The following is a 41,443-nucleotide window of genomic DNA, read 5'->3' as shown; positions in this document are numbered from 1 at the left end:
CCAGTGGCTGCACACCTACAATCACCACCGCGGACACACCGCACTCAAGGGCCAACCACCCGCCAGCCGTGTCCCCAACCTCACGGGGCAGTACAGCTAGTCCACGTCGATGCCGTACTCCTGGATCAGCTCCTCCAGGCCGCCCCGGTATCCCTTGCCTCCGGTGACGAACTCCCAGTCGCCGTTCGCACGGCGACGGAAGGACCCCAGCACGAGGGCGGTCTCGCCGGTGCGGCCGTCGGAGACCTCCAACTGGTCCAGCGGTGTTCGCTCGGAGTCCAGCAGCCGAATTCCGGCGTCGGCGAACCCGGACAGGTCGGCCGCGGGGTTGGCGACGGGATCGACCGCGGCGATGACGACGAGGCGGTCGGCGCGCGCCGGCAGGGCATCGAAGGAGACCTGGATGGCGGCTCTGTCCGGCGCGACAGGGATGAGTGTGCGGACCGTGCCGTCGGGTGTCCGGGGGTTGTTGAAGAAGACGAAGTGGTCGTCGTCCAGCACCCGGTTGCCGTGGCAGACGAGCGCGCACACGTCCAGGGTGACGCTGCCCGACCAGTACATGCCCAACACGTTGGGGGCGTCCGTGCCGGTCTCGTTGTCCGGCGCCGGCCGCGGTGCAGGCACAGAGCGTTCGCCGTCGCCCAGTCGCCCGCGCAGCCCGTGGCGGTGCAGCAGGTCGACCAGCTCGGAGCCCGCCACCAGTTCCAAGGGTTTGCCGTTGGCGAAGGTGTGCGAGCCGGGTCCGAATCCGGACGTCGTGACCAGCACACCCTTGTTGGCGCCGGCGTCCTGGACGGTGCCGTACAAGTCGCGGACGGCTGTCGGGGGCACGGTGTTGCGGTAGCGCTTGACCTGCACGACGATCTTGCCGCCGCGAATCGGGGTCGGGTCCAGCGCGTCGACGTCCACGCCGCCGTCGTTCGAGCGCTGTGTGGTCACGGCCTGCATGCCCATGGTCCGGAAGAGATCGGCGACCAGCCCTTCGAAGGCGAGGGGATCCATCGCGTACAGATCCGGCTCCTCGTCGCCCCCATGGGTGACGACGCCGTTACCGACGTCCTCGGGAACCCGGCCGGGCCGCACGGACGCGTACTGGTCGGGGCGCGACGACACCTGCCCCCGGAGACCGTCCACCAGGCAGGTGACCGCGTTCACCTGCTCCAGATGCAGTTCGGCGAAAGCCGAACGCGAAGCCATGACCGTGCCGAGGAACATGGGCGCCCGTCTGCCGGTCGTCGGGTCGTGATCGTCCACGAACCCGTTCAACGCGACCGATTCCAGCGCACCGAACTCATCGGCCGCGAAGAGATCACGCAGAACCAGCAGGAGACACTGCGCGAGCACGTCCCGGTACAGGGCGCGGCGCTGGGTGACCGGCCGGGGCGACTCCTTCTCCTGGTCGGCGTTGATCATGTAGCGCACCGACTTCGCCTCCGGGACGATGTCGTACCTGGGCAGCTCCCAGTTCAGTACCAACTGGCGCGCGCCGGAGTCGTACGCCGCGGAGACCTGGCGGGGCAGATCCTCCGGCCAGCCGGTCGAGGCGTAGAGGGCGGCGGAGAAATACTCCACCGCGGCCTCGGGATCACCGTTGCGAAGCCCCGTCGTCATCTCCGCGATGCCGGCGTTGTGCCGACGGATCTCGCCCAGCTGGGTGTCGGCCCACCGCTGGTACTGCAACTGGTAGGCGGCCAACTGCTGTTGACGCTGCGCCTCCGCGGCCTGCGCGGCCTGCCAGTCGTGCTCGAACCTGGACCGGGCCTCCGCCTGTGCCTGAGCCCGCCGCGTGGCGGTCCAACCGCCCTGCGGCTGGTACTGGTTCGGGTCCGGCATGCGGATGGGGTGGGCGAGCTGCCCCGGGGAGAACGCCTCGACCCGCTCCGCCCGAGTCAGTGCGTCGGCCCTGAACGCCGGAGCCCGGCACCCCGCCGCCAACAGGCCCTGCAACGACTGGACCCGCGCGTCGATTTCCTCCGTGCGCCGCCGTGCCTCCGCCTCGCGCTGCTCCCGGTAGACCGCCTTCTGCTCGCGATGGCTGCGCGCGATTTCTCTTTGGTGGGCGCGTTGTTGCCTCTCCTGATCCCGTTGGTACCTGGCTTGCGCCTCGTGTTGACGTTGCTGTTGGCGCTGCGCTTCCGCCCAGACACCGACCAACCCATTGGAGCGACGGTTCATGCTCTACAGGCCCTCCCCACCAGTGACTCGGCGTGCGTGCACCCAGCCCTGGCCCCATAACCAGCAGTGATGAGGCGACTCTAGTCGGCAACCAGTCGGGCGCCCATGCCCTTGCCCCACTTGACCTCGGCTCCGCCCCGACCTGCGATACCCGAGGTGAACTCGTCTGGTTCGGCGGGACGTTAGCCCTCCTGTCGGGCGGAGGGAAGCGCCCTGGAACGTTCCGCAGGTCCGAGCTGAGGAAAGACCGGTTACTCGGGCCACGGCCCCCATAGGCTGCGGCGCACCGGCACGCTGAGGCACCGCCGCCATGTGAGGGGTCACCGTTGGAACAGCTACGAGGAATCGTCGACATCCATGCCGGGCGCAGACAGGGCCCGGTGCGATTCCGTCCCGGAACCTGGCGTCCATGGCTGGAGCCGCACGGAGCCGGGCACGTCCTCGGCGCCGGTAAGGAATGCGCGAGCGGCCCGAGCGGAGACCGCCAGATCGGCCGGGACGACCTGACGGCGATACGGGAGCGCGCCGGCGACGACCCCGACGGGCTGCGCGATCTGTTCGTAGCCGTCATGGTCTGGGGCTCGGGCACGACCAACGGACGCGGCCTGCGGCACACGGATGCGGCGCTGTCGGACGTCCGCACGCGGAGTGTCCTGCGGACCACATGCGCGTCGGTCCGGAGCGGGGACTTGAGCGCGGCCTACAGCCAGTTCGCGCTCAACGGTGTCCGCCGCTCCTTCTTCACCAAATGGTTCGCGGCCGTGGACGACCGGGGCTCCGAGTCCGACCGGGCCCTGATCCTCGACGACCGGGTGTTCCGTTCTCTGAACGCCCTCGGGTGGTCCAGCTGGGAGGCGGCGGGCACGCGCCATTGGCCAACCAGGTACGCCACCTACGTGAGCACCATGCACGGCTGGGCGGGAGCGCTCGGAGTCACAGCCGACTGGCTGGAGTGGCTCCTGTTCGATCTGAACGGTCAGGTAGACGCTGACGGGTCCTGAGGGCGTCCGTACCGCTGGGCCACAGAACGGATGACCTGTCGCCCCGGGCAGGAAGTCCGTCCGCCCGGCGGGACGGGCCGCCGGGCGGAGCCTCATCGGCGGAGGCGGGGCGTATCCGCGAGAAGTGCCAGGGCCACTCGGGGGATTCGAACCTGCGACACCCGCTTCAGGCGTGCGATCGGAGCCTTGCCGGGGGTGCTCGACATCGCTATGCGGTGCTGTTTTCGCTGGTCAGCGACGCGCGGTTGCGTAATCGAAGCTCCGAGACAACAAGGGCCACTGTGTCGGCTCGCCTCAACCGCGCCGGCCGGCGGTTGTGGTGTCCGCGGCATCGAGCCGGCGTAACGGCCCTGGTCAGCGGGGGTGAGCCGGCCCGAGCGGTACCACTGCGCACCCGTTCGGTGGCCAAGGCCGACTATCTCTCGACCTGACTCACGGAAATCTATGTCGACGGTAGTAGACATTGGGTTGTGGTGTGGCTATGGTTTCTCTCGTAGCCCAGAGAGACAGCAGGGCCCGGCAGAGAAGAACTGCCGGGCAGCAGTAACCGCAGGACGGTACGGTGGTGGAGTTTCGAAGCCAGGGTTGTTGCAGGACGGCGACGGGACTGACGACCGGACCGGGCGGCCCGCAGTGATCAGGGGCTGCCGCGAGCAGGACCGCAGTAGCAGTTCGGCAAGTGCAGTACCCAGCAGTGAGTCAGTGAGCAGTACCTCGGTGAAGGCGTCGGCTGCGGGCGCGCGTACCGGGAGGTTCGGCAGTGGGGTTCCAAGCCAGAGCGGACGCAGGACGGGCGACGGGGCTGGCTGCCGAAGAGTGGCGCTGTCGTAGGCCACGGAGCAGTTCGCATCATCAGCAGTACCAAGGAAAAGCAGTACCAGCAGCAGGCAAGTGATCGATCCCAGAGGGAAGAAACGGAGGACCAGGCGCCATCAGGATCGCCCGGGCGGAAGTCTTGAGCCCGGGTACCGCAGGACATCGATAGTGAGGTGGTCTCCGGTCAAGCAACCGCGATCCCCGCAACCCCGACGCCTTCCAGGTCGGGCCAGCGGAAACAGAACGCCGGCGCAGTATCAAGGCCGGCAGATGGTGTAGCAGTTCCTTCGGGGCCCGGGTGCCATACGGCACCCGGGCCCCTCCACGCGTTCCACAGAGAGGTGCAAATGACAGCAGACGACTCGTTCGGCCGTCTCGACGACGACGACTACCCCGCCTACACCATGGGCCGGGCGGCCGACATGCTCGGCACCACCCAGGGCTTCCTCCGCGCCATCGGCGAAGCCCGCCTCATCACCCCGCTCCGCTCCGAGGGCGGCCACCGCCGCTACTCCCGCTACCAGCTGCGCATCGCGGCCCGCGCCCGGGAACTCGTCGACCAGGGCACCCCCATCGAAGCCGCCTGCCGCATCGTCATCCTGGAAGACCAGCTCGAAGAAGCTCAGCGCATCAACGCCGCATACCGCCACGCCGCCGAATCAGAGGACCAGGCGACCGCGAGTTGAGGTGGCGCGTGCCCGCCGGGTACCGCACACACCTGGCGGCACCCCGGGCCACCACATCAACCCCGCCTGACCTGCCGGCCCCCGCTCCGACCGGCTCATGCGAACCGCGGGCGTCGACCTTCAGTTGATGGTGCTGGAAGCACACGTGACAGGGCCGCTCAGCAGCAGCGCTGCGCGGCCCTGATCTGCGTCGGGACCGATACCCGGGCTGGCTGCGGAAGGGGTCGCAAGCCGATGCCGCCCCCCCGTCCGCTCACGCACCCCTCACGCAAACGGCCCCGGACCGGGGCCGGACCGGACTGGGGCCGGACCGGGGCACGTGTCAGGCGTGGACGCCGACGCCGGTCCTGCATTTGCTGAACGTGCCCTTGACGAGGCAGACCTTCAGGGTGCGCGTGGCGCCCTCGTCGAGGTTGCCCGTCGTCGTGTCCGTGTACGGCGACGAGTGCCCGCGAGTCGTGGCCTTCCGGCCGTCGTTCAGCGTCGCTTCGATGCCGTAACCGTCCGCCAGCCCGTCGTAGGCGATCAGGGTGTCCCCGGTCGAGGACCCAAAGGAGCCTGGGTTGGCCGCCCATGAGCCGTGCCCGGCGAAGCTGCCGTTGTTGAAGACCTCCACGCGACCCGAACCGTCTGTGTACGTGTAGGTGATGAAATAGACGTCCGGCGCGGCGCTCGCGGAACTCACCGGTCCCGCGAGGACCAGACCTGTGGCCAGCACCGTCGCCGCGGTAGCGACGGACGCCATTCTCTTGCCCCGTGTCTTCACTTGTGACCTCGCCTCACGGAAGTTGATGTGGAACGAGGCAACATCATTCAGTGTCGGACGAGCTAACTGCAGTCGGTTTCCGGCCAAGTGGATCATGGGTGCGCCAAATCGGCCAGCTACGTACACATTTACTTCACCGAAGATCATGAAGGGGAGGACGTGGAAGACCGGGAGAGGGTGACGCGGGGCCTGATCAACTTCGTTTGCCCCCGAGCGCGGCAGAGGGGCAAGCACGATCAGGCGATTGGCCCTCCGGCTGGCCTCGGGGTGGCGGGATTCGAACCCACGGCCTCTCCGTCCCGAAGCAACTTGGGTGGCGGTGCCGCCTCGGGCTGTCGTGCCCCTGACCTGCTGCGACCATCTGCGGACGTCCGTGCCTGAGCGCCGTTGTTCGTCGGTGTTGTCACAGGGCTAGACACTCACCCAGGTTCGCTGGGCGGGATCACCAGCTGATCCTTCAACGCCGCGTATGCGCGCTCGACCTCGCCCAGGTACTGCTCCAGGCGAAAGCGCACCTCCTCGATGACCCTCCCGTCCAGGCCCGGGTACATCAGGTCGGACCAGATGACGGTCTCGCCCCGGAGCCGGATCCGGACGGTCAGCCTGCCCGGCCCCGGCTCGGGCTGCTCCGGGGCTGCCACATCCACCGTGCACGGCATATCCGTCGGACAGAGCGGTCCGCCTGGGCGGAGCAGTCGTCTCGGATCGAGGCCGGCCATGCTGCTATCGCTGCGCGCGACCACGTCGAGGCCGTCGACGAAGAGGTACGTGTGCACGGCAGCACACGCCGGCGGGCCAGGACACGCGCTGATGAGCAGCGTGCTCACCGCACCCTCACCTTCCCCATCGGGCACGGTCGGCCTCAACTGGTGCGGGGATCTACGCGGCATCCGCCTGATGTGACGTCATGGGCCGACCCTATCGGCTGTGCCGCACCAGTTCGGAGGACTCCGTACTCGGACGGGGCCTGAGCTGCGAACACGCTGACCTGTGGGCTTGATGAGGTGGAGATGTCAAAGACCCCGGACCATGATCGGTCCGGGGTCTATTCGCTTGTGCCCCCGGCAGGATTCGAACCTGCGACACCCGCTTTAGGAGAGCGGTGCTCTATCCCCTGAGCTACGAAGGCGCGGGCTTGGAGGGAACCTTGCTGAAAGCCCGGTGAACGGGTCATCGGCAAGGGCCGCAGGCCCACTGGACGGACGAGGTGTGGCGCCTTCTGCGATCTCGCTGGGGCAGGCGGCGGGACATACCAATGAACGACCAGGGACAGCGTAGCGGATCCGTCCCCGCGAAGGGTTTCCCCATGGTGTTAGCGGCATCGGGCGAAGGGCGTCTGCTTCTGACCCGCCAATTCTGTGAGTGTGCGGGGCCGTGGGGCTGGGGTTCTTCGGGTGGGGTCGCTCCCGGGTGGGCGGTGCGGACGGCGGCTCTGTGGCCTCGTCTCCACGGTCCTCCCTCGACGGCGGCACACCGCGAGTTGATGACGCGTCACGGGCACTCGGGCTCTGTGACGGTGGGCGGACGCGGGGCCGGGCCGGGACCTCTTGACGGGGTTCGGGTGCGGGCATAGCGTCGCGAAGGCCCTGAGCAAGCGCTTAGAAAGGTCGTTCGTGCCGGACACCGACCCGACTCCAGCCACACCCGCTCCCGAGTCCGCGGCCGACTCCACCGCCGCGGCGGCTGCCCGGGTGGAGGCCGCGTTGACCGGGCCAGGGGGGCCGTTCGCCGTCGTGCGTGCCGAGGACGGGCCGCAGGCGGGCTCGCTCGTGTACGCGGACGGGCCCAGGACCCTCCGTGAGTTCGTGGAGACCACTTGGGCGTTCGGTGAGCAGCCGTTCCTGATCGCGGGGGACCGCAGCTATTCGTACGGGGAGTTCTTCGCGGCGGCCTCCGCGCTGGCGTGCCGGCTGAGCGAGGTGTACGGGCTCCGGCCGGGTGACCGGGCCGTGGTGGCGATGCGCAATCACCCGGAGTGGCAGATCGCGTTCTGGGCCGTCCAGCTGGCCGGACTGGTCGCCGTCCCGCTGAACGCCTGGTGGACCGAGGACGAGTTCACGTACGCGCTCGACGACTCCGGTCCGCGGGTGCTCCTGGTCGACGGGGAGCGGCTGCCGCGGGTCGAGGCCTGGGCCCGTACGTCAGGGGCGCGCGTGATCGTCTTTCACGACGAGGAGCGTGAGGCGCGAGAGGAACGCGAGAAGCCCGAGGTCGGTGCAGCGGGTGAGGCCGATTCGGGGGGCCGGGTCGAGTGGTACGCGGATCTGCCCGCGCCCGATCCCTTCGCGGCGCCACCGGACGTCGAGATCCGGCCCGAGGACGACGCGACGATCATCTATACCTCCGGCACCACCGGCAGGCCCAAGGGTGCCGTCGCCACACAACTCGCCCAGGCGGGTGCCGCGCGCAACCCCCGGTTCCACGCGGCGGCCTCCGCGCTCGGCCGGGGTGTCATCCCGGGGCAGGGGCCCGCGCCCGTTTCGCTGCTGACGTTCCCGTTCTTCCACGTCGCCGCGTTCACCAGCTTCTACGCCGCGATGTCGGCGGGTGGCGCCCTCGTGCTGATGCGCAAGTGGGACGCGGAGGAAGCGCTGCGGCTGATCCGCGAGCACGGGGTGACCCACTACGCCGGGGTGCCGACCACCGCGCTTCAGCTGCTCGCCGCGGCCGCCCGGGACGGGGACGGGCTGGAGAGCCTCCAGATGCTCAACACGGGCGGGGCCGCCGCCCCGCCGGATCTGGTCGCTCGGCTCACCGCCCGCTACGGCGAGCGGATCGAGCCGCGCAACGGGTACGGGCTGACCGAGACCAGCGGTGGCGTCCTGGCGAATTTCGGTGCCGACTACCGGCTGCACCCGGGCAGCGTCGGCCGCCCGACCCCCACCACGGAGGTGCGTATCGCCGATCCGGCGGGGGAGGCGCTCCCCGAGGGGGAGGTCGGTGAGCTGTGGCTGCGCGGACAGGCGCTGGTCCGGGGCTACTGGCGGGACGAGGCGGCGACGGCGCAGGCGTTCACCGGCGGCTGGTTCCGCACCGGAGACCTGGCGGTGGTCGGCGAGGGGCGGATCAGCGTCGTCGACCGGATCAAGGACATGGTGATCCGCGGCGGTGAGAACGTGTACTGCGTCGAGGTCGAGGCCGTGCTGCACGACCACCCGGATGTCGAGGACGCCGCGGTCCTGGGAGTGGCCCACCCGGTGCTGGGCGAGGAGGTCGCCGCCGTCGTACGGCTCCGGCCGGGTGCCGTTGCCACGGCCGAGGACCTGCGGGCGCATGTGGGGCGGAGCCTGGCCGCGTTCAAGGTCCCGGCCCATGTGGTCGTGTCCGGGGAGCCACTGCCCCGCAACGTCACCGGGAAGATCCTCAAGCGCGAGCTGCGCGGACCGGTGGAGCGGGAGGTCCGGGAGACGAGGGAGACGAGGGAGGAAGGGGAGGCGCGGGAGGTCAGGGGCGAGTGACCCTTACCCGGTAGTCCCCCTTGGCGTCCTTGTCGACCACCGATATGCGTATCCCGGTGGCCCGGTCGGTGAAGGTCTGGCCGGGCTGGAACGGGGCGTCGGAGAGTTCGGCGTGCACATTGGGCAGCCGGGTGCAGCCGCTGCTGTCCTTGGTGCTGTCCGCGACGGAGATGGGTCCCTGGCCGGTGTCGACGTCCGAGCTGACCTTGTAGATCAGTACGCCGGGCCGGCAGACCGCCTGGTCGTTGCCCGCCTGGGTCCGTACCTCCACCGCGTAGCCGGATTCCGCGGTCAGCGGCACGAACGCCAGCTTCGTGCCGCCGCGGGTGGCCAGCGGTTCGAGGACGTGGTCGCTGGTGCCGGTCCCCGAGGCGCAGCTGACCTGGCTGTTGTCCAGCCAGCCGAGCTTCCACTTGTGCCAGCCGAGCAGGTCGTTGTTGGCGCCCCAGTCCTCGGACATGATGTCCCAGTGCCCGACGGAGCCCCCGCCCTCCATCGTGTAGAGGTCGGGCAGGCCGAAGACATGGCCGTTCTCGTGCGGCAGGACGCGGTATCCGGTCTGGGAGTACGACCCCGAGCCGTCGTCCTGCCGGCTGTAGACGAAGGACGTGTTGGCGAGCGGCACGCCGTCCGCGTACGGGGCGTCGTCGTTGCCCGAGAAGGTCACGGACAGCACGGTGTCCAGGGCGGAGGGGCCGGCGTTCGGGCTGACGAGGATGTTGACCAGGTCGTACGCGCTGAAGTCCACCTTCAGGTCGGCGGCGGCGACGATGTCCTGGACGAGGTGGCGGTAGCCCGGCTCGTACGGTGATCCGCGCTCGATCCCGTATCCGGAGAACGGCAGTGGCATCCGCAGCCAGGACTTCACCGGGGCTTCCGGCACGTAGGTGAGCCGCCCGTACGAGCTGGTGCGGAACCAGTCGGTGGTCTGTGGGAAGAATTCGGCGAGCCGGTCCATGGCCGGCTCCTTCCCCGGCGCGTCCGGGAAGTCGACCATCAGGTTGAGCGCGTGGATCTGACCGGTGGAGTGGGCGTAGCCCGGCTGCGTCGGTATGCCCTCCGACATCTGTACGCCCATGGCCGACGATATCCGGCACGGGCCGAGCCCGGCCGATCCGGTGCTGGAGACCGGGCCGGCGGAGGCCCGGCTGGGAAGGGGGAGCGTGTTGCTGGCCGAGGCCAGCGCCGCGATGACCAGGGCTGTTGCCGCGCCAAGGGCGACCGGGTGGCGGTGCTTGCGTATCCGGTGGCGGGGCTGCTGCATGGAGGCGCCTTCGGGGCCGCGGCAGCCGGCCGTCCCTGGCTGCGCTCTGCGGATCAGCCTGTGTCGGGTGGTGCGGCGCCGCGCGTTGGGTGCGCCGAAGGGGTGGGATTTTCCCGTTCCCGGGTGACGTGACTCAGGTCACATCGGGCCGGGAAATAACCGGGGAGCACTTCCCCGTTTGCACCGGTGTCCCTGCGAAACGGGGAGGCGCTCCCCGGTTACGCGGAGGGGTCGCCCGAGTGACGCAGGGATGAACAGCTCAGCACGGACCAGGAAGAGAAGGAGCGCCGTCGTGGACACCGCCGCCCGTACCGCCGCCGGAACCGCGCAGCCGCGTACGACCCGCCCGCGGGCCGACGCGCTGCGCAACCGGGAGCGGATCGTGACGGCCGCGCGCGAGATGTTCGTCGAGTTCGGGCCGGATGTGCCGCTCGACGAGGTCGCCCGCCGCGCAGGCGTCGGCAACGCCACGCTCTACCGGAACTTCCCCGACCGGGCCGCGCTGACCCGCGAGGTCGTCCTCGCGGTCACCTCCCGCACCACTGATCGCGCCGAGGAAGCCGCGAACGAAGGGGGAGACCCCTTCGTCGCGCTCAGCCGCTTCGTGCACGCGGCGGCCGACGAACGGATCGGGGCGCTGTGCCCGATGCTGTCCGGCGGTTTCGACAAGGATCACCCCGAACTGCTCGCCGAGCGGCGGCGCCTCGAAGAGGCCGTCGAAGGGCTCGTCGGGCGTGCCATGTCCGCGGGGCGCCTGCGTACCGACATCGCCGTCGGTGACGTACTGGTCGCCCTCTCCCAGCTCACCCGGCCGCTGCCAGGCATCGCCTGTATGAACATCGACCGGTTCACCCACCGCCACATCCAGCTGTTCCTGGACGGACTGGAGGCCCCGGCCCGGTCCCGACTGCCCGGAACGGCGGCGACCTTGGAGGACCTGCGGCGCCGGACATGACCATGGTGCCGGGCTCCTGAGACGGCTGCCCGGCCCGCGTCCGCCCCGCCTCGACCACGCCTTTCTTCCCGACCCGTGCCCGACCCTCGCCGACCCACGTCCGACCCTCGCGCTCACCGAGCGTCTCCGAGCCTTCTCCGCGTGCGCGGTTCCTGACCGCTTCACGGATCACGACCGCTTTCACGGTTCACGACTTCGCGCGCCCGAGCGCGCCCTTAGGTGGCTACTCCCATGTCAAAAACAGCTGATGTCCGACTCCCTGATCCGAGTCGCTGGAAAGCGCTGGCGTTCATCGCGCTCGCTCAGTTGATGGTCGTGCTCGATGCCACGATCGTGAACATCGCGCTGCCGCACGCCCAGACGGATCTGGGCATCACGGATGCCAACAAGCAGTGGGTCATCACGGCCTACGCCCTCGCCTTCGGCGGACTGCTGCTCTTCGGAGGCCGGATCGCCGACCTCTGGGGCCGTAAGCGCACCTTCGTCGTCGGTCTGATCGGCTTCGCGCTGGCCTCCGCGCTCGGCGGAGCGGCCCAGAACCAGGGCATGCTCTTCGGCTCGCGCGCCCTCCAGGGTGTGTTCGGCGCCCTGCTCGCGCCCGCGGCCCTCTCGCTGCTCGCGGTGATGTTCACCGACGCCAAGGAGCGCGCCAAGGCGTTCGGCATCTACGGTGCGATCGCCGGTGGCGGCGGCGCCGTCGGCCTGATCCTCGGCGGCTTCCTCACCCAGACGCTGAACTGGCGCTGGACGTTCTTCGTCAACATCCCGTTCGCGATCGTCGCGGCCCTGGGCGCGTACTTCGTGATCCGCGAGCCGGCCGGCAGCCGTAACCGCTCGTCGCTCGACATCCCGGGCGTCGTCCTGTCCGCGCTGGGTCTGGTCTCGCTGGTGTACGGATTCACCCGCGCCGAGTCCAGCGGCTGGTCGGACCCGATGACCATCGGTACGTTCGTCGCCGCTGGTGTCCTGCTGCTGGCCTTCGTGCTGACCGAGTCCAAGGTCAAGTCGCCGCTGCTCCCGCTGCGCGTCCTGATGGACCGCAACCGCGGTGGCGTCTACCTCTCGCTGGGCCTCGGCGTCATCGCGATGTTCGGCCTGTTCCTCTTCCTCACGTACTACCTGCAGGTCGTCCAGGGCTTCTCGCCGATCAAGACCGGCTTCGCCTTCCTCCCGATGATCGCGGGAATGATCACCGGTTCGACGCAGATCGGTGCCCGGCTGATGACCCGGGTTCCGGCCCGGATGCTGATGGGGCCCGGCTTCCTGACCGCCGCCATCGGCATGCTGGTACTCACGCAGCTGCAGGTCGACTCGTCCTACGCGGCGGTCATCCTGCCGGGTCAGCTCCTGATGGGCCTGGGCATGGGTACGGCGTTCATGCCCGCCATGTCGCTGGCCACGCACGGTATCGAGCCGCGTGACGCGGGTGTCGCCTCCGCGATGATCAACACCTCGCAGCAGGTCGGCGGTGCGATCGGCACGGCGCTGCTCAACACCATCGCCGCCTCGGCCGCCACGGCGTACGCCACCTCGCACGCCGCGCTCGGTGCCACCGACCCGGAGCAGCTGAAGCTCCAGTCGATGGTGCACGGCTTCACCGGCGCCATCTGGTGGGCCGTCGGCATCCTGGTGGTGGCCTCTGCCATCGCGGTGACCTTCATCAACGCCGGCCGTCCCTCGTCGATCACGACGTCCGGCGGTACCGGTTCGGGTTCCGCCGACGGTGTCGAGGACGAACTCAGGATCCCGGTCGTCGCTCACTGACCCCGGCGCACAGGCCTCTGCCCCGGTTCCGTCCTACGGAGCCGGGGCAGAGGCCTGTGCAGTGGTTGGTGCGCGTGGGTCAGCGGAGCCAGGGGAGGTCCGCGTTCGGGCCCTCCGGCTGCAGTCCGGCCGCGATGACCTGCATGATCTCGCCGAGTGAGCGCACCTGCTCGGGGGTGAGCCGGTCGAACATGGCCTGGCGCACGGCGCTGACGTGGCCCGGCGCCGAGCCGCGGAGCATCTCGTGGCCCTCGTCGGTGAGGACCGCGTTCTGGCCGCGCTTGTCGGACGGGCAGTCCTCGCGGCGCACCCAGCCGCTCTTCTCCAGCCGGGCGACGGCGTGCGAGAGCCGGGAGCGGGTGATCTTGGCGTCCTTGGCCAGCTCGGTCATCCGCTTCTGGCGCCGGGGCGCCTGGGAGAGCTGGACGAGCAGTCCGTAATAGATGTGCGGCATACCGGCATCGCGCTGCAACTGGCGGTCGAGATGATCCTCCAGCAGCGTGGTGGCGTGGAGGTACGCCCGCCACACGCTCTGTTCTTCGTCGGTGAGCCAGCGCGGCGCACCGGTGGATGCCGTGGTCATGTACTCCACTGTACGACCTTTTCTTGAAAGTTGAACTAGATAGAGCTAAGGTCTCCGAATGTAGGAACTTGAAGGTTAAAGAAGTGTTCCTTCTGAAGGCCCCAGTAGAAGACTTACCTTGAGCAGCAGCGGATGGGGAGTGCCATGACAGTCACCGCGGAGCGCATGCCCGCCCTCTACCTCTCCCACGGCGCCCCGCCGCTGGCCGACGACCCGGTCTGGCCCGGCGAGCTGGCCGCCTGGTCCGCCGGGCTGCCGCGGCCCACGGCGGTCCTGATGGTCTCGGCCCACTGGGAGGAGGCCCCGCTCGCCCTCGGCGCCACCGAGACGATTCCGCTCGTCTACGACTTCTGGGGCTTCCCCGAGCACTACTACCAGGTGCGGTACGCCGCGCCGGGTGCCCCGCGACTGGCCGAGAGCGTCCGCAAGCTGCTGCGCGGAGCCGGTACGCCGGTCCAGGACATCCCGGACCGCGGACTCGACCACGGGGCGTACGTCCCGCTGGTGGAGATGTTCCCGGAGGCCGACATCCCGGTGCTGCAGATCTCCATGCCCACGCTGGACCCGCAGAAGCTGATGGACATCGGACGCAAGCTCGCGCCGCTGCGCGACGAGGGCGTCCTGATCGTCGGCAGCGGCTTCTTCACCCACAACCTGGCCGCTCTGCGGCATCCGGGCGGCGGCACCCCCGGCTGGTCGGCGGAGTTCGACGACTGGGGGAGCCGCGCGCTCCAGGCGCGGGACATCGACGCGCTGCTGGACTTCGAGAACAAGTCACCGGCGGGCCGGCTCGCCCATCCGCGCACCGAGCACTTCGCCCCGCTCTTCGTGACGCTCGGCGCCGCGGAGCAGGAGCTCGACCAGGGGCGCAGCGTGATCGACGGGTTCTGGATGGGACTGGCCAAGCGCTCGCTGCAGTACGGCTAGGACGGCCCGGGGGCGGTCCGGAGGGCCTGTCCGGGCGGCGGTTCGCTCGCCGGCCGGACAGGCCCCGGTCCATGGCAGGGGTCAGAGCACCGGAGGGTTCAGCTCGATCGAGCGGAGCGCGGCGGCCAGCGCGGTCGGGTCGCCGACGTCCAGCGCGGTGTCGGTGAACTTGATGGTGTGGTCGTCCCCGTGCGCGGCCGCCCGCGCGAAGATCTCCTCGGGGGTCAGGCCGTCGGGCACGGCCGGGAAGTCGGCCGGTCGCGCCGGTGAGTACGCGGCGGTGACCGCCGCGCCTGCCGCCCACGCGGCATCCAGGCTCGGCGCCCACAGGTCCCGGGGGAGCGCCGGCAGCGTACGCAGGACTGCGTTGGGTGCCGTGGCGGCGTGCACCAGCATGACCGGCGAGCCGTGCGCGTACGCCGCGTAGCGGTGCGTCGCGGCCCGTACGAGCTCCTCCAGACGGGCTCGGGCGGCGTCGGGGTCCGTCACGGGCTGCTGCGGCCACAGCGGGAACGCGGTGAGCTGTCCCAGCCGTTCCCGGACGCCGCCGCTCTGGTCCGGCACCCGGTCGACCGCGTCCAGCGCGGCAGCGGCGCCCGCCGCGGGGGCGAGTGACGCCAGCGGGGGCAGTGGCTGGTGGCGGGCGGCCCAGTAGCCGAGTCCGTGGGCGAGTTCCGCGACGCGGGGCGCGTTCTCCCCGGAGTCCAGCAGGGTGCGTACGCAGTGGCCGACCCGGATCACCGGGTGCGTGGCGCCTGCCGCGATGCCGGGGAGCAGCCGGGGCCACCACTCGGCGAGGACCTCGCGCCACGGCCGGTCGGCCGTCTCCCGTTCGAAGTACGCCGTCCAGTCGGCGATGCGGCGGGGGTCGCCCAGCGCCTCGCGCCAGTTCGCCGGGGTCACCTCGGTGAACCGGTCCGGCATGTCCTCCAGCTTCGCGCGGTAGTGGTCCAGCCATCGGTGGACGCCGGGTGCCTGGCCGTGGTGCACCAGCGCCTCCACGGCCATCGGGGCGTGATTGCTCAGCCAGCCCTCGCGTTCGGGGCCGAAGGAGTGAAGCCGTTCCAGTGCCTCGTCGAGCGTGCCGGAGGTGTCGGGAGTCCTGCGTGCCGTGTCGTCCATGCGGCATCACGCTAGGCACCGCGGCGGCTCTCCGTAACGGGCTGTGGACCTAGGGATACAACGGCCTGTGGACCTAGGGATACAACGGCCTGTGGACCTAGGGAGGTGACGGGCTGTGGTCCTAGGGAACGCGGCGATCGGGACCAGGCCCAATGCCGTTCGGCCGGGGGTTCGGTGCCTCTCGACATTACGGACATCCTGAGCAACCAGGAGCCGGTGCGGGCCGTCTTCGAGGGTGGAGCGGGAGCGCGGCCGGGGCGGGCGCCGGTCCGGGGTGGAGGAGATCGTGCCGGATGTGAGGGCGGTCTCACGCGCGCAAGGGTTGTGAGGGGTTGAAGCTGCCCGTCAGGGCCCGCGCATCGCTCTCGATACCCGGTCTGACCTGCGTCTCCGCACCTCACCGCACCATGTGTCCTGCGCCGGTGGTGCGACAGGGTACTGCATGAGCGCGAAATTCAATGCCAGGCATGGGAATTCTGTCCGGATTCCAGTCGTTGTTTCCATCGGAAGCTGGGCACCCGAAAGGGTGTCGCGACCTACTCAGCAAGGAGCACGCATGGCAACCCGTGCCGTCGCCCGTCGTTCGTCCGCCACCGGCGGGACCAACCGGGCAAGCAGTGTTCGCGCCGTGGGCGGGGAGATCGCCGATCGCGACCTGGTCGGCATGTACCTGGACGAGATCGCGCGCACGCCGCTGCTCGATGCCGCCAAGGAGGTCGAGCTGTCGCAGATCGTCGAGGCGGGCGTCTTCGCGCAGCGGATACTCGACGGCGTGGTGGAGAGCGATGCCGGCGGCGCCTCGCGCGAGGAGCTCGAGGCGCTGGTCGCCGAGGGCGAGCGCGCCAAGGACGTATTCATCCGTTCCAACCTCCGACTCGTGGTGGCCGTCGCCCGCCGCTATCCGCGGGCCGGGCTGCCCCTCCTCGACCTGATCCAGGAGGGCAACGCGGGCCTCGTGCGCGCGGTCGAGAAGTTCGACTACGCCAAGGGCTTCAAGTTCTCCACGTATGCGACGTGGTGGATCCGGCAGGCCATCACCCGCTCCATCGCCGACCAGTCGCGCACGATCCGGCTCCCCGTCCACCTGGTGGAGGAGCTCGGCCGGATCCGCCGGGTGCAGCGCGAGTTCAACCGCGAGCACGGGCGCGACCCGGAGCACGCGGAGATCGCCGCCGAGCTGGACTCCACGACCTCGCGGGTCAGTGACGTGCTGGACTGGGCCCGTGACCCGGTCAGCCTGAACATGTCGGTGGACGACAACGGCGACACCCAGTTCGGCGACCTCCTGGAAGACACCTCCGCGGTGTCTCCCGAGCAGTCGGTGATGACGCTGCTGCGCAGCGAGGAGCTGGAGGAGCTGATCGGCAGGCTCGACAACCGCACCGCCTCCATCATCCGGATGCGGTACGGCATCGAGGACGGCCGCGAGCGGACGCTGACCGAGGTGGGCAAGCAGCACGGGCTGACCCGGGAGCGAATCCGCCAGATCGAGAAGCACGCACTGCTCGAACTGAAGCGAATGGCTCACGACACGGGCTTTGACGCTGCGGCGTGAGCCGAAGTCCAGTAACCTCCGAATTAGGCCGCTTCACATCGGCCCCCTGAGCTGAGTCCCGGCGCCCACCCCCCCCTGGCGCCGGGGCTCATCCCTTTTCCGGGGGGCCGGCCCCGTGCCTGTGCTCAGCCTTCAAGAGCCGCGGAGGACGCCGCACGGGTGAGCCTGCCGCCCAGTTCGTTCAGATGCTCCACCAGCTGCGGTGGCCGGTGCACGGTGAACTCGCACTCCGCCAGCGCCAGCCGCACCGCCACCCACTCCAGCGAGTCCGCCAGCACCGTACGCAGCAGGCAACTGCGCTCGCCGGTCGGCTCCAGCGGTCCGATCGCGGCGGGCAGCCGCGCTCCGACGAACTCCGCCGAGGCCGCGAAGCTCACCTCGATCGCCACCCGCGGCTGGATGCGCGACATGGAACGGCTCAGGAACTCCGCCGCGTCACCGGTGGGCAGCTCACGGGGTGCGAAGCGGGCCCCGGTCGCGAGCGGATCGCTCACCCGGTCGACCCGGAAGGTACGCCAGTCCTCCCGCTCCAGGTCGTACGCGACCAGATACCAGCGCCACCCCGTGCTGACCAGGCGATACGGCTCGACCTGCCGCCGCGTCTCGGCGCCGTCCCCCGCGCGGTACGCGAACCGCAGCCGCTCCCGGCCGGTGACCGCCGACGCCATCACGGTCAGCGTCTGCGGATCGATCGTGGCACCGTCACCTCGGGTCAGCGGCACCGTCGCGTTCTGGAGGACGGAGACCCGGTGGCGCAGCCGCGAGGGCAGCACCTGCTCCAGTTTGGCCAGCGCCCTGACCGAGGCCTCGTCGACGCCCTCGATGGCGTGACCCGCACCGGCCCGCAGCCCCACCGCGATGGCCACCGCCTCCTCGTCGTCCAGCAGTAGCGGCGGCATGGCCGTGCCGGCGACGAGCCGGTAGCCGCCGACCGCACCGCGCGACGCCTCGACCGGATACCCCAGGTCACGGAGGCGGTCGATGTCCCGGCGAATGGTGCGCGGGCTGACGTCGAGCCGGTCGGCGAGTTCACTGCCCGGCCACTCACGCGGCGTCTGGAGCAGTGACAGCAGATTCAGCAGTCGTGCCGGGGTGTCGGTCATATCACCCAGGATGCCCGCCCAATGGGTCACGAGCTGACCTAATAGGCCCTTAGTTTCTTCATATGACTTCTTCCTCACCCCAGCCGTCCGGGGCGGCCGCGACCGCGGTGTCCTCGGACTCCTCGGACCGCCGCCGGTGGTTCGCGCTGGCCATCGTGATGACCGCGGCCTTCATGGACCTGGTCGACGTCACGATCGTCAACATCGCCATCCCGAGCATCCAGCGGGACACCGGCGCCACGTTCAGCTCGATCCAGTGGATCACCGCCGGATACGCCCTGGCCTTCGCCGCGGGGCTCATCACAGGTGGCCGGCTCGGCGACATCTACGGCCGCAAGCGGCTGTTCCTCATCGGTATCGCCGGCTTCACCGTGGCCTCCGCGCTCTGCGGCTTCGCCGCCAGCCCGGAGATGCTGGTCGCCTCCCGCATCCTCCAGGGCGCCACGGCCGCGCTGATGGTCCCGCAGGTGCTGTCGATCGTGCACGCCACCTTCCCGGCACACGAGCGCGGCAAGGTCTTCGGCCTCTTCGGCGCGATCGTCGGCCTGGGCGCCGTGTCCGGACCGCTGCTGGGCGCGCTGCTCACCGAGTGGAACATCGCCGGTCTCGAATGGCGTCCGATCTTCCTGATCAACCTGCCGGTCGGCATCGCGGGCCTGATCCTGGGGCGCAAGTTCATCACCGAGTCCAAGGCGCCGAAGGCGCTGCGCCTCGACCTGACCGGCGTGGTGCTGGTGACGGCGGGCATGCTCATGCTGATCTACCCGCTGACCCGCGGCGAGGAGCTGGGCTGGCCGCTCTGGGGCTACCTCTCGATGGCCGGCAGCCTCGTGGTGTTCCTGGTCCTCGTGCTCTTCGAGCGGGCGAAGGCGAGCCGGGACGGTTCGCCGCTGGTCGAGCTGTCGCTGTTCCGGGTCAAGAGCTTCGCCGCGGGCATCGCCGTGCAGCTGACCTTCGGCATCGGCCTCGGCATCTTCTTCCTGGTCTGGACGCTGTACATGCAGGAGGGGCTCGGCTGGAGCGCGCTGCGGGCCGGTACGACGGGTATCCCGTTCTCGGTCGCCGTCTCGTTCGCCGCCGGGATCTCCGTACAGAAGCTGGTGCCGCGCTTCGGCCGCAAGGTCCTCCAGGCGGGGGCGCTGCTGATGGTCGCCGGGCTGCTGCTCTACATCTGGGAGTCCGACCGCTACGGCATGGGGATCACGTCCTGGCAGATGGCGTTGCCGCTGTTGGTCATGGGCGTCGGCATGGGGCTGATCGTGGCCCCGCTGGCCGACGCGGTGCTGTCCGAGGTGCCCAAGGAGCACTCCGGTTCCGCTTCCGGGCTGTTCAACACCGTGCAGCAGATGGGCAACGCGCTGGGGCTCGCGCTCGTCTCGGTCATCTTCTTCGGGGCGATCGGTGACAGGCTCACGCCCGCGCAGGTGGGTCCGGCGTTCGCCGACGCCTTCGAGCAGTCGCTGTGGTGGGTGGCCGGCGTGCTCGCGGCCATCTTCCTGCTGATGTTCGCGCTCCCGGCCCGGCCGAAGCAGCACGTGGAGGGCGGCGAGGCGGCCACCGACGCCACCACGGAGCCCGTGAACGAGCCCGCCGAAGCGTCCGCCCACGGGCCCGCCGACGAGCCCGCGCTCACGCACTGAGCGGACGGGGCGACGGGACGGGGACGTGATGGTGCCCGCACTCCCTCGGGGGTGCGGGCACCGTCATGTCCGGTACGCGGCACGGGGTGGTGGGGCGTGCCGCGCCGTCTTACCCCGTGCGGGCCCTCCGGAGCGGTCAGCAGATGCGCGTACGGCTCTCCATCGCGCCGCGTGCGGTCTCCTCGTCGCCGTACACCTCGCACATGTGGCGGCCGTCGGGCGTCGCCGTGTGCTCGACCTCCCACAGGCTCGTCTCGCTGCCGTCCAGGAGCAGGAAGGCGTGCTCGTACAGCGTGAAGCCCGCGTCCCGCCCGTCCACCTGGCACTGCCGGCCGAAGATCTGCGTGATGTGGTGGGCGAAGGCGGCCCGCAGCAGGTGGGCGGTCTCCTCGCCCGGGACGTTCCCGTTCTCCGCGCGGCGCAGCACGCGGCGGGCGTGGTCCGCGGAGTTGTCCGGGGCGTACATCCGGGGGAGCGGCGCCGGGGGCGCGGCCATCAGGGCCGCGAGGACCTCAAGATCGGCCTGCGGCCCGTCGTCCCCGAAGACCGGGGCGTCGCAGAACCCGCCGGTGAGCCGGGCCGCGGCGATGTGCACGTCGGCCTCGTCCTCGTACAGCTCGTGCTGCCGGGCAGCGGACTGCGAGCCGTGGCGGGCGTCCCCGGCGTCGCGCTGACCGCAGTGCACCAGCTCCCAGAGGACGAACGGGCTGCCGTCGGCCAGCAGATACGTATGCCGGTACGTCTCGCGGTGCAGGGCCGAGCTGTGGTGCGAGGAATGCAGGGAGCTGCTGTGGGCGAGCGCCGTGCCGAGCCGCTCCACCGTGCTGTCGGTCAGGTCGAACGAGTTGAGAGCCCGTCGCAGGAGTCGCTCGAGGTGCTGCTCGGTTGTCTCGTACGGATCGCTCAAGGTGCTTCTCCAGGCCGTCGCCGCGTGTTACCCGATGCGTGCTTAACGTAGTCCCTGGGTCTGACATCGTGACCGGGCTTCCGGAAAACGTACGACGCACGCAGAAGGTTCCCGGCGATTTGCCCGAACTTCCCTACGCGGAGGCCGAGTCGGTTGCGGCGCCGCTGTCGTCCGCCGGCCGCCGCGGGCGATGCCGTGTGCCGTAGAGATCGCTGTACGAGAGATAGGCGGCGCCCTCGCGGCCACTGACGCCCGCCGCCGCCCGCACGGCCTTCACGATGGCGCGGGTCACGGCCTCCGCACCCGCTGCCAGCAGGTCGTTGAGTGCGATCGGGTTCGCCGGATCCAGCGCCCGTCCGCCGGTGGCCAGTGCGAAAACGGTGTCCCCGTCGGTCAGCAGATGTACGGGCCGGATGGCGCGCGCCAGCCCGTCGTGTGCCGTGCCCGCGAGCTTCTGCGCCTGCGCCGGGCTGAGGTCGGCGTCCGTGGCGACGACGGCGAGCGTGGTGTTGAGCGGGGGGCGCGCGTTCGCGTCGTGCGCCTGCGCCAGGCGCTGTTGCGCCGCGCGGTGGATCTCCGGCGCGGGAGCGACGGCCGGTTCGGCGGCGCCGTACTCCCCGTACAGCACTCCGGTGCGGGGGTCGAGCACCGAGCCCGCCGCGTTCACCACGGCCAGCGCGCCCACGGTGATCCCGGACGGCAGCAGGACGCTCGCCGTCCCCACCCCGCCCTTCAGCTGCCCCGCGACCGCGCCGGTGCCCGCGCCGACGCACCCCTCATCGACCGCCGTCCCCGGCTCCGTGCGCGCGGCGTCCTCCACGGCGGCCCGGCCGGTCGACGCGTCCGGGCGGGCCCGCCAGTCGCCGCCCCGGCCCAGGTCGAAGATGCACGCCGCCGGGACCACCGGAACGACCTGCGCCGGATCCGCGCCGACCCGCACCCCTCGCCCCTGCTCCTCCAGCCAGGCCATCACGCCGGACGCCGCGTCCAGCCCGTACGCGCTGCCGCCGGTGAGGACCACGGCATCGATGCGCTGCACCAGATTGCGCGGGTCGAGCGCGTCCGTCTCCCGGGTGCCGGGGCCGCCGCCGCGCACATCGACGGCGGCGACCGCGCCACCCTCGGGGGCGAGGACCACAGTGGTACCGCTGAGCGCCCCCTCGCCCACGAGCGGCGCATGACCGACCCGCACTCCGGCGACATCGGTCAGCGCGTCCAGCCGACCGTGCGCCGGGTGCGGTGGGTGCGCCGGTTGGGGCGACTGCGACGGATTCGATGGCTGTGGCGGCTGTGGCGGCTGTGGCGGCTGTGGCTGCTGTGGCGGTTGCGAGGGGTGGTTCAGAGGGGCCGCGTTGTCCTGGCCGGTCATCCGGTGCTCCTCGCGCTCGGGGTCGTGCTCGGGGTCGTGCCCGTGGTGATCATTGTGCTGCGGTGGCCGGCTGCTGGGCAGTGCGAGGCGAACGTGTCTGCGGGTACCGTCCCGCCCCGACGCGCTCACCCCGTAGGGCCATAAAGCAGGAGTATTCGCCCCATGTATCTCTACGGTGGCGGAGTGATCGAGCCACCAGAACCCTGACCGGCGGACGCACCACTGACTGCGGCCGCACGGCTGTGCCACAGAGGCGCCCGTACCCGGAGGGCAGCCGTACCCCGGAGGGCAGCCGTACCCTGGGGGTATGAGTACCGCCCCCGCCCCCGCCCCCGGACCGCGTGATCCGAAGCCGGATTCGTCGGACCGGCCCGAGCCCGAGCCCAAAGCGGCGCTGATCTTCGACGATCCGCTGGACCAGCAGTCTGCGGACGACACGGACCGGGGATGGGGCGAGCGGGGCCCCTCCGGCGGCAGCGCCGCCGATTTGGCCCGCTTCCTCGACGAGAAGCCGCCGCACCACATCTGACTCCGCGCCCCGGGACCGGGCAGGGGAGCCACGGGGCAGGGCCCTATCCCTGCTCCGGCCCCGACCCAGGCGCCTCGCCACGGTTCGGCCCGGCCGGGCCGCCGCGCTGCGAGACCAGTGCGTCGCGGATCTCCTTCAGCACCTCCAGCTCGCTGACCTCCAGCGTCTCCTGCACGCCTTCCTTCGCCGCGAGCATGGCCGCGCGCCTGGCGAGGTACTTCGCCATCGGCAGGACCATCAGGAAGTAGACGACGGCAGCGGTGATGACGAAGCTGAGGGTGGAGCTGAGCACCGAACCCCACAGGATCCGGATTCCCTCCGTCGCCTCGCCCGTCTTCGGGTCCGTCACGCAGGGGCCCTTGAGGCAGGAGCTGTAGTTCTCCAGGTCCTTGGTGCCGAACGCGCCGACGAGCGGATTGATGACGCCCTTGACGATCGCGTTCACGATGTTGGTGAACGCGGCGCCGATGACGACGGCGACCGCCAGGTCGATCACGTTGCCGCGCATCAGGAAGGCCTTGAAGCCCTCCAGCAGATTGACCTTCTTCTTCTCGCTCAAGGGTGAGCCGTCCTTTGTGGGTGCGGTAAGGGGAACGAACTCCTCCGCAACCTACGGCAGTACAAGGCGAGACGACCCAATCCTGTTGTGTTGTCAGGTGACATGATGGTTCGTCAGTGCGAATCAGCACAGAATCACCGCAAGTCCGGCTGAAACTCCCGCACCCGCCAGCGTCGCTGCCGTGGCTCTCGGCACGGACAGCACGATGAGTGCCCCGTTCTCCGTCGAGCCCTCGGTGGACGGCTGCGGTACCTGGGCCACTCGCGCGCCCTTCGCCAGTACCCGGGCGTCGGTCCCGGATCCCGCGGACGCGATCACATCGACGCGGTCTCCGGGGCGCAGCAGTCGCACGGTCGCCGCATCCGCGATCCGCACCGGCGCCGATACCAGCCGGGCCGGCGGCGATGCCCGCTCCCGCACCGTCCCGGCCGTGCTTGCCGCGCCCGCTGTCGTACCCGCTGTGACACCGGCCGCTTCATGCCCCGTGTCACCGCCCCCGTCACCGCCTCCACCCCCTCCGGCCCCCGAGGCGGCCAGCGCGGCAGCTGCCAGCGCCAGCCCGGCAGCCATCGCCCGCCGCCGGCGCCACGCGGCCCGCCACAGCCGGTGCCCGCCGCCCCCGCGCACCCGCAGCGGCGGGAACGCGGGCACCCCGCAGGGTGCGGGCACGGGTGCACACGGCAACGCGGAGCCGGACGGGGCAGCGGACCGCGGAGATACGAGTGAGCCGGGTGAGCGGGTTGAACCGGGTGAGCCGGGTGAGCGGGTTGAACCGGGTGAGCCGGGTGAGCGGGTTGAACCGGGTGAACCGGGTGAGCGCATGTCGAACACCGCCTGGGGTGAGGGAGTCGGGGAACCGAGTGGCCCCGATGAACAGACCTCACGATCCGGCATCCGAGAGATTCCCGCTGAGCCCTGTGGACGGATCGGCCGATGTGGAGAACTCCCTCACCCGCCGCGCCTCACCCGCCGCGCCTCACCCGCCGCGCCTCACCCCGCCGCGCCTCACCCGCCTCGCCCCGCCGCACCCCGACTCACCCCACCGCCGCACCCCGCGCCACCCCGTACAACCCACCCACCACTCACCCCGTACGCCCTACGGCAGCGCGATCCCCGTGTCGATCCCGTCCAGCGCATGTGCGCACGGGCAGTCGCGGTCCGCCTCCGCGGGCAGCGCGGCCACCGCGTCGAAGAGGACCGAGCGCAGCCGGTCGACGTTGGCCGCGAACACCTTGAGCACTTCGGCGTGGGAGACGCCCTCGCCGGTCTCCGCGCCCGCGTCCAGGTCCGTCACGAGCGTCGTCGTCGTGTAGCAGAGCCCCAGTTCGCGGGCGAGGACGGCCTCCGGGTGCCCGGTCATGCCGACCACCGACCAGCCCATCGCCGCGTGCCAGCGCGATTCCGCCCGGGTCGAGAAGCGCGGCCCCTCGATGACCACCAGCGTTCCGCCGTCCACGGGCTCCCAGTCCCTGCCGCGCGCCGCCGCCAGCGCGGCCCTGCGCCCCTCGGGACAGTAGGGGTCGGCGAAGCCCAGGTGCACCACGTTCGGCACCACCCCGTCCGCGCGGGTCTCCCCGTCGTAGAAGGTCTGGGTGCGGGTCTTCGTACGGTCCACCAGCTGGTCCGGCACGAGCAGTGTTCCCGGCCCGTAGTCCGGCCGGAGCCCGCCGACCGCGCACGGGCCGAGCACCTGGCGTACGCCGACCGAGCGCAGCGCCCACAGGTTGGCGCGGTAGTTGATGCGGTGCGGCGGCACATGGTGGCCGCGTCCGTGCCGGGGGAGGAAGGCGACCCGGCGGCCGCCGATCTCGCCGAGGAAGACGGAGTCGCTGGGCTCTCCGTAAGGGGTTTCCACGCGAACCTCGGTGACGTCCTCCAGGAAGGAGTACAGCCCCGAGCCGCCGATCACACCGATCTCTGCGTTCACCATGCGGTCACAGTAGCGGGGCCGGAAACGCCGGTACCCCGCCGAGTGGATCGGCGGGGTACCGGTCGAAGCAGGTGGGCCGGCGGCTCAGGCGGCCGACGTACCGCTCGATGAGGACGAGGACGAAGAGGACGCCGAGGAACCCGAGGAGGAGGACGTCGACGAGGACGAAGAGGCCGAGGACTTGGTGTCCGACCCCGTCGAGGACGACGATCCTGAACCGGAGGCCTTCGCGGCGGCCGGTGCGGGCGTGCTGCTCGACGACGAGCCGCGGCTGTCGTTCCGGTAGAAACCGGAGCCCTTGAAGACAATGCCGACCGCCGAGAACACCTTCTTCAGGCGTCCTTCGCAGTTCGGGCACACCGTCAGGGCGTCATCGGTGAACTTCTGCACCGCTTCGAGGCCCTCGCCACACTCGGTGCACTGGTACTGATAGGTCGGCACTTGTTCCTCCTGGCACTCTGACTCAATGAGTGCTAACGACGCTCCATAGTGACGTATTCCGCTGGATCAGTCCACCGTGACCGGCCCGCGGTGACCGATACCACGTGCCACGGTCCGTCCCGAAGTGCTCGGCACGAGCCTGGAACGCAGCGCCAGCAGGGTCGCCAGCGCCAGCACCGTACCCACCAGCGGCACCAGGAATCCGGTGCTCGCGCCGTGGGCGTCGGCGAGCTGACCCGCGACCGTGACGGCCGCCGCCTGTCCGAGCGCGACCGCACCCGTCAGCCAGGTGAACGCCTCGGTCCGGGCGGACGCCGGGATGAGCGCCTCGACCAGGGTGTAGCCGCTGATCAGCGCGGGAGCGATGCAGAGCCCGACCAGCAGGCCGAGCCCGGCCAGCAGGGGCACGGAGTGCACCGCCCACAGGCCCGACGCGGTCAGGGTGAGTGCCGCGTACCCGATGATCAGCCGGCGCCGCGGCCCGGTCTTCCAGGCGATGGCGCCGCAGGCGATCCCGGCCAGCATGTTGCCGGCCGCGAAGATTCCGTACAGCACGCCGTTCGAGCCGGGACTGCCGATCTCCTCTGCGAAGGCGGTCAGCGAGACCTGCATGCCGCCGAAGACCGCGCCGATCCCCAGGAAGGCGACCGCGAGCACGCGTACGCCGGGTACCGACAGGGCGGAGGCGTGGCGCGGGGAGCCGGCGGGGCCGGCGTCGCGCACGGCCGGCTGGGTGGCGCGCTGCGCGGCGAAGAACAGCCCGCCGGTGAGCGTCAGCGCGGCTTCCGCGATGAGTCCCGCCGCCGGATGCACCCCGGTGCACAGGGCGGTGGCGATGACCGGGCCGATGACGAAGGTGAACTCGTCCGTCACCGACTCGAAGGCGGCCGCGGTGGACATGAGGGGGGAGGCCTCGCGGCCGGGCGCGGCCCCGAGCACGGCCGCCCAGCGGGCGCGCACCATGGGGCCGATCTGCGGGATGGAGGCACCCGTCGGCACGGCCGCCAGGAACAGCGCCCAGATCGGCGCGTCCGAGAGCGCGAGCACCGTCAGGGCCGACACGGAGGCCGCGTGCACCAGGACACCGGGCAGCAGTACCGCCCGCTGTCCGAAGCGGTCGGCGAGCTTGCCGGTCTGCGGCGCGAACAGGGCCATGGAGACGCCGCTCACGGCCGCGACGGCGCCCGCGCTGCCGTAGGAGCCGGTGGTGTGCTGGACCAGCAGGACGATGCCGATGGTCAGCATGGCGAAGGGCTGCCGTGCGGCGAAGCCCGGCAGGAGGAAGGTCCACGCACCTGGAGTGCGCAGCAACTGCCCGTATCCGGGGCGGTCGGAGACCGTGGACGCCACGGTCCATGCCTTTCTGCCGCCTGGTGGCCGTGCTCCTGCGGGACGGGCCTGCACCTGGGTGCGGGCCCGGTCAGGAGCTGCCGAGAGCTGTCCTCTTCGCGCGGGACTGCGGTAGATGCCGGGCGCTCGCAGCAGAGGCGGAGGACGCCACGACCGCCATACGGTCGCGCCAGCTCTGCGTCAGGCAGAGTTGGTCGATCAAGATCGTTGAGTATCGGTGAAAGCGAATGCGGGTGGATCAGTCACTGCCCGACACGTGCGGCACGGCGATGCGGCACCGGAGTGCGTCACCGCCGTGCGGAGCCTGGACAGATTTCCTTCATCGTACAGGCAGGTTTCCGGATGTACCTGTGATTGTGCGCCAGTCACCCTCCGTGACCTGAGAACGCGAGCGTGTTCTCACTGGTGCGCCTTCTCTTCACGGGCTTTCTCCTCACCGGCCTTCTCCTCGCGGGTCCTGGACGCGCGGACCTTCGCCTCCCGGGCTTTCGTCTCGCGGGTCTTCATCTCCCGGGGCGTCGTCTCGTGCGCCTTCGTCCCGTCCGGCGTCCGGCCCAGTTTCTTCACGGCCTTGAGCGCGTTGGAGACGTGCGGTCCGGTGAAGGGCTCCGTGCCGGGATTCCCGTCGGTGCCCAGCCAGCTCGCCAGCTTGCCGCCCTCGCCGACCGCGCGCAGCCGCGCCTCGGTCGCGTCGCGCACCGGATCGGTCGTGATCACCAGCAGTTCGTCGCCGCGGCGCAGCACCGTCGGCGGGGTGGGCACGAAGCTCTTGTCGTCCCGTACGACGAGGGTGACCGCGGCCCCCGAGGGCAGCCGCAGTTCGCCGACCTCGACGCCGTGCATCTTCGACTTGGCGGGGATGGCCACCGACAGCAGATGCCCGCGCAGCCGCTCCAGGGGCGCCGACTCGATGCCCAGGTCGGCCGCCTCCGACGGGTCGTCGGCGATCTTGAGGGCCTTCGCGAGCCAGGGCAGGGTCGGGCCCTGGATGAGGGTGTAGACGATGACGAGCACGAAGACGATGTTGAAGACCCGGGTGGACCCCTCGATACCGGACACCATCGGAATGGTCGCCAGGATGATGGGCACGGCGCCGCGCAGCCCCGCCCAGGACATGAGGGCCTTCTCCTGCCACGGCAATCGGAACGGGGCCAGCGAGAGGAAGACCTCCAGCGGCCGGGCCACCACGGTGAGCACCAGGCCCACGACGACGGCGGGCCAGAAGTCGTCGAGCAGGTCGTGCGGGGTGACCAGCAGGCCGAGCAGGACGAACATGCCGATCTGGGCCAGCCAGCCGAGTCCGTCGGCGAAGCCGCGGGTGGCGGGCCAGTGCGGCAGCTTGGCGTTGCCGAGGATCATCGCCGCGAGGTAGACGGCGAGGAAGCCACTGCCGTGGACCATGGCGCCGGCCGCGTAGGCGGTCACCGCGATGGCCATCACGGCGATCGGGTAGAGGCCGGAGGCGGGCAGTGCCACATGCCGCAGCCCGAACGAGCCGAGCCAGCCGACCGCGATGCCTATGGCCGCTCCGATGGCCAGCTCCAGTGCTATCTCGCCGACCAGCACGTACCAGTGGTCCACCGGACCGACGGTCGAGAAGGCCACCACGAGGATCACCACGGGGGCGTCGTTGAAGCCGGATTCGGCCTCCAGGACACCGGTGATCCGGGAGGGCAACGGCACCTTGCGCAGGACGGAGAAGACGGCGGCGGCGTCCGTGGAGGAGACCACCGCGCCGATGATCAGTGCCTGCCGCCAGTCCAGGCCGACCAGGTAGTGCGCTCCGGCGGCGGTCACGCCCACGCTCACCGCGACGCCGACCGTGGAGAGCATCGCCGCCGCGGGCAGTGCGGGTCTGACCTCTTTCCACTTCGTGCCGAGGCCGCCCTCGGCGAGGATCACGACCAGGGCCGCGTACCCGATGACCTGCGTCAGTTCCGCGTTGTCGAACTTGACGTCGAAGAGCCCGTCCTGCCCCATCACGACCCCGATGCCGAGGTACAGGAGCAGGCTGGGAAGCCCGCTGCGCGACGAGATCCGTACCGCCGCCACCGCGACGAGCAGGACAAGTGAGCAGACGAGCAGGAGCTCGTTGAGCGCGTGGACAGTCAGTGGCCGGTCCTTTCCTGCGAGCGCCTGCCGGATCGTGTTCCGGCGGCCGGTACTTCGTTACCTTACCTAATCTTTAACGCTTTCTTGATGCGTTCGAGTGCTCGTGCGAGCGCTACGCAATTCGAACCATCCCCATACCGCGTCAGAGGGGCTCCGGCGCTGCGCCTATGGTTGCTCCTGCACTCCCAGGACCACCCTGCCCCTCGAAGGACAGCGATGCCCGCCAACACAACCGCCTCTTCCGGCTCCACCGGTTCCGCCGGTGGCAGGCCGCGCAAGAAGAAGGGGCGACGCGCCCGCCTGATCGTGATCGTCCTGGTGCTGGCGCTTGTCGCGGGTATCGGATACGGCACGTACTGGTCCGTATCCACCGTGCGGGCCTCGTACCCGCAGACCAACGGGACCGCCCAGCTCGCCGGACTCGACAGCGATGTCGAGGTCAAGCGCGACAGCTACGGCATTCCGCAGATCTACGCGGACTCCGACGCCGACCTGTTCCGCGCCCAGGGATTCGTCCAGGCGCAGGACCGCTTCTGGGAGATGGACGTCCGCCGCCACATGACGGCCGGCCGGCTCTCCGAGATGTTCGGGTCCGGCCAGGTCGAGACGGACTCCTTCCTGCGCACGCTGGGCTGGCGCAAGGTCGCACAGGAGGAGTACGACCACGTCCTGTCCGCGGAGACGAAGAAGAACCTCCAGTCGTACGCGGACGGGGTGAACGCCTACCTCAAGGGCCGCGACGGCAAGGACATCTCCGTCGAGTACGCGGCGCTGGGCCTCACCAACGACTACAAGCCCACGGAGTGGACCCCGGTCGACTCGGTCGCCTGGCTGAAGGCCATGGCCTGGGACCTCCGCGGCAACATGCAGGACGAGATCGACCGCTCGCTGATGACCAGCAGGCTCGACGCGAAGCAGATCGAGGACCTGTACCCGCCGTACCCGTACGACAAGCACAAGCCGATCGTCGCCGAGGGCGCGATCTCCCCGGTCACCGGGAAGTTCGACCCGCAGGCGGCGCCGTCCGACGGCCTCGGCTCGTCGACCGCGCAGGGCGCCACCGAGGGGCTCAACACCCAGCTCGGCGCGCTCTCCGACACCCTCGACAAGATCCCCTCGCTGCTGGGCCCGAACGGCACCGGCATCGGGTCGAACTCCTGGGTGGTCTCGGGCAAGTACACGACGACCGACAAGCCGCTGCTCGCCAACGACCCGCACCTGGCGCCGCAGCTGCCCTCGCTCTGGTACCAGATGGGGCTGCACTGCCGCACGGTCTCCGCGACCTGCAAGTACGACGCCGCCGGCTACACGTTCTCCGGGATGCCGGGCGTGATAATCGGCCACAACCAGAACATCGCCTGGGGCTTCACCAACCTGGGCGCGGACGTCACCGACCTCTTCCTGGAGAAGGTCTCGTCGGACGGCTACCAGTACGACGGCAAGATGAAGCCCTTCGCCACCCGCGAGGAGACCATCAAGGTCGCGGGCGGCAAGGACCGGCACATCACCGTCCGTGAGACCAACAACGGTCCGCTGGTCTCCGACCGCAGCAGCGAGCTGGAGAAGGTCGGCCAGAAGGCGCCGGTCACCAACGCGGCCCCGGACCGTGCGGACGGCTACGGGGTGGCGCTGAAGTGGACCGCGCTGGAGCCCGGCAAGTCCATGGACGCCGTCTTCGAGCTCAACCGTGCCAAGGACTTCACGACCTTCCGCGCGGCGGCCGAGCACTTCGAGGTTCCCTCGCAGAACCTCATCTACGCCGACACCAAGGGCCACATCGGCTACCAGGCGCCGGGGAAGATCCCGCAGCGCAAGTCCGGCGACGGCACGATGCCCAGCCCCGGCTGGTCCTCGGCGTACGGCTGGAAGAAGGACCCGATCCCGTTCGACGAGCTGCCGTACGAGTACGACCCGAAGCGCGGGTACATCGTCACCGCCAACCAGGCGGTCATCGACGAGGAAAAGTACCCGTACATGCTCACCAAGGACTGGGGCTACGGCAGCCGCAGCCAGCGGATCAACGACCTCATCCAGTCGAAGATCAAGGGCGGCGGGAAGATCTCGACCGATGACATGCAGAAGATGCAGATGGACAACACCAGCGAGATCGCCACGCTGCTGGTGCCCGAGCTGATGAAGATCAACATCTCGGACAAGGACGTCCGGGAGGCGCAGAAGCTGCTGGAGGGCTGGGACTACACCCAGGAGTCCGACTCTGCGGCGGCCGCGTACTTCAACGCCGTCTGGCGCAACATCCTCAAGCTGGCCTTCGGCGACAAGCTGCCCAAGGAAATGCGGGTCAAGGGTGAGTGCCTGAACGTCCCCCCGGCCAAGAGCTCCGGCCCGGTCGACGAGCAGGACAGGCTGGTACGCGAATGCGGCCAGCGCGCCCCCGACTCGGCGCAGCCGGACGGCGGTGACCGCTGGTACCAGGTCGTCGAGAACCTCATGGACAAGCCGGACAGCGACTGGTGGAAGGCCCCGGCGAACCGCAAGGACAAGGCGACCGCCAACCGTGAGGAGCTCTTCGCCCGCGCCATGGAGGACGCCCGCTGGGAGCTGACGGCCAAGCTCGGCAAGGACATCACCACCTGGAACTGGGGCCGGCTGCACCAGCTGACCCTGAAGAACCAGACCCTCGGTACGGAAGGGCCCGGACTGCTCCAGCGGGCGCTCAACCGCGGACCGTGGAACCTCGGCGGCGGCGAGGCCGCGGTGGACGCCACCGGCTGGAACGCGGCCGGCGGCTACGAGGTCGTCTGGGTTCCGTCCATGCGGATGGTCGTCAACGTGGGGGACTGGGACAAGTCCCGCTGGATCAACCTCACCGGCGCCTCCGGGCACGCGTTCAGCGCGCACTACACCGACCAGACGGACAAGTGGGTCAACGGTGAGCTGCTCGACTGGTCCTACGGGACGAACGCCGTGGCCGGGGCGACGAAGGACACGCTGACCCTGAAGCCGTAGGGGGCGCGCCGCCCCTCAAGCCGTGGGTACGGGCCCGCTCCTGGAGTGCCAGGGGCGGGCCCGTGGTTCGTCAGCCGTCGCCGAAGCGCCGCGAGCCCGTCGGCGTCACCACCGCGTCCACGGGGTGGTCGTGCGGTTCCTCCGGGACCCGTGCGGCCACCTCGCCGTCGTACAGCAGGACGATCAGCGCCGGGTGCGCCCCGGCCGCGGAGAGCCGGGCCAGCACCCGGTCGTAGCTGCCGCCGCCGCGGCCGAGCCGCATCCCGCGCCCGTCCACCGCGAGGCCCGGCAGCAGCACCGCGTCGGCGTCCAGGACGGCGTCGGGTCCGAGCCGCTCCCCGTCCGGCTCCAGCAGTCCGCGACCGGCCTGCGCGAGACTCCCGGCGCCCTCGTACGGCGCCCAGTCCAGGTCGTTGTCCGGCAGGAGCACCGGGAGCAGCACCCGGACGCCCCGTGCGCGCAGCGCGTCCAGCAGGGCGCGGGTGCCCGGTTCGCGCCCCACCGAGACGTACGCGGCGACGGTACGGGCCCCGGAGAGCTCGGGGAGAGCGAGTGCGCGACGGGCCAGAACCGCGGCGGCCCGTTCGACGTCTTCCCCGGTCAGGAGGCGTCGTGCGGCGAGCAGTTCACGCCGCAGCAGCGCCTTTGCGGACATGTCGTCGTTCAACGGGGCACCCACAGATCTCTCGTACTGGCATATATGAGTACAAAGTTAACCGGAGACTCATCTTCCGCCCATGTACGCCGGTTAAGGTTCTGCGCATGACTCAGTCGAACCCCAGGATCAGCAAGGCTGTCATTCCGGCGGCGGGCCTCGGTACCCGCTTCCTGCCGGCCACCAAAGCCACTCCCAAAGAGATGCTGCCTGTCGTCGACAAGCCTGCCATCCAGTACGTCGTCGAGGAGGCGGTGGCCGCCGGACTCTCCGACGTACTGATGATCACCGGTCGCAACAAGCGTCCCCTGGAGGACCACTTCGACCGCAATTACGAGCTGGAGTCCGCGCTCACCCGTAAGGGCGACGCCGAACGGCTGCGCAGAGTCCAGGAGTCGAGCGACCTCGCCACCATGCACTACGTCCGCCAGGGCGACCCGCGCGGCCTCGGGCACGCGGTCCTGTGTGCGGCGCCGCACGTCGGTGACCAGCCGTTCGCCGTGCTCCTCGGCGACGACCTGATCGACCCGCGCGACCCGCTGCTGGCCCGCATGGTGGAGATCCAGGAGCGCGAGGGCGGCAGCGTCGTCGCGCTCATGGAGGTCCCGCGCGAGATGATCCACCAGTACGGCTGCGTGGCCGTCGAGCCCACCGCCGAGGGCGATGTGATGCGGATCACCGGCCTGGTCGAGAAGCCGGAGCCGGCCGACGCGCCCAGCAACCTCGCCATCATCGGCCGCTACGTCCTGGACCCCGCGGTCTTCGAGATACTGCGCCGGACCGAGCCCGGCCGCGGTGACGAGATCCAGCTGACCGACGCCCTGCAACTGCTGGCCGAGGACGAGAAGACCGGCGGCCCGGTGCACGGCGTCGTCTTCAAGGGCCGCCGCTACGACACCGGTGACCGGAGCGACTACCTCCGTGCCATTGTCAGACTCGCGTGCGAACGTGAAGATCTGGGACCGGAGTTCCGGACCTGGCTCCGCAGTTACGTCACCGAGGAGATGTAAGACCTTGAGCAGCACGATCTGGTCGGTGGACGAGCACCTGGAAGACATCCTCGCCGCGGTGAAGCCGCTCGAACCCATCGAGCTGCAACTGCACGACGCACAGGGCTGCGTCCTGGTCGAGGACGTCGTGGTGGAGATCGCCCTGCCCCCCTTCGACAACAGCTCGATGGACGGTTACGCGGTCCGCGTCGCCGATGTGGAGGGTGCCACCGAGGAGTTCCCCGCGGTCCTCACCGTCATCGGTGACGTCGCGGCGGGCGACGCCGGACTCCTCGGCGACCAGCGGGTGGGGCCGGGCGAGGCCGCCCGCGTCATGACCGGCGCCCCGCTGCCGGCCGGTGCGGAGGCCGTGATCCCGGTCGAGTGGACCGACGGCGGCACGGGTGAGGGCCCCGCCGCCGAGATGCGCGCCCACAGCGACGCCCCGGAGGGCGCGGGCGGCGAGGTCCGCGTCCACCGCCCGGTCGAGGCCCGCGCCCATGTCAGGGACCGCGGCAGCGACGTCCGGCCGGGCGATCTGGCGCTGCGCGCCGGTTCGGTGGTCGGGCCGCCGCAGATCGGGCTGCTCGCGGCGATCGGCCGCTCGACGGTGAAGGTGCGGCCCCGGCCGCGCGTCGTCGTCATCTCCACCGGCAGCGAACTGGTCCAGCCCGGCGAGGAACTGACCGGCGGCCAGATCTACGACTCCAACAGCTTCGCGCTGACGGCCGCCGCGCGCGACGCCGGAGCCATCGCCTACCGGGTCGGTGCCGTCACCGACGACGCAGAGACGCTGCGCGCCACGATCGAGGACCAGCTGATCCGTGCCGACGTCGTCGTCACCACCGGTGGCGTCAGCGTCGGCGCGTACGACGTGGTCAAGGAGGCCCTGTCCTCGGTGGGCGACGAGGACGAGCCCGGGAGCGGCATCGACTTCCGCAAGCTCGCCATGCAGCCCGGCAAGCCGCAGGGCTTCGGCTCCATCGGCCCCGACCACACCCCACTGCTGGCGCTGCCCGGCAACCCGGTCTCCAGTTACGTCTCCTTCGAACTGTTCGTACGGCCCGCGATCCGCACCCTGATGGGCCTTCAGGACGTGAACCGCCCCACCGTCAGGGCCACCCTGGCCTGCGACAAGGCACTGTCCTCGCCTGCCGGCCGACGGCAGTTCCTGCGCGGGACGTACGACGCGGAGGCGGGCACCGCCACGCCCGTGGGCGGCTCCGGATCGCACCTGATCGCCGCTCTCGCCCAGGCGGACGCGCTGATCGTGCTGCCCGAGGACGTCACCTCCGCCGAGCCCGGCACGGACGTCGAGGTGATCCTGATCCGCTGACGGGCGCCGGGTGGCGGTACGGTATCTGCCGCTGTGCCTTCCGGGGGACACCCCCCGGACCCCGGGCCCGCACCCCGGTGCGGCCCAGGGGCAACCGGCGCCCTACCGCTAGGCGGAGTTAGTTGAGTACGCAGAACAGGCTGACGCATATCGACGAGGCGGGCGCCGCCCGCATGGTCGACGTCTCCGAGAAGGACGTCACCGCGCGCGTCGCCCGTGCCAGCGGCCGGGTCCTCGTCTCGCCGCGTGTCATCGAACTGCTCCGGGGCGAAGGGGTCCCCAAGGGCGACGCCCTCGCCACCGCGCGCATCGCCGGGATCATGGGGGCCAAGCGCACCCCCGACCTGATCCCGCTCTGCCACCCGCTCGCCGTCTCCGGCGTCGAGGTCGACCTGAGCGTGGCCGACGACGCGGTGGAGATCCTCGCCACGGTGAAGACCACGGACCGCACGGGCGTGGAGATGGAGGCCCTGACCGCGGTGTCGGTCGCCGCGCTCACCGTCGTCGACATGATCAAGGCGGTCGACAAGGCCGCGGTCATCACCGACATCCGGGTCGAGGCGAAGTCGGGCGGCAAGTCCGGCGACTACCGGCGCACCGCGCGGGCCGGGGCGGACGCGTGAGCGCCCCGGTGAGGGATTCCACCGGCTACCGCGCCCTCGTGGTGACCGCATCGAACCGCGCCGCCGCCGGAGTCTACGAGGACAAGGGCGGCCCGCTGATCGCCGAGGCGCTGGCCGGGCTCGGCTTCACCGTCGACGGGCCGCGCGTCGTCCCGGACGGAGAACCGGTCGAGCGGGCGCTGCGGGACGGGGTGGCCGCCGCGTACGACGTCATCGTCACCACCGGCGGTACGGGCATCTCGCCCACCGACGGCACCCCCGAGGCCACCCTCAACGTCCTGGACCGGGAGGTCCCCGGCATCGCCGAGGCGATCCGCGCGGAGGGCCGGGACAAGGTCCCCGCGGCCGCCCTCTCACGCGGGGTGGCGGGTGTGGCCGGCCGCACCCTCGTCGTCAATCTGCCCGGCTCCACCGGCGGGGTGCGCGACGGGCTCGCCGTCCTGGCCCGCATCCTGGTGCACGCCGTCGACCAGCTCCGCGGTGGCGATCACCCCCGACCCGGGAGCCCGAGCTGAACGTCCCGACCTGGCCGGTGACCCTGGTGGACGGCGACGTCACCCTCCGGCCGATAAAGCTGCGCGACCAGGCCGTGTGGCGCGAGGTCAACCGGCGCAACCGGGACTGGCTGCGCCCCTGGGAGGCGACCGTGCCGCCGCCCGCCCCCGGTGGTCCGGTGGCCCAGCGCCCCACGTACCGGCAGATGATCCGCCATCTGCGGGCCGAGGCCAACGCGGGCCGGATGCTGCCCTTCGCCATCGAGTACCGGGGCCGGCTGGTCGGTCAGCTGACCGTCGCCGGGATCACCTGGGGCTCGATGTGCTCGGGCCATGTCGGCTACTGGGTCGACCAGGAGGTGGCGGGCCGCGGGGTGATGCCGACCGCGGTCGCCCTCGCCGTCGACCATTGTTTCCGCTCGGTCGGACTGCACCGGATCGAGGTGTGCATTCGCCCGGAGAACGCGCCCAGCCGACGGGTGGTGGCGAAACTCGGATTCCGCGAGGAAGGGATCCGGCCCCGCTATCTGCACATCGACGGGGCCTGGCGGGACCACCTGATCTACGCGCTCACCGTGGAGGAGGTGCCCGACGGGCTGCTCCGGAGGTGGCAGCGGGCCCGGCCGGAGCACCCTGAACATCACACTAAATGAAATATGTGTTCGAAATTGATCGGTGTTTGACTGCTAACGGACAGGCAAACGCCGACTGCTGATCCGAACAATCACAAAAAAAGTCCGTGATATCAGCCGGATCGCGCGACACACCGGGCCAATTGGCGGATGCCTCCAGGCAAACCCCTCTACGGTGTGAGATGTGAGCAGCAGCGGCCTCATCTACGCAGTCATCGTCGGGGCCTGGGCCGCCTACTTGGTGCCGATGTGGCTCCGCAGGCAGGACGAGCTCAACGAAGCCCGTCCGACGGAACGCTTCAGTACCGCCATCCGGCTGCTGTCCGGACGGGCGGCCATGGAGCGGCGGTATGCCAAGGGCCTGGAGCGCACCGACGATGAGGCGGCGCCCGACGCCGAGCCGGACGTGAGCACGGATCGAATGGATTCCGTCGACGTCCGGAACTTCTCCGCGCCTCCGGCGCACACCGAGGCCCGGGTGCACGACCCGGCCCGGATGCCGGAGCGCGCACCGAAGGAGCCCCCGGCCCGGGAACGGCCGGAACCCCCCTCCGACCCCGCACCCGACCGGCGCCCGCGTTCACGCCCCGGCGGGATCGACGCGGAACGGGCCCGGCGTGCGCAGCGCACGCAGGTCCTCGCACGCCGTCGGCGCACCACCGTCGTCCTCTTCCTCGCCTTCACGCTCGGCGCGGTCGTGGCGGCGGTCGGCGGCCTCGGCTTCCTCTGGGCCCCCGCGGTTCCGGCGGTGCTGCTGAGCACGTACATCGTGCATCTGCGCGCCCAGGAGCGGCGCAGGTTCGCCTTCACCATGGACCGGCGACGGGCCGAGGTGGCGGCACAGCGGCTCCGCGAGAACCGCCCGCGCAGGCACCAGCCCGCCACGACGGCCCCCGCGGAGTCCGACGAGGACCCCGAGGCGCGCCACCCGGTCCCCGAGCCCACCCCCACGGTCTCCCCGCAGGAGGCCGGCCGCCGCGCCCTGGTCGAGCAGACGGACCACGCGGAGTGGGTGGACCAGCAGCGCGAACGCGGCCGGGTCCAGGGCGACAGCTGGGAGCCGGTCCCGGTCCCGCTGCCGACCTACGTCACCGCCCCGGTCGCCCCGCGCGCCACGGGCGGCGTCGAGGTCGGCAACCCGGAGACCTGGAGCGCGGCCCGCTCCAGCACCGCGGAGCCCACCCAGCCGCCCGCCGCGCCCCCCGTGGACCCGGCACCACGCCAGCGCACCAACCAGTCCCGCCGCTCCCGCGACCGGGGCCGGACCCCCCTCTTCGACCAGTACGACGAGGACGACCGCCCCCGGGCGGCCAACGAGTGAGACGTCCGCCCGCGCCGCGACACCGACTCGGCTGACCAGCGCGGAACGGATTTCCGAGCACCCCGGTGAGGGTGCTAAAGTTTCACTCGTTGCAAGGGCCTGTGGCGCAGTCTGGTAGCGCACCTCGTTCGCATCGAGGGGGTCTGGGGTTCAAATCCCCACAGGTCCACCGCAGCGACTGTTCTTGAGTTAGCTCAGGAAGAGTTCACAAGATCCCGTCCGATCTGATTGATCGGGCGGGATCTTGGCGTTTCCGGGGTCTGTGCGAGGTGGCGTCCGAACGGGGCCGGTGCAGGGCAGGCAGGAGCCGTCGGCGATCTCACTCGCACACCGCTCACTCGGCCCCGGCGAATCAGGACGGTACCGGAAGCGCCGCGTCCAGGGCCTCCGGCGGGGCGGGCAGGCTCAGTTGGCGGTGGATGTCCAGGGCGGCCGTGGAGTGGTTGAGGGTGATGTAGTGCAGCCCGGGGGCGTCCGCGTCCAGGAGGCTCTGCGCGAGGGCGGTGGCGTGTTCCACCCCTGTGCGGTGGGACAGGGCGGGATCGTTGCGGGCCGCGTCCAGTCGGGCGGCGAGGTCGTCGGGGAACGTGGCGTCGCTGAGTTCGGCGAACCGGCGGATCTGCCGTACATCGGTGGCGGGCATGATCGCGGGGATGACCGGGGTGTCGCAGCCCGCGGCCCGGAGACGGTCGCGCAGGCGGAAGTAGTCCTCGGCGCGGAAGAACATCTGGGTGAGGGCGTAATCGGCGCCGGCCCGGCACTTCGCGGCGAAGTGGCGGATGTCGTCGTCCCAGCCGACGGAGCGCGGGTGGCGCTCGGGGAAGGCGGCCACTCCGACGGAGAAGTCGCCGCAGGTACGGATCAGCCGCACCAGGTCGGCGGCGTGCCGGAGCCCTCGCGGGTGCGGTGTCCAGGTGCCCCGCGGGTCGCCGGGCGGGTCGCCTCGCAGGGCGAGGATGTCCTGGATGCCCGCGTCGGCGTAACCGCCGATGATCCTGCGGAGTTCGGCGACGGAGTGGCCGACGGCGGTGAGGTGGGCGACCGGCCGCAGAGTGGTCTCCTCCGCGATCCGCCGGGTGAGATGAACGGTACGGGCGCGAGAGGAGCCGCCCGCGCCGTAGGTGACCGAGACGAACGCGGGGCGCACCGCCTCGATGCGGCGTACGGCCTCCCACAGGAGGCGCTCCCCCTTCTCCGTGCGGGGTGGGAAGAACTCGAAGGAGTACGAGCGCGCCCCCGCCGCCAGGACCTCGGCCACGGACGGCCGGGCCCCGAGTGAGGCGCGCGCGGACGGGCGGGCGACGGCCGGCGCGGCGGTCATCGCGGTGCTCCTGTCATCAGGGCGGCGGCACCGGGGCCATAGGCCGCGGTCAGCGATTCCTCCAGCAGAGCGGTATCCGGCTCGTACGTCTGCGGTCCGACGTGCCGCAGGGCGAGGGTGGCCAGGGCGGATCCGGCGCGGGCCGCGCCGACCGCGTCGTGGCCGTGGCCGGTCGCGGACAGGTACCCGGCGCGGAACGCGTCACCGACACCCGTGGGGTCCACGGCCTCGGCGGTGGTCACGGCGTCGACCTCGACGACGGGCTCGCCGCGGCGTTCGATGAGGCTGCCCTTGGCTCCCCGGGTGGTGATCCACGTGCCGACGCGGGCCAGGACGTCCTGCTCGCGCCAGCCGGTCCTGTCGAGCAGTAGCGCCCGTTCGTAGGCGTTGGTGAACAACAGCGCCGCGCCGTCGACGAGTTCGCGGACCGTGGGGCCGTCCAGGCGGGCCAGTTGCTGCGAGGGGTCGGCGGCGAACGGCATGCCGAGCGTGCGGCAGGCCCGCGTGTGGCGGGACATCGCGGCGGGGTCGTCGGCGCCGATGTGGACGAAGTCGATGCCGGCGTCGTCGTCGCGCAGGAGGTCGGTGAGGTCGGTGGCCGAGGCCTCGGCCATGGCGCCGGCGTAGAACGAGGCGAGCTGGTTGCCCGAGGCGTCGGTGGTGCAGATGAAGCGTGCGGTGTGGAGGGTGGGGGACACCCGGACCGCCCCCATGTCGACACCGAGGGAGGCGAGATGGGCGTGGTGTGCGGCGAAGTCCCGTCCCACGGCGCCCACCAGGAGCGGGTGGTGGCCCAGGCGAGCGAGACCGTACGCGATGTTCGCACCCACGCCGCCCTGCCGGATGTCGAGGGTGTCGACGAGGAACGACAGCGAGACATGGTCGAGTTGGGCGGCCAGGAGTTGCTCCTCGAAATGCCCGGGGAAGACCATCAGATGGTCGGTGGCGATGGAGCCGGTGACGGCGATTCGCATGTCACAGCCCCGCAGCCGTGCGCAGCGCGTCGGCCCGGTCCGTCCGTTCCCAGGTGAAACCGGGCAGCTCACGGCCGAAGTGCCCGTACGCGGCCGTCTGCGCGTAGAGGGGGCGCAGCAGGTCGAGGTCCCGGATGATCGCGGCCGGGCGCAGGTCGAAGACGTCACCGATGGCGGCGCCGATCCGGTCGTCGTCCAGGGTGGCCGTGCCGAAGGTCTCGACGAAGAGCCCTACCGGTTCGGCCCTGCCGATCGCGTAGGCGACCTGTACCTCGCAGCGTGTGGCGAGTTTGGCGGCGACGACGTTCTTGGCGACCCAGCGCATGGCGTAGGCCGCCGAACGGTCCACCTTCGAGGGGTCCTTGCCGGAGAAGGCGCCGCCGCCGTGGCGGGCCATGCCGCCGTACGTGTCGATGATGATCTTGCGGCCGGTCAGGCCGGCGTCTCCCATCGGGCCGCCGATCTCGAAGCGTCCGGTCGGGTTGACCAGCAGCCGGTAGTCGTCGGTGTCCAGCTTGGTTCCCTGGGCGGCCAGTTCGGCGAGGACCGGTTCGACGACATGGCGCCGTACGTCGGGAGCGAGGAGTCCGCCGAGATCGACCCCGGCCGCGTGCTGGCTGGAGACGACGACGGTGTCGAGCCGGATCGGGCGGTCCTCCTGGTATTCGATGGTGACCTGCGTCTTGCCGTCGGGCCGCAGGTAGGGCACGGTGCCGTCCTTGCGGACCCGGGTCAGTCTGTCCGCCAGCCGGTGGGCGAGCTGGATGGGCAGCGGCATCAGCTGGGGTGTCTCGTCGCACGCGTAGCCGAACATCAGGCCCTGGTCACCCGCGCCCTGGCCGTCCAGGGCGTCGGCGGGTCCGTCCTTCGTGTCGACGCCGAGGGCGATGTCGGGCGACTGCGCTCCGATGGAGACCGAGACCCCGCACGAGGCGCCGTCGAAGCCCTTCGTGGACGAGTCGTAGCCGATTCCGAGGATCGTGTCGCGGACCAGTTGCGCGATCGGCGCGTATGCCGTGGTCGTGACCTCGCCGGCCACGTGGACCTGGCCGGTGGTGATCAGGGTCTCCACGGCGACCCGGGAGGCCGGGTCGCTCCGGAGCAGTGCGTCGAGGATGG

The 41,443-nt window shown here is 70.6% G+C and carries 35 protein-coding genes and 2 tRNA genes (1 of these 37 cut by a window edge); 17 read left to right on the top strand and 20 right to left on the bottom strand.

Going from position 1 to position 41,443, the window contains the following annotated elements; translation table 11 throughout:
- Positions 1 to 96: 96 nt before the first annotated feature.
- Complete coding sequence (locus ACIQM0_RS26010; RefSeq protein ID WP_401290820.1) at positions 97 to 2,175, bottom strand: restriction endonuclease; 2,079 nt, start codon at positions 2,173 to 2,175, stop codon at positions 97 to 99.
- Between the two features lie 380 nt (positions 2,176 to 2,555).
- On the opposite strand from ACIQM0_RS26010, the gene ACIQM0_RS26005 reads away from it, so the two are divergent.
- The gene (locus ACIQM0_RS26005; RefSeq protein ID WP_401290818.1) at positions 2,556 to 3,176 is read left to right on the top strand and encodes a hypothetical protein; all 621 of its coding nucleotides are present in this window, start codon (positions 2,556 to 2,558) and stop codon (positions 3,174 to 3,176) included.
- 1,163 nt (positions 3,177 to 4,339) lie between these two features.
- Complete coding sequence (locus ACIQM0_RS26000; RefSeq protein WP_401290816.1) at positions 4,340 to 4,678, top strand: MerR family transcriptional regulator; 339 nt, start codon at positions 4,340 to 4,342, stop codon at positions 4,676 to 4,678.
- A 322-nt stretch (positions 4,679 to 5,000) separates the two neighbouring features.
- Here the strand turns inward: ACIQM0_RS26000 and ACIQM0_RS25995 are convergent, their stop codons facing one another.
- The 3 genes from ACIQM0_RS25995 to ACIQM0_RS25985 form a co-directional block, all read right to left on the bottom strand.
- Complete coding sequence (locus ACIQM0_RS25995; RefSeq protein ID WP_401290813.1) at positions 5,001 to 5,423, bottom strand: hypothetical protein; 423 nt, start codon at positions 5,421 to 5,423, stop codon at positions 5,001 to 5,003.
- A 440-nt stretch (positions 5,424 to 5,863) separates the two neighbouring features.
- Positions 5,864 to 6,271 carry a hypothetical protein gene (locus ACIQM0_RS25990; RefSeq protein WP_401290810.1) on the bottom strand — a complete coding sequence of 136 codons (408 nt, stop codon included), beginning with the start codon at positions 6,269 to 6,271 and terminating at the stop codon, positions 5,864 to 5,866.
- A 229-nt stretch (positions 6,272 to 6,500) separates the two neighbouring features.
- Positions 6,501 to 6,573, bottom strand: a tRNA-Arg gene (locus ACIQM0_RS25985).
- A gap of 484 nt (positions 6,574 to 7,057) precedes the next feature.
- Between ACIQM0_RS25985 and ACIQM0_RS25980 the strand changes: the two genes are divergently transcribed.
- Complete coding sequence (locus ACIQM0_RS25980; RefSeq protein WP_401290807.1) at positions 7,058 to 8,902, top strand: class I adenylate-forming enzyme family protein; 1,845 nt, start codon at positions 7,058 to 7,060, stop codon at positions 8,900 to 8,902.
- On the opposite strand, the gene ACIQM0_RS25975 is transcribed toward ACIQM0_RS25980, so the two are convergent.
- A complete protein-coding gene (locus ACIQM0_RS25975) occupies positions 8,889 to 10,166 on the bottom strand; it encodes a M6 family metalloprotease domain-containing protein (RefSeq protein WP_401290804.1) in 1,278 nt (425 codons plus the stop codon). The two genes, ACIQM0_RS25980 and ACIQM0_RS25975, sit on opposite strands and share 14 nt — an antisense overlap.
- A 250-nt stretch (positions 10,167 to 10,416) precedes the next feature.
- Here ACIQM0_RS25975 and ACIQM0_RS25970 point away from each other — a divergent pair, with 250 nt between their 5' ends.
- Both ACIQM0_RS25970 and ACIQM0_RS25965 read left to right on the top strand, forming a co-directional pair.
- Entirely contained in the window at positions 10,417 to 11,121 is a 705-nt protein-coding gene (locus ACIQM0_RS25970) for a TetR/AcrR family transcriptional regulator (protein ID WP_401290802.1), read from the top strand.
- Positions 11,122 to 11,352: 231 nt separating this feature from the next.
- Positions 11,353 to 12,885, top strand: coding sequence for an MFS transporter (locus tag ACIQM0_RS25965; RefSeq protein ID WP_401290800.1), 1,533 nt, complete (start codon positions 11,353 to 11,355; stop codon positions 12,883 to 12,885).
- Positions 12,886 to 12,964: 79 nt separating this feature from the next.
- Here the strand turns inward: ACIQM0_RS25965 and ACIQM0_RS25960 are convergent, their stop codons facing one another.
- On the bottom strand, positions 12,965 to 13,477 hold the full coding sequence (locus tag ACIQM0_RS25960) for a MarR family winged helix-turn-helix transcriptional regulator (protein ID WP_385347450.1): 513 nt from the start codon (positions 13,475 to 13,477) through the stop codon (positions 12,965 to 12,967).
- Between the two features lie 135 nt (positions 13,478 to 13,612).
- On the opposite strand from ACIQM0_RS25960, the gene ACIQM0_RS25955 reads away from it, so the two are divergent.
- The gene (locus ACIQM0_RS25955) at positions 13,613 to 14,395 is read left to right on the top strand and encodes a class III extradiol ring-cleavage dioxygenase (RefSeq protein WP_363024122.1); all 783 of its coding nucleotides are present in this window, start codon (positions 13,613 to 13,615) and stop codon (positions 14,393 to 14,395) included.
- 81 nt (positions 14,396 to 14,476) lie between these two features.
- Here ACIQM0_RS25955 and ACIQM0_RS25950 read toward each other — a convergent pair whose 3' ends face one another.
- The gene (locus ACIQM0_RS25950) at positions 14,477 to 15,517 is read right to left on the bottom strand and encodes a questin oxidase family protein (protein ID WP_401290797.1); all 1,041 of its coding nucleotides are present in this window, start codon (positions 15,515 to 15,517) and stop codon (positions 14,477 to 14,479) included.
- 556 nt (positions 15,518 to 16,073) lie between these two features.
- Here ACIQM0_RS25950 and ACIQM0_RS25945 point away from each other — a divergent pair.
- Positions 16,074 to 17,072 carry an RNA polymerase sigma factor RpoD/SigA gene (locus ACIQM0_RS25945; protein ID WP_401290794.1) on the top strand — a complete coding sequence of 333 codons (999 nt, stop codon included), beginning with the start codon at positions 16,074 to 16,076 and terminating at the stop codon, positions 17,070 to 17,072.
- 125 nt (positions 17,073 to 17,197) lie between these two features.
- Here the strand turns inward: ACIQM0_RS25945 and ACIQM0_RS25940 are convergent, their stop codons facing one another.
- Positions 17,198 to 18,175, bottom strand: a complete 978-nt coding sequence (locus ACIQM0_RS25940) for a helix-turn-helix transcriptional regulator (RefSeq protein WP_401290792.1) — start codon at positions 18,173 to 18,175, stop codon at positions 17,198 to 17,200.
- A gap of 62 nt (positions 18,176 to 18,237) precedes the next feature.
- On the opposite strand from ACIQM0_RS25940, the gene ACIQM0_RS25935 reads away from it, so the two are divergent.
- Positions 18,238 to 19,815: an MFS transporter gene (locus tag ACIQM0_RS25935; protein ID WP_401290789.1), complete on the top strand. Its 1,578-nt coding sequence runs from the start codon at positions 18,238 to 18,240 to the stop codon at positions 19,813 to 19,815.
- Positions 19,816 to 19,951: 136 nt separating this feature from the next.
- Here the strand turns inward: ACIQM0_RS25935 and ACIQM0_RS25930 are convergent, their stop codons facing one another.
- Positions 19,952 to 20,722, bottom strand: coding sequence for a DUF6227 family protein (locus ACIQM0_RS25930; protein ID WP_401290786.1), 771 nt, complete (start codon positions 20,720 to 20,722; stop codon positions 19,952 to 19,954).
- A 133-nt stretch (positions 20,723 to 20,855) separates the two neighbouring features.
- Positions 20,856 to 22,091 carry a P1 family peptidase gene (locus tag ACIQM0_RS25925; RefSeq protein WP_401290783.1) on the bottom strand — a complete coding sequence of 412 codons (1,236 nt, stop codon included), beginning with the start codon at positions 22,089 to 22,091 and terminating at the stop codon, positions 20,856 to 20,858.
- A gap of 307 nt (positions 22,092 to 22,398) precedes the next feature.
- Between ACIQM0_RS25925 and ACIQM0_RS25920 the strand changes: the two genes are divergently transcribed.
- Positions 22,399 to 22,620: a hypothetical protein gene (locus ACIQM0_RS25920; protein WP_401290780.1), complete on the top strand. Its 222-nt coding sequence runs from the start codon at positions 22,399 to 22,401 to the stop codon at positions 22,618 to 22,620.
- A gap of 43 nt (positions 22,621 to 22,663) precedes the next feature.
- Here ACIQM0_RS25920 and ACIQM0_RS25915 read toward each other — a convergent pair whose 3' ends face one another.
- From ACIQM0_RS25915 to ACIQM0_RS25890, 6 genes are all read right to left on the bottom strand, one after another.
- Positions 22,664 to 23,128, bottom strand: a complete 465-nt coding sequence (locus tag ACIQM0_RS25915) for an MscL family protein (RefSeq protein ID WP_401290857.1) — start codon at positions 23,126 to 23,128, stop codon at positions 22,664 to 22,666.
- Positions 23,129 to 23,302: 174 nt separating this feature from the next.
- Positions 23,303 to 23,806 carry a hypothetical protein gene (locus ACIQM0_RS25910; RefSeq protein ID WP_401290855.1) on the bottom strand — a complete coding sequence of 168 codons (504 nt, stop codon included), beginning with the start codon at positions 23,804 to 23,806 and terminating at the stop codon, positions 23,303 to 23,305.
- A 469-nt stretch (positions 23,807 to 24,275) separates the two neighbouring features.
- Positions 24,276 to 25,109 (bottom strand): S-methyl-5'-thioadenosine phosphorylase, encoded by an 834-nt coding sequence (locus ACIQM0_RS25905; RefSeq protein ID WP_401290778.1) that lies wholly within the window; start codon positions 25,107 to 25,109, stop codon positions 24,276 to 24,278.
- Between the two features lie 84 nt (positions 25,110 to 25,193).
- Entirely contained in the window at positions 25,194 to 25,550 is a 357-nt protein-coding gene (locus tag ACIQM0_RS25900; RefSeq protein WP_363024109.1) for an FmdB family zinc ribbon protein, read from the bottom strand.
- A 66-nt stretch (positions 25,551 to 25,616) separates the two neighbouring features.
- Positions 25,617 to 26,900 carry an MFS transporter gene (locus tag ACIQM0_RS25895; RefSeq protein WP_363024107.1) on the bottom strand — a complete coding sequence of 428 codons (1,284 nt, stop codon included), beginning with the start codon at positions 26,898 to 26,900 and terminating at the stop codon, positions 25,617 to 25,619.
- 399 nt (positions 26,901 to 27,299) lie between these two features.
- Positions 27,300 to 28,952 carry a potassium/proton antiporter gene (locus tag ACIQM0_RS25890; protein ID WP_401290775.1) on the bottom strand — a complete coding sequence of 551 codons (1,653 nt, stop codon included), beginning with the start codon at positions 28,950 to 28,952 and terminating at the stop codon, positions 27,300 to 27,302.
- Between the two features lie 276 nt (positions 28,953 to 29,228).
- Between ACIQM0_RS25890 and ACIQM0_RS25885 the strand changes: the two genes are divergently transcribed.
- Positions 29,229 to 31,979: a penicillin acylase family protein gene (locus ACIQM0_RS25885; RefSeq protein WP_401290773.1), complete on the top strand. Its 2,751-nt coding sequence runs from the start codon at positions 29,229 to 29,231 to the stop codon at positions 31,977 to 31,979.
- A gap of 70 nt (positions 31,980 to 32,049) precedes the next feature.
- Here the strand turns inward: ACIQM0_RS25885 and ACIQM0_RS25880 are convergent, their stop codons facing one another.
- Positions 32,050 to 32,634 carry a 5-formyltetrahydrofolate cyclo-ligase gene (locus ACIQM0_RS25880; RefSeq protein WP_401290771.1) on the bottom strand — a complete coding sequence of 195 codons (585 nt, stop codon included), beginning with the start codon at positions 32,632 to 32,634 and terminating at the stop codon, positions 32,050 to 32,052.
- Positions 32,635 to 32,741: 107 nt separating this feature from the next.
- On the opposite strand from ACIQM0_RS25880, the gene galU reads away from it, so the two are divergent.
- The 7 genes from galU (at position 32,742) to ACIQM0_RS25845 (ending at position 38,198) form a co-directional block, all read left to right on the top strand.
- Positions 32,742 to 33,644 (top strand): UTP--glucose-1-phosphate uridylyltransferase GalU, encoded by a 903-nt coding sequence (gene galU / locus ACIQM0_RS25875; RefSeq protein WP_363024101.1) that lies wholly within the window; start codon positions 32,742 to 32,744, stop codon positions 33,642 to 33,644.
- Between the two features lie 4 nt (positions 33,645 to 33,648).
- Complete coding sequence (glp, locus tag ACIQM0_RS25870) at positions 33,649 to 34,959, top strand: gephyrin-like molybdotransferase Glp (RefSeq protein ID WP_401290769.1); 1,311 nt, start codon at positions 33,649 to 33,651, stop codon at positions 34,957 to 34,959.
- 122 nt (positions 34,960 to 35,081) lie between these two features.
- On the top strand, positions 35,082 to 35,582 hold the full coding sequence (moaC, locus tag ACIQM0_RS25865) for a cyclic pyranopterin monophosphate synthase MoaC (protein WP_363024097.1): 501 nt from the start codon (positions 35,082 to 35,084) through the stop codon (positions 35,580 to 35,582).
- Between the two features lie 8 nt (positions 35,583 to 35,590).
- On the top strand, positions 35,591 to 36,097 hold the full coding sequence (locus tag ACIQM0_RS25860) for a molybdenum cofactor biosynthesis protein B (protein ID WP_401290766.1): 507 nt from the start codon (positions 35,591 to 35,593) through the stop codon (positions 36,095 to 36,097).
- A 17-nt stretch (positions 36,098 to 36,114) separates the two neighbouring features.
- Positions 36,115 to 36,729, top strand: coding sequence for a GNAT family N-acetyltransferase (locus ACIQM0_RS25855; protein ID WP_401290764.1), 615 nt, complete (start codon positions 36,115 to 36,117; stop codon positions 36,727 to 36,729).
- Positions 36,730 to 36,892: 163 nt separating this feature from the next.
- Positions 36,893 to 38,029 carry a gephyrin-like molybdotransferase receptor GlpR gene (gene glpR, locus ACIQM0_RS25850; protein WP_401290762.1) on the top strand — a complete coding sequence of 379 codons (1,137 nt, stop codon included), beginning with the start codon at positions 36,893 to 36,895 and terminating at the stop codon, positions 38,027 to 38,029.
- 95 nt (positions 38,030 to 38,124) lie between these two features.
- A tRNA-Ala gene (locus tag ACIQM0_RS25845) sits at positions 38,125 to 38,198 on the top strand.
- Between the two features lie 183 nt (positions 38,199 to 38,381).
- Here the strand turns inward: ACIQM0_RS25845 and metF are convergent.
- The 3 genes in view from metF to metK are tightly spaced (at most 1 nt apart) and all read right to left on the bottom strand, a layout consistent with a single transcriptional unit that may run on beyond the window.
- Entirely contained in the window at positions 38,382 to 39,350 is a 969-nt protein-coding gene (gene metF / locus ACIQM0_RS25840) for a methylenetetrahydrofolate reductase [NAD(P)H] (protein WP_401290760.1), read from the bottom strand.
- A complete protein-coding gene (locus ACIQM0_RS25835; protein ID WP_401290757.1) occupies positions 39,347 to 40,324 on the bottom strand; it encodes a carbohydrate kinase family protein in 978 nt (325 codons plus the stop codon). The genes metF and ACIQM0_RS25835 overlap by 4 nt, the downstream gene beginning before the upstream one ends.
- Before the next feature lies 1 nt (position 40,325).
- A protein-coding gene (gene metK / locus ACIQM0_RS25830) for a methionine adenosyltransferase (protein ID WP_401290755.1) crosses the window boundary here: on the bottom strand, positions 40,326 to 41,443 show its 3' portion. It continues 76 nt past the right edge of the window; the window shows 1,118 of its 1,194 coding nt (coding positions 77–1,194); its start codon lies off the right edge, out of view; it ends in the stop codon at positions 40,326 to 40,328.

Source organism: Streptomyces sp. NPDC091387 (assembly GCF_044756945.1).
Lineage (GTDB): Bacteria > Actinomycetota > Actinomycetes > Streptomycetales > Streptomycetaceae > Streptomyces.
Note: the sequence above shows the minus strand (reverse complement) of the source record. Positions and strands in the feature narration are given on the sequence as shown.

Bases quoted from the DNA above. Each gene is read 5' to 3' on its own strand.
- ACIQM0_RS26010 (WP_401290820.1), bottom strand. From the start codon at position 2,175: ATGAACCGTCGCTCCAATGGGTTGGTCGGTGTCTGGGCGGAAGCGCAG.
- ACIQM0_RS26000 (WP_401290816.1), top strand. From the start codon at position 4,340: ATGACAGCAGACGACTCGTTCGGCCGTCTCGACGACGACGACTACCCC.
- ACIQM0_RS25995 (WP_401290813.1), bottom strand. From the start codon at position 5,423: ATGGCGTCCGTCGCTACCGCGGCGACGGTGCTGGCCACAGGTCTGGTC.
- ACIQM0_RS25975 (WP_401290804.1), bottom strand. From the start codon at position 10,166: ATGCAGCAGCCCCGCCACCGGATACGCAAGCACCGCCACCCGGTCGCC.
- ACIQM0_RS25970 (WP_401290802.1), top strand. From the start codon at position 10,417: ATGAACAGCTCAGCACGGACCAGGAAGAGAAGGAGCGCCGTCGTGGAC.
- ACIQM0_RS25965 (WP_401290800.1), top strand. From the start codon at position 11,353: ATGTCAAAAACAGCTGATGTCCGACTCCCTGATCCGAGTCGCTGGAAA.
- ACIQM0_RS25955 (WP_363024122.1), top strand. From the start codon at position 13,613: ATGACAGTCACCGCGGAGCGCATGCCCGCCCTCTACCTCTCCCACGGC.
- ACIQM0_RS25950 (WP_401290797.1), bottom strand. From the start codon at position 15,517: ATGGACGACACGGCACGCAGGACTCCCGACACCTCCGGCACGCTCGAC.
- ACIQM0_RS25945 (WP_401290794.1), top strand. From the start codon at position 16,074: ATGGCAACCCGTGCCGTCGCCCGTCGTTCGTCCGCCACCGGCGGGACC.
- ACIQM0_RS25940 (WP_401290792.1), bottom strand. From the start codon at position 18,175: ATGACCGACACCCCGGCACGACTGCTGAATCTGCTGTCACTGCTCCAG.
- ACIQM0_RS25935 (WP_401290789.1), top strand. From the start codon at position 18,238: ATGACTTCTTCCTCACCCCAGCCGTCCGGGGCGGCCGCGACCGCGGTG.
- ACIQM0_RS25925 (WP_401290783.1), bottom strand. From the start codon at position 22,091: ATGACCGGCCAGGACAACGCGGCCCCTCTGAACCACCCCTCGCAACCG.
- ACIQM0_RS25920 (WP_401290780.1), top strand. From the start codon at position 22,399: ATGAGTACCGCCCCCGCCCCCGCCCCCGGACCGCGTGATCCGAAGCCG.
- ACIQM0_RS25915 (WP_401290857.1), bottom strand. From the start codon at position 23,128: ATGCGCGGCAACGTGATCGACCTGGCGGTCGCCGTCGTCATCGGCGCC.
- ACIQM0_RS25905 (WP_401290778.1), bottom strand. From the start codon at position 25,109: ATGGTGAACGCAGAGATCGGTGTGATCGGCGGCTCGGGGCTGTACTCC.
- ACIQM0_RS25885 (WP_401290773.1), top strand. From the start codon at position 29,229: ATGCCCGCCAACACAACCGCCTCTTCCGGCTCCACCGGTTCCGCCGGT.
- ACIQM0_RS25880 (WP_401290771.1), bottom strand. From the start codon at position 32,634: ATGTCCGCAAAGGCGCTGCTGCGGCGTGAACTGCTCGCCGCACGACGC.
- galU (WP_363024101.1), top strand. From the start codon at position 32,742: ATGACTCAGTCGAACCCCAGGATCAGCAAGGCTGTCATTCCGGCGGCG.
- metF (WP_401290760.1), bottom strand. From the start codon at position 39,350: ATGACCGCCGCGCCGGCCGTCGCCCGCCCGTCCGCGCGCGCCTCACTC.
- ACIQM0_RS25835 (WP_401290757.1), bottom strand. From the start codon at position 40,324: ATGCGAATCGCCGTCACCGGCTCCATCGCCACCGACCATCTGATGGTC.